This is a genomic window from Collinsella sp. AF04-24 (genome assembly GCF_003465685.1).
Taxonomy (GTDB): Bacteria; Actinomycetota; Coriobacteriia; order Coriobacteriales; family Coriobacteriaceae; genus Collinsella; species Collinsella aerofaciens_AP.
On the sequence record NZ_QSBK01000012.1, the window covers coordinates 1 to 57,671 of the forward strand.

Below are 57,671 nucleotides of genomic sequence, written 5' to 3' on the forward strand. Positions count from 1 at the left end.
CGGTCCCCGGGGCGCGGCCCTCTTGCTTAAACTGCTCAATTTTTCGTGCTCACGGTGCTCATTTCCCAGTGATCACTCGGACCACTTCTTAGCGAACATCAACAGAGGTGACCCTCGACCTGGAGGCCTTTAAGGCCTGCTGCGACGTTGTCATTGCCAACCGCTGGAGCGACGAGCTCGCGGACGTGGAGGACAAGGTGTACACGAGGGACCTGTTTAAGCGGGACTAGGGGAGAGCGGCAAGCCTGCGTTGGGTGGCTAGACCTTTCAGTAGGTTCACTATTTCTTAGAACGGGGAGTACTGGTCATCGCCAATGCTCCCCGCTTTTGTTTGGTGCTTAACAAGCTAAGGCCGCATAACGAACCAGCAATCTTTCCAAATGAGTCATATAGCAAGACATTCGTGACTGCAAAGTTGAAAAGACGTTGATTACTGAACTATTGTTAGATTGGCCTTTCGTCCGTCTGTCTTACTTGCGGGTGTTTTCCCGCCTACTACAACTTGCGCACTTGTTCCGGTAAGCAACTGGTAGCACAGCTCAAGTGGCAATGCGGTTTCATTAGATGCCGTGCTTAGCTTTTTTGGCGTTTTCGAGAGCAGAGTGATGACCTGCTTATTTACCTCAGATTCTTCCGGAATTATCGCGTTGGGCTCATCCGTTCTCCATCCTGCCGCGCTTAATTGTTTGAATAGATTGTGATACTGCCAATCCGTGAGTAAGCCAATGTCGTGTGATCTATAGATAAAGGCTGCCACAGATACCTTCCATCGCTTTTTAAGGGCCACTGCGTCCCGCAGGCTGAAGCCTCTGGGCGTATATTTCAGCATGGTTGATTTGGGCATTAGAAAGGCCGAGGCAAACTTGTTCGCCTCGGCTTCGATTTCTTTTGTAGTTGACGTCTCCATGTCGAGATTTCGATGCATTACCCAAACTAGATACGCTTTTGGAGGCATATGTTCCCGTTGGCAAGAATGTACTTTCAACCGGATTTGCTTTTCGCCGGTATCTTGAATCGCTTGATGAATATGAGTCTGCGATAACTGAGTTCGCTCCCTTCGTATTTAAAGCTGTTTGTGATGCTGCCGATACGTGGTCAATCTTGGGCGAACACGCGATACATGTGCTGTGCAAGAAGAAGGGGAGTGGCGATGAGGTGCAACCCTCCACGAGGAGCAGCCAGGAATAGGCCGAGAATGGGCGACTCGCTGCTCAATAGAGTACATTTTGCAGCATAAATTTGATGCGGGACTAGCATGCTTTCCTTTTATAGCCGGCTAATATCAAGCCTTAGACACTAATGTGATGGTAAAGTTACTTGAGACAAGGTCGCAGCTAGTCATTGATCGCCCCGACTGGAGCGAGTCCTCTGTTAAAGATGGACTGAGACGTTTTTACCAATTCGGGTCCGTGCATATGGTCATTCCATAGCCACGGACCCGACACCGTGCCTACGGAATGACCATATGCACGGACTGTGCGGCCTTGTCCTTATTGGAATCGAGGTGCAATGCTCTGCGACTGTATCAGTAAAACTGATTTGAATATCCTGAGAAATCATCTGAGGGTTAATCGTGACGTTAATAAACTGCCCTTGTTTATCTTTCCCTGCGGCGGTGATCAGAGCCTGCATTCCTCTCGACGATTCTTTAGAGCTTATGTGTCCAACAATCACACCGAGGCTTTAAAAAACGTTTTTTGTCTTACCGCCGAAGACGTAGCGGCGGAAATGGACGGTTCGAGACTTAATTTACTTCAGCAAGAGGCCATGCTTGCCGACATATCTGACTGGATATTGATTTTTGCAGAGAGCTGTGGATCTTTTTGCGAGTTGGGCGCTTTCTCCGCTTTGCCTCATGCTGCTTGGATTACCTCTGTTGCTGTTGGAAAGCAATATAAGGGCTCTCGGAGCTTCTTGATTGATGGGCCAGTGGAAGAAATAGCCACGGGCGACTCTTCGCTTAACAAAGTCTTTTACTTAGACTTAAATAACCCAATGTCTTCGCCTGACTTGTGCCGCTTTGTTTCTGAACTAAGACCCCTTATTGGTGTTAATGCTACTAAGCGGGGCAAGGCTGGCCTAAAGGCCGCTAGAAAGATGATCAATCGAGACGAGTCCAAGATTAACGTGGGCTCGCTCGTCCATGAGTTACTTGATTTGCTTCAAATATTGGGCCCCATGTCGGAGACCGATTTACGAACGATATACTGTGCGGCCAAAGGCTTCCGTGCTAGTAAGCTCAAAATATTCTCGCCCATTTTAAATGCAGACATGAAAAATGCCGGCGTTCCGATATCTTGGTCGGATGTTTGCTGCATGATGAGAGCTACCGGTCTTGTTTCTAAAGTGAGATGCAATAGGGGTCCGGATTATCTGATTAAAAGCACGATACACCTTGATTCCTATTTCATGTTTAAGGGATACGAAGACCGAGATTTTTTAAATATGAGGGCGCGGGTAATCCTTCGTAAGAGATCAATGGGGTATGGAGGCGTTGCCGGTGTCTATTGCTGATAGAATTTGCTTCGACCTTGGAATGACAAATTGTCAGCTATTGGGCCTTGTAAGCTCAACGGCAGATAGGTATCACTGTTTTTCTGCCGGTGGGAGAAAGATTGTTGCGCCTCTGCCAGATTTGAAGCTCGTCCAATGTTGGATTTCGGATTATATAAATACGGAGTTTGATATAGATCTTCCTTACGCTACAGCTTACGAAAAGGGCTCAAGCGTCTGCCGTAATGCCGGGCTCCATGCTAAGAGCAGCCATTTTCTTCTGCTTGATATTTGCCATTTCTTTGAGTCCTGCACTCAACAAATGGTTAGGAATTTGTTTTCAGGGGGAATGTATAGGTCGACAAACGCTGAATTTCGCTCGCGTCTTACTGCAGACGATGTCGATCTTCTCGTAGCTTTATCATGTTATCGGGGTTCTCTTGCAACGGGTTCTCCGTGTTCGCCCTTTATTGCCAATCGCATAATGGCTTCGTTTGACCATGAGATTGCAGCTAGACTAGGCGAAAGATTCGTCTACTCGCGATACTCTGACGACATCTGCATTTCATCATCTGAATGGATAGACTCTGCGGAGATTTCAGCTATTGTCGATGACCGCCTAAATCAAAAGGGTTTTGATTTGAATAAGGACAAAACTCGCTGTTTTGGACGAGGACACCTACGTAAAATCACGGGCATCTATCTTGACCGCGATGGCGTACTGCGCCTGGGACCTCAAAGAAAAGCAGAGCTAAAGCGTTCGTTATACCAAGTGCTTATGCGCGAGTGCGATCGTAATCACGCCCATCGCGTTTTAGGCCACCTGAGCTTTTGTAAACAGGTTGAACCGGATTATTGCAACGCACTTTTAGCCAAGTACGCGAGCTATGGTAAGGCTGTGTCTAGCGGAGGCGTTATGCCAGCGTTAGTAGAGCTCGCCTATAGGTAGTTGTTGGGTGATTTGCTGGGGCATGTGACGGTTGCGTTGGCTTGCTTTTTGAACCATTCTCGAATTGGTTGCATATTCTATTTAAGTTTAGACAGTTAATACTTCGAGGGATGATTGCGTCGAAAATGTTGGTGTAAGGGTGACGTTCCAGCGCCCTTTTAACGAAGAGCGGCCCTCGGGTACCGTCAAGATTCTTTCGTAAATTGATTTCGCCGTCCTCTTCTAGCCCTCCGCCTTTCCCTTCAGCTCGTCTATCTCCCCCAGTTTGGACATGTCCAGGTGCCTCCTCTTGCCCCACTCGTGCTCCGCTATGTACATCAGCCTCGCCGTCACCAGCATGAGGGTCGAGTTGCCGTTCGGGAAGGTCCCGACGACCCTTGTCCTCCCTCTGATCTCGCGGTTGATGCGCTCGATTCTGTCGTTCGTCTCGATCCAGCGTCAGTGCTCCGGCGGGAATTCCGTGTAGGCAAGCGTCTCGGCGAACCCGTCGCGCACCGCCACTACGACCGCCCCGCGGGGCTTCGGCACGCTGAGCTCGACTTCCTCGGCCCCGGTGACGAGCTTTCTCGCGTAGTGGCCGCTGCGGTAGGCCTCCCGGCCCGCCGTCCTCTCATAGCGCTCGGCCCCGACAAGCTCGGACGCCTCCTCTTTGGGCAGCGCGTCGAGCGACCCTTCGTCGATCGATACGATGTTCGCAGACGGGGCTCGTGCCCCTTTCGTCGATGATCCCATACTGACACCTTCCAGGTCTGATTAATGTCCGCGCCGGTATTTATGCTTTAAGCAAAGCGGCACGAGTGAACTTGCTACAAGCCTCATGCTGTGAGCACGTTAACAATCGGTCGTGAAGGCGAGGTGAGTATGAAAGGTAGAAACCAGCACGTTACGAAGCGGGCGGATGGCAAATGGCAGGTTAAGGGCGAGGGGGCGCGTCGCGCTTCCTTTGTTACGACGACCCAGGGCGAAGCTATAAAGCGCGGTCGTCAAATTAGTTCTAATCAGCACTCTGAGCTAATCACCCATCGTCCCGATGGCAGAATCCGCGCAAAGGATTCCCATGGGCACGATCTCTTCCCGCCGAGAGGATAAGGGGCTTGACGCCATTGCGGCTGCGGGCATGGATTAGCGTGTCCGCAGCCACAAACGTCTGCCGGAAGTATGCGGCAAACACTTGATTGATGCTATTTAAGGTCTATAATCAAATAAAAACTCTGAAATATCTTTTCAAAACAATGAAAGGAATTTTGAGGACGATGCTTTGCCAGTTTACCTTCAGGAACTATAGATCCTATCGCGACGAAACTGAGCTTTCCATGCAGGCAACATCGATGAGGGAGTTCGAGCGCTCCCTCATAGAGTGTTCCGACGGGCAGAGTTTTCTTCCGGTGGCTGCGGTGTACGGGCCTAACGCTGGCGGCAAGTCTAACCTGCTCGAGGCGCTTGACTATATTCGTTCGGCGGTGGCCAGGCCGATCAGATTGCTCTCTGCCAGCACTGATGCGCCAGAGGGTAACCGTCCTTCGATACCCCGTTGCTCTGCGTTTGAGTTCGATGAAGTGTCGGCTGCTGAGCCCGCCGAATTCGAGCTCTATTATCGCGCGGCTGAGCACGAGTACCGCTATGCCCTGTCCGTGCATGCTGACGAGATCGTGTCCGAAGGCCTGTGGCGGCGAAAATTGGGAGCGTCACGCACGGCGATGCTGTTCGAGCGTGAGGGCGCAGAGGTTGAGCTCGGTCCCACGCTGCGCAAGCTCGTGACGGCTGCGAGATTCAACCCGAGGCTGCCGTACCTGTCGTTTCTCTGCATCAACTTTGACGCGCCGGTGGTCAAGGAGGCTGCCAGCTGGTTTCTTGACGGGGTGTTCCTGAACTATAACAGCTCCTATCTGGAGCAGATGCTCGAACAATTGCTCGATGAGGATGACTCACCCGAGGTCACGCGTTTTTTGCGCGCCGTTGATGTACGTATTGATGGCTTCAGAGTGGAGAGGGCGCCGGAGTGGCGCGGCCAGCGCGTCTTCGTGAGGCACGAGGTGGGCGGCAAGGCGTACGAGCTGCGTTTATCCGAGGAATCTGCCGGAACCCAGAAGCTCATGGGGTTGGCTGCGTATCTGATGACAGCGCTTGAGCGTGGTGGCACCGTTGTGGTAGACGAGCTCGACGCCAAACTGCACCCGAAGCTTCTTCGCTATGTGATTCTGCTGTTTAAGGATCCTGGGGTCAACAAGAGTGGCGCGCAGCTCATCTTCTCGTCCCAGGATGTGTCAACCATGCGAAACGATGTGTTCCGCCGTGACGAGATATGGTTCGCTGCGCGCGGCGAGGGGGAGGCGAGCCAACTGTGGTCTCTCGCCGACATCCACGAGGCAAACGGTAATCTGGTAAGCAAGAACGCGGCTTTCGACAAGCAATACCTGTCCGGTCGCTACGGCGCCGATCCGTATCTCACCCGCATCGAGGAGTGGGATTAGCATGGTGGCGAAGAAGTCGAAGGGCTGGCGTAGCGGCAAACGAGAGGGCCGCTCGCGCATGGTTCAGATGACGCGTCATCTTATAGTGAGCGAGGGCAAGGAGACCGAGCCTCGCTACTTTGAGGGTGTGCGTGCGGCGTTGGGTGCGGCGAACGAGCGTAAGGTTGCCATTGTCGTTAAGGGGACCGGCAAACACACACTTGACCTACTTGACTTTGCCGTCGAACACTGCCGCTATGCGCCCGAGACATTCGACCATGTGTGGCTCGTGTATGACAAGAATGACTTTCCTGCGTCCGACTTTGACGCGATGGAGCGCAAATGCGACGAGCTCTCCGATGGTTCGAGGACCTTCCATGCGTTGTGGTCGAACCCCTGCTTCGAGCTGTGGCCTCTTCTGCACTTTCGCTACACGACCGCGCATATGTCCGCGTCCGACTGCCAGCATGTCCTCGCGCAGGAGATGTCGAGAGACCTGGGCATCGAGTACCGCAAGAACTTGGACGGGCTGTTCGAGGTGGTGGACGGCAAACGAGGCGAGGCATTGCAGCGTGTTGGGCGCCTCGTCACATACCATAGGGGGCTGGGTAACGTTAAGCCATCTGCGCAAAACCCTGCAACTAAGGTGGGCGAAATTTTCGATGTAATCGGGCCGTATCTGGCTGGCTAGTCGAGTCTGTGGATTGGCTTTCCGGTTAGGGCGATTGGCGGATTGTGATGCGCGATTGCAAATCCGGTGCGTAGGAGAAGTGCGGAGAAAAATCGAAACTCGCCGAGCATAGCCCGATTTCAGGCAACAAAACCGCAGGTCGCGGGTGCCCAAAACTAGGGTCTGGTCGACAGGTCTCGGTTTTTCACCCCACTTCCGAATTGGTCGCTCATTTAGCACTCTCGATGTCCCCACATCCTCTAAAAAAGTTCTTAAAACAGCCTTAAAGGCGTTCCAACTCGCGTTGACAGCGTAAAATACGCATGTTTGACTATGACAGAAGTGGATTTTAGGGGAGGAGCACGCCATGGAGGTGCTGGTTGTTGGCAACACCGCATATGTTGACGATGACTTTTGTGCCAAGGCGTTCCCCGGGGACCACGTTAAGGTCGTCGCTGCCGCGGAAGCGCGCCGCGACGAGTCGTCGCCCCATGCCTCGTGGAAAGAGCTCCTCCAGCACCTGGATCAGGCCTACGAGTTCGACCGCGTGGTCTACCTGTCTAATTACCTTACCCCGCATACCGATACCGTGGGCGAAATCGAGCTGCTGCGCTCGGTCTTTCGTACGTGCGCGGGTCGTCGGGTCCAACTGCTGTATGTAGCGGGGCCCGCGGGTGCCGAGGGTGCCGCCGATGCCGCGGGGCGAACGGGCAAGGGCATTATCGCGCACGCAGCCAACGACCTGTGCCGCTACTACGCTGCTCGCGAGGGCGTTCAGACCAAGATCCTGCGCGTGCCGTTCCTGTATACCGCGTCTGCCGCGCTGGAGGACCCGTTTTTGGTGCCGCTGTTCGACGCATGCTCAACCGGATCGGCTGCTCTGCAGGGCGCGCAGGATGCCGCGTTTCCCCTGCTGTGTGCCGAGGAGCTTTCGGTGCTGGTACACCGTATCTTTGACAGCTGGAATGGTAACTTTGAGACGCTCGACGTAGCCGATACCTTCCATCATACGGCGGGCGAGGTCCTCAAGGCACTGTTCCCAGGGCTCTCAGTTGCCTATGGCGATTCTGCCGGCTACGCCCTGCCCGCCAGCGACGTCGCTCGCGTGCGCTATGGCTGGTTTCAGCGCTACGACTTGTTGCGCGACCTCTCGACCATTCAGGCTCGCTGGGATGCTGGCCGTGCAAAGAAGGTCAACCCCTTGCGCGCGGCCATCGACCGCATCCAGATGCACTCGCTGCCCATCAAATGCCTGGAGACGGGCGTTGCCTGGGTTCTGTTCGAGGTGCTGGAGCGCTTGTTCTCCCAATCGACCCAGCTCAACGTGCTCGATTATCGCCTGCTCTACGTGGTGCTCATCGGCACGCTGTATGGCTTGGACTTTGGCCTGGTTGCGGCGCTGCTGGCGTCGGTGGGTTTGGCCGCGAGTTACTTTACTCTGTACGGCTATACCTTACAGGGCCTGTTCTACGAGCCGTCCAACTGGCTGCCGTTTATTGCGTACTTTGTTGTGGGTGCCGTGTGCGGCTATGTGCAGCTGCGCAATAGCGAAGCCATTAGGGCGGAGCGCGATCAAAACGAGCTCGTGCGCAACCGCAATACGTTCCTTACGCAGCTCTACCACGACGCGATCGAGGACAAGCGCGCGTACAGGCGCCAGATCGTGGGTCGCCACGACAGCTTTGGCAAGATCTTTGCCGTGACGCAGGAGCTTGACGTGCTCAACCCACGCGACATCTATCGCAAGTGCTGCGAGCTTCTGGGCGAGATCCTCGAGAACGATTCGGTGGCGATCTACCATGTTTCGGGCGGGGCATTTGCACGCCTGGTGGCAGCAAGTCCCGCGATTGCCGAAGATGCTGCACGTTCGCTCACGCTTGAGCAGCTTGCACCTCTTTTGGGCGACGGGGGTCGTTCGAGCCTGTGGGTGAACCGCGAACTGATGCCTGGGCTTCCCATGTTTGGATACACGATCGAGCGTGACGGGGCGCCCGCCGTGTTGATCTTTGTGCGTCGTGCGGCCGAAAACCAAATGACCCTCTATTATCAAAATCTGTTCCGCATCTTGTGCGGCCTGGTCGAAAGCGCGCTGGGCCGTGCCTTTGACTATGAGGCGGCGGCACAGGATAAACGCTGCGTTGACGGCACTTGCGTGCTCAAACAGGCTGCCTTTGGCCAAGAGCTCGCGGCCGAGCAGGCGCTGGCAGATGGCAAGATGGGCAGCTTTTTGCTCCTGCGCGTGGTACCGGGCATGGAGCCTGTCGGCGAGCTGGTGGGCGCAATTGGGTCGGCAATCCGCGAGAGCGATGCGGCGGGCTTGGTCGACGGCGACGTGCTTTACCTGCTTATGCGCCAGGCAAAGGCGTGCGATCTGCCCATTATCCGCGAGCGCCTGAGTGCAAAGCAGCTTGCGGTGGAGCCCGTCGACGGCGAGGACATCGTGGCGCTGCTGCAGCATATTGCTGACACCGGTGACGGTGAGGGGGGTGCCGCTTGATCTCGCTTGTCGTTGCTGCCGTCTTGTTGCTGATTCATGCGCTGGTTTGCCTGGTGCTGTGGACGCTCATGAAGTTGGACCTGCTGCCGGTGCGCGGGCATATGCTGGCTGTGATAGTGCTGGTGCCGCTGTGGGGCCCGTTGCTGGTGGTTCTGCTATCGGTCCGCGGAACGGCGTTTGGCGAGGGGCTGAAAGAGTCTGCGCTGGAGTCGCTGCGCTTCAACGACGACCTGCATCGCAACATCTTAGTGCACGAACGTGATGCCGATGCAGGCGTGATCCCGCTCGAGGAGGCGCTCATCGTCAACGACCCGGCATACCGGCGCCGCCTAATGCTCTCCATACTCACCGAGGAGCCCGACGCGTACTTGGCGCAGCTGCAGTCGGCTAAGCTTAACGACGACGTTGAGGTGGCGCACTATGCCGCGACGGCGGTGGCGCAGATCTCCAAGGAGTCCGACCTTAAACTGCAGCAGCTGGAGCGTGCCTTTAAGACAGACCCGAGCGCGCAAAACCTCAATGTATACTGCGATTTTCTTGGTGAATACTTGAACTCGGGCTTGGCCGAGGGACGCGTGGCTCAGATTCAGCGTCAGCAGTATGCGCGCCTGCTTGCGCGTCGCTGCGAACGCGAGGATACCCTTAAGCTGCGCATTCGATACGCGACGGCGCTGGCCGATGTCGGACAGATCGACGAGGCGCAGACCGTGACCGACCAGCTGGTGCTCGACGTGCCCGAGGAGCAGGAGGTTTGGATGCTTTGCCTGCGCCTGGCCGTGATGCGCCGCGACGGTGACGAGGTCCACCGTGTGATCGACGCGATCGACAATCAGCATGTGTATTTGAGTGCCGCCAACCGCGAACAGTTGGCGTTTTGGCGCGACGGGGAGGAGGCCAGATGAGCGTGGTGCAACATATCCGCGACCGTGCAGACCGCTTTCGTTGGATGGGGCTGCTCGTAGTGTGGGCTGTTTTTATCGTCATGGCCGCCGTGCTGCTGATCGAACGCGCCGGCGTGCAGTACAGCGCTGGACAGCACAAGCTGGGCATGCTCGCCGCCAAAGACGCGGTGCCGGCCTCCTCGGCAATCTTTGGCCAAAAGCCCACGTGCCTGGTCATTACCGATTCCGATCAAGCTGGCGTCGAGGACGTAAAGGAACAGTTCGACCAGATCCTGCTCGACATGAAGATCGCGCACCGCGACGTGGACCTTGCCCTGGATGGTGCGGATGCCATTCCCTCGCTGACCTCCTTCGATCGCGTGATCTTGCTCATGCCGTCGCTCGATGGGCTCGGTACGCACCTGAGCGACATTATGAGTTGGGTGAGTGCCGGCGGTTCGCTTATGCTCGCCATGCCGCCGGATAACTCGAGCTATCTGCAAGTGATTGCCTCCAAGCTTGGCATTGAATCGGCCGGATATGACTATGTGTATGCCGAAAGCATTGTGCCGAGCGAGGACTTTATGTTGGGCGGGGGAGAGCGCTACGAGCTCTCGGACCCCTTTGATTCGTCGCTTTCGGTTTCGCTGCGCGAGACGGCGCACGTTTGGGCCAAGACCGGCGATGCGGGCGCCCCGCTCATTTGGTCGAATGACTGCGGTAGCGGGCGCACCGTGGTATGTAATATCGGTATCTATGACAAGGTCATGCGCGGCTTTTACGCCGCGGCGATCAGCTTGCTGGGCGATGCCACGGCATATCCGGTTATCAACAGCGCTGTCTTTTATCTGGACGACTTTCCTAGCCCCGTGCCCTCGGGCGATGGTACTTATATCAAGCGTGACTACGGCCTTTCCATTGCCGATTTTTACACCAAGGTCTGGTGGCCCGATCTGCAAAAGCTCGCGCAAAAATACGGCATTCGCTATACCGGCGTGATGATCGAAAACTACGAGGACGCGGTCAACCAGACCGAGCCCGCGCGACAGGCCGACACCACGCAGTTCCGCTATTTTGGCGGCATGCTGCTGCAGATGGGCGGCGAGCTGGGCTTTCACGGCTACAACCATCAGCCGCTTGCGCTCTGGGACACCGACTATGGTACGTTGTACGTCTACAAGACCTGGAAGAACAAAGAGACGCTCGTCGCTTCGCTCAACGAACTTATCGCGTTTCAGGACGAGGTCCTGCCCAATGCTCATGGCTCGGTTTACGTGCCGCCGTCAAATATCCTTTCGGCCCGCGCGCGCAAGCTTATCGGTACCGATGTTCCGCGAATTAAGACCATTGCCAGTACGTATTTTGAGGATGGCACCGACCTGCCGTACGTGCAGGAGTTTGGCGTGGCGAGCGATGGCATTGTGGAGCAGCCACGTATTGTCTCGGGCGGCATGGTCGACGATTCCTATATGCGCCTGGCAGCCGTGTCCGAGCTCAACATGCACTACGTGAGCACGCACTTTATGCACCCGGACGACCTTTTGGACCCCGATCGCGGAGCCAAGGAGGGCTGGGAGGTCTACAAGGGCGGCCTGGTCGACTACCTGGAGTGGCTTACCAAATCCGCGCCCGACCTGCGGCACCAGACGGCGTCGGAGTGCTCCGGTGCCATCCAGCGTTTTTCGTCCGTGACGGTGAGCGTGGATACCAGCGCGGATGCCTGGACGCTCAGCCTGGGCAATTTCCACGACGAGGCATGGCTCATGTTCCGCGCCAACAATGGCGAGCCGGGTGCGGTGACGGGTGGCGAACTGACGCACCTTACGGGCAATCTGTATCTGCTCAAGGCAAATGATAAGACCGTGACGATCGAGCGCAAGGAGGGTGGCGATAAATGAGAATCTGCTTGGTACTCGAGGGTTGCTACCCCTATGTGCACGGCGGCGTATCTACCTGGATGCATGGCTACATTACGGCCATGCCCGAGCACGAGTTTGTGCTGTGGGTGATCGGCGCGCATGCTGCCGACCGTGGCAAGTTTGTCTACGAGCTGCCCGGCAACGTGGTCGAGGTGCACGAGGTGTTCCTGGACGATGCCCTGCGGCTTTCGGGCGAGCAACATGAAGCCAGTTTTAACGAGCGTGAGCGCGAGGCGCTACGCCGTTTGGTGTCGCTCTCCAATCCGGACTGGGACGTGTTATTCGATATCTTCCACCGCCGTCGCGTGCATCCGCTCTCGTTTTTGCAGAGCCGCACGTTTATGGATATCTTTCGCGACGTGTGCCTGGCCGAGTATCCCTACACGCCCTTTGCCGATGCATTCCACACCATGCGCTCCATGTTGCTGCCCGTGCTCTACCTGTTGGGCAGCGAGGTGCCGGTGGCCGATGTGTACCATGCCATCTCGACCGGCTACGGCGGCCTGCTCGCCTGCCTGGGCTCAAGCGTCCACCATGCGCCGGTGCTGCTGACCGAGCATGGCATCTATACCCGCGAGCGCGAGGAAGAGATCATTCGCGCCGATTGGGTGGTGCCGTCGTTTAAGGACCGCTGGATTCGCTTTTTCTACCTGCTTTCGGAGGAGATCTACCGCCGCGCCTTCCGCGTGACCAGCCTATTCCACAACGCCCGCAAGACGCAGATCGATATGGGCTGCGATGCGGACAAATGCCTGGTCATTCCCAACGGCATCCAGTTCGATCGCTTTAAGGATATTCCCTTAAAGACCGATGACGGCTGGGTGGACATTGGCGCGGTGGTGCGCCTGGCGCCCATCAAGGATGTCAAGACCATGATTTATGCCTTCTTTGAGCTGCACGAGCGCCTGCCCAAGGTGCGCCTGCACATCATGGGCGGCGTGGACGACGAGGAGTACGGCGCCGAGTGCCACGCGCTGGTCGAAACCCTGGGCGTGCGCGACCTGATCTTTACCGGCCGCGTCAACGTGGTCGAGTACATGGAAAAGCTCGACTTTACCATTTTGACGAGCATCTCCGAGGGCCAGCCGCTCAGCGTGCTGGAGTCGCTTGCAGCGCGCCGTCCCTGCGTGACGACTGAGGTGGGCTGCTGTCGCGAGCTTCTCGAAGGCGCCCCGGGAGACGACTTTGGCGTGGCGGGTTTTGTGACGCCGCCCATGTATCGCAAGGGCTTGGCCGATGCCATGGAACGCATGTGCACAAGCCGCGCTCGTCGCATTGAGATGGGGGAGCGCGGCCAGCGTCGCGTTGCCACGTACTTCTTGCACGAGCAGATGCTTGCCAACTATCGCGCGCTGTACGACGAGACGGCGCGTGCGTTTGACCTGCCCAGAGAGGGGGAGTAGCCGGTGGCCGGAATAGGTTTTGAGCTCAAGCGCCTGTTTAGGCGCAAGGGCCTGTTTGCCACGATGCGCGCTTACGGCTACGCCGGCATTGTGTGCACGGGCCCCATGCTGCTGGGCGTGCTGCTTCAGGTGGGTATCTTGGTGCTGTGCGGTCTGTGGGGCGTTGGTCGCGCCAACCAGGACTTGCTGGTGTGCATGGTGACCTATACGCTGCTGGCCTCGCTTACGCTCACGAGCTTTTTCTCCATGCCGGTCACGCGCTTTTTGGCCGACATGCTTTTTGCCGAGCGCGAGGAAGAGATCTTGCCCTCGTTTTGGGGCTCCAATGCTGTCATGCTCGTTGCGGGCACGGTGCTCTACGGTGTCTTTCTGCTGTTCTCGGGCGCCACGCTGCTGCAGGGGCTGCTATGCCTGTGGCTGTTCAACATTATGATCGTCAACTGGAACGGCATGAGCTATCTCACCGCTATTAAGGATTACCGCGGTATCCTGTGCAGCTTTGCGGCTGCCATTGGCGTGGCGTGCCTGTGCGCCCTGGCCGCGCTGGCGCTGGGACTGCCGCCGGTCGAGGGCCTTTTGGCGTCAATTGCTCTGGGCTACGGCGTCATGCTCGCCTGGGACGTGGTGCTGCTGTACCGGTATTTTCCGCAGAGCGAACGCAGCCCCTGGCTCTTTTTACGGTGGCTTGATCAGTTTATGCCGTTGGCGCTCACGGGCTTGTTCACCAACCTGGGCCTCTTTGCGCACTTGGTGATAATTTGGGCCGGTCCCATTGGCGTGCAGGTCAAGGGCTTGTTTTATGGTGCGCCCTACCACGATGTGCCGGCGCTCATCGCGTTTTTGACGATCCTGGTCACGTCCGTCAACTTTGTGGTCTCGGTCGAGGTCAACTTTTATCCGCGCTACCGCGACTACTACAGCCTGTTCAACGACGGTGGTGTGGTGGGCGACATTGTGGTGGCCGAGGAGGAAATGCTTGCCACGCTCAACCGAGAACTGCGGTTTTGTGCGCTCAAGCAACTGTTTGTGACGGCGGCGGTCATCTCGCTCGAGACCACGGTGCTGTCGGCCCTACCGTTGGGCTTTAACAACCTGATGCACGGGTATTTTCGCACGCTGTGCGTGGGCTACGGCCTGTATGCCGTGGGCAACACGATCCTGCTGATCTTGCTGTACTTTACCGACTACAAGGGGGCCGTGCTGGCCTCGGGACTGTTTGCCGGTGTGGCCGGGCTGGCGACTGCCGCGTCGTTGCTTTTGCCGCAGCAGTTTTACGGCTTTGGCTTTTTGTTGGGTGCGGCGGTGTTTTTTATCGTGGCGCTGCTGCGGCTCGATACCTATACCGCCAACTTGCCTTATCGTATCCTGAGCCAGCAGCCCATTGTGGCGACCGACAAGACGGGCTGGTTTACACAGCTGGGCCGCTTGCTCGACCGTGCCGAGCAGCGCTATGAGGAAGGTCGCCATAAGGGTGAGCCACATGGCGCGTTTGAGCGCGCAGTAGTTCACGTGTATCGCAAGCATTGGGGAGGTTCTGATGACCGATAGGATGATGTCTCGCCGCTGCCTGGTCGAGGCGGCTGCCGGCGCGCTGTTGCTTTCGGGCTGCTCGGTGCAGGAAGACTCCTCGACTAAAAAGGTCAAAAAGCAGGGCAAGATTAAAAAGGCCGAGTCCTCGGACGGTACCAAGCATCTACGCGATAAAGATGAGCTGTACGAGGTCTACGACGACTCGGGTATTGTGACCATGTACCTGACGGTCTCACGCGGCAACAGCTCCGAGAACACCGACCACAGCTGGGCCGAGATCAACACGTACTCGGTGTATGACTATGCCGACATGGGCGTGGCGCGCTATCAGGTTATGGGCTTGCTGCAGGCGGGCGACGAAGACGGCCCGGAGGCCGGCGAGGTTGGCTATGGCGAGGAAGCGCCCAATGCCACCGTGCAGGTGCGTGGCCAGACGTCGAGCTCCTACACGCAAAAGAATTACAAGGTGGAGCTCAAAAAAGGAAAAGGTACCTGGCGCCAGCAGCGTGCGATTGCGCTCAACAAGCACATGGGCGAGGGTATGCATTTTCGCAACAAGATGGCCTACGATCTTATCCGCGGGATTCCCCAGATGATGGGCCTGCGCACGCAGTTTGTGCATCTGTGGGTGTGCGACCAGACCGAAAAGTCCAACGATACCTTTGAGGACTACGGCCTGTTTACGCAGGTGGAGCAGCTCAACAAGACGGCGCTTAAGGCACATGGCCTGGATAAGAGCGGGCACCTGTATAAGGTGAACAGCTTTGATTTCCATCGCTACGAGGACACCATTAAGCTTGCCGATGATCCCGACTACAACCAGGTAAACTTTGAGGGCATGCTCGAGATTAAGGGCGATTCGGACCACACCAAGCTCATCGAGATGCTCGATGCGCTCAACGACGAATCGCAAAAGATCGATAACGTGCTCGACACCTACTTTGATACCGAGAATCTGGTCTATTGGCTGGCGTTTCAGATCCTGACGGGCAACTGCGATACGCAGAACCGTAACTGCTATCTGTACAGCCCTCTCAACTCAAATACCTGGTACTTTTTGGATTGGGATAACGACGGCATGCTGCGTAAGCTGGAGCTTTCTCTTACCGGGTTTTCGGACTACGCGAGCTGGGAGCGCGGCGCAAGCAACTACTGGGGCAACGTGCTGTTTAACCGCGCGTTGCGCAGCAAGTCGTTCCGCAGCGAACTCGACCGCGCCGTCAAGGACTTGCGCTCGTATTTGACCGAGACTCGCCTGACCAAGATGATCAAGCACTACCGCGAGGTGACTGAATCCCTGGTCTTTGCTTCGCCCGATATCGACAATCTGCCTGTCACCAAGGACCAATACGAGCAGATCGCCGCGGCGATTCCCTCCGAGATCGAGGAGAACTACAAGAGCTTTCGCGAGAGTTTTAAAAAGCCCATGCCGTTCTACATCGGCGTGCCGCAGATCGATAACGCTAAGCTGCGCATTAACTGGGATGCGTCCTACGACTTTGAGGCGCGCGACATTCGCTACACCGTAGAGCTTGCGCGGGATTATGCCATCAAGGACGTGCTTTTTAAGGCCGAGGACGTGCTGCCTCCCGAAGTGACCTGCGATGCGCCCGATTCCGGCCAGTATTTTGTGCGCGTGCGCGCCACCAACTCAGACGGCTATACGCAAGATGCGTTTGACTACTATGTGACCGACGACGGCAAGCACTACGGCATGAAGTGTTTTTACGTGCAAGACGGCGGTAAGGTCGTGGAGGACACGTATGAGGAGGGCTAGCGCGCTGCTTGAGCGCTTGGCGGCCCCGCCTGTCCGTACCACGCAGGAGCGTTACCGCCACGAGCTCAAATATCTCATTAACGAGGGCGAGCGCGCCGCGCTTGTCTGTCGCATGGCGCCGGTGTTTAAGCTGGACAAGCATGCGCGCTCGGGTGGTTACACCATTCGCAGCCTGTACTTTGACGACTACTGCAACTCGGCCTACGAGGAAAAAGACGCCGGCATTCTCATGCGCAAAAAGTATCGCGTGCGTATCTATAACGGCAGCGACAAGGTGATTAAGCTCGAGCGCAAAAAGAAGTACGGCAGCTGGATCTACAAGGAGGACGCGCCGCTTACGCGCGGCGAGTTTGAGCAGATCCTGGCTGGCGACTACGACTTTTTGCTGAGGAGTCCGCACCAACTCTGCCGCGAGTTCTACATCGAGTGCATCTGCAACATGATGCGCCCACGGACCATTGTGGACTACGAGCGCGAGCCGTGGGTGATGGATGAGGGCACCGTGCGCATTACGTTTGACATGAACGTGCGTGCCGCGGTGGGAAGCTTCGATATCTTTGACGCGACGCTGCCCGCGTTGCCGGTCCTGGAGCCCGGTAAGCTGGTGATGGAGGTCAAGTTTACGGAGTTTTGTCCGCAGCTGGTGCGCGATATGGTGCCGCCGGGCGCGGCCGAACTCACGGCGGTCTCTAAGTACTGCCTGTGTTATGACAAGACCGCCTACCTGCGCGGATTTAATTACTGGGAATCGGATTTTGAGAACCGAGGGGATATTTAGACCATGAGCACCAGGGACTTTTTTAAGAACTCCGTCTTGGAGGCGTTTGGCCAGGTCGACCCTGCCAAGATCGGCCTGTCGCTGCTCGTGGCGCTCGCCATGGGCATCCTGATCTATTACGTGTACAAGCGCTTTTTTACCGGCGTGGTGTATTCGCGCAGCTTTGCCGTGACGCTCGTGGGCATGTGCGTGCTCACCTGCATGGTCACGCTCGCGATCTCGACCAATGTGGTCATCTCGCTCGGTATGGTCGGTGCTCTGTCCATCGTCCGCTATCGTACGGCGGTCAAGGACCCGCTCGACCTGCTGTATCTGTTTTGGTCCATTACCACGGGCATTACGGCGGGAGCCGGTATGTATGCGCTCGTGGCGCTCACGGCGGTGGTGATCGTGGTGATGATTGTCGGCTTTGCGAGCCACCAGGACAAGGCGCGCGTGTACATGATGGTCATCCACTACACGGGCCAGACCACCGGCGACGATATCGTGCGTGCATTTGGCCGCACCAAGTTTACCGTCAAGTCCAAGACCATGCGCGGTGACAAGGTCGAGATGGCCGTCGAGGTGTTCTCGGACGGTGTGGATATGCCCTATGCCGACGCCATCCGCGCGCTCGATGGCGTGGAAGATCTAACGTTGATCCAATACAACGGCGAATATCACGGCTAATTTTGTTCCGGCGTTCTAACGAACGCCGGACCGCTCGACGCTGCTTGCGCTGACGTTTTCTCGACCTGGGTGGGCTGGTCTTGGTTTGGTTTTATGTAAAGGATGGTGCCGCGTGGACGTGCAACAGCTAGAAGAGTCCTGGGCTGCAAGGGCCGGCGCGCGTGAGGCGCGTCTTGTTGCGGCCTCGCACGTGCCGGCGGCGCTGTCGCTGCTGGGGATTGTGCGTCCCAGCGATCGCCTGGTCGTGTTTGCCGATGACTTTGCCGATGCGTTTGCGCGCGGCTTTGATGCCTGCGACGTTGTGCTCGTGGGGGAGCCGTCGGTTGCGGCTTTTACCGCCGCGTCCGAGGGCTTTGATGCTTCGTTTGATGCTGGCGGGTCGCATCTGTGGTGGTTCGTCAATTCCATCGGCGGGTTTGGCCTACGTGTGCCCGATCTGCGTGCGCTGGGTCGGGCGGCGCGTGAGGCCCGTGCGTTGCTCGTGGTGGATAACACCGTGGCAAGCGTCTTTGGGTGCGATCCGCTGCGTTTGGGTGCCGTCCTGTCGCTCGAGGCACTCGACCGTGTGTGTGCCGGCGTTGCGCCGCGCAAGCTCGTCGCCGCTTCGGTGGCGCGCTCGCAGCTTAAGCGCCATCGCGTGGATGCCGCCGCCGAGTGTGCGCATGCGCTTCTTGCGGATTGCGGTGCGTCTGCACTCGACCTTTCTGCTAATGAGGCTTGCATGCTGGAGCGGGGGCTGTCTTCGCTCGACGCTCGCATGCAGGCCCACTTCGATCGCGCCCGTGCGCTGGCCGAGTATCTGGCCGCCAACGAGATGGTACGCAACGTGCGCTATCCCGGGCTGACCTCGCATCCCGACCATGCGGTTGCAACGGGAATCCTCGAGCACGGCTTTGGCCCGGCAGTTGAGTTTGACCTTATCGAGCGAAGTGCTGGTGAGCTGTTCGACACATTGCCGGGGGAGTTCCGCACGTCGCCCGCCGGCGGTTCAGCAACGCGCCTTTCGGCCCCGCGCGGTAAGCAGGGGGGCGCCATCCGCCTCTTCGCCGGTACCGACGATCCCCTGGTTGTAGCGTCCACCCTAGACAACGCCCTTCGCAAGTTAGCTACTCTTTGATGGTGGCAATGAGGTCGCTGGCTTTGGTGGCGATGACGTTGTTGATGTCGGCCTGCAGCTCCTCGTAGGCCGCTATGGCTCGCTCGCCGGCGGGGGTGAGCGTGGATCCGCGGGCTCCGTCGCGCTCGATGAGCTTGCAGCCCAGCTGGCCTTCGGCCTCGTTCACAATGCGCCAGGCCTTGGAATACGCCATGCCCATGCTCTTGGCGGAACGGTTGAGCGAGTGCTCGCGGGCGATACCTTGCAGCAGCAAGACACAGCCGTGGCCGAAGACGCCCGGCAGATCTTTGTCGCACGCTTGAATGACCAACTTTGCCGTCGTCTTGTACTTCATACGCTCCACGTCTCCCCGCTAAAGTGTTTGCTGGGCAAACGCAAAGCCTGCGTCAAGCCCTCGTGTGCTCTTCTTAAATCATGCATTGTAGCAGTCAAAGTGCGTTAAGATACTTCCCCAGTATTGGGCGCCCAATGTTGGGCTGGGTCCTACGAGGCCTGCAGCCGACCGGTCGCATGGAAAAAGGAGAAACATGGCTACGTTCTTTCCCGGTGAGTCCCACACGTTTTCGGAGTATCTGCTGGTCCCTGGTTACTCGTCCTCGCAGTGCATCCCCAACAACGTCTCTCTTAAGACGCCGCTAACCCGCTTTAAGCGCGGTGAGAAGCCGGCAATCACCCTGAACATCCCCATGGTTTCCGCCATCATGCAGTCCGTCTCGGGCGTCGACATGGGTGTCGCGCTCGCTACCGAGGGCGGCCTGTCCTTCATTTACGGTTCCCAGAGCGCCGAGTCCGAGGCCGCCATGGTCAAGGCCGTTAAGGATCACAAGGCTGGTTTCGTTCAGTCCGATTCTACGCTGACCCCCGACATGACTATGGAGCAGGTCATCGAGCTCAAGGAGAAGACCGGTCATTCCACCATGCCGGTCACCGACGACGGCACTCCCAAGGGTAAGCTCCTGGGCATCGTCACCAGCCGTGACTATCGCCCCAGTCGCGATGACCACCAGACGAAGGTCTCCGAGTTCATGACCCCGCGTGAGCAGCTCATTGTGGGCGACAAGAACATCAGCCTCAAGGTTGCCAACGACGTCATCTGGGACAACAAGCTCAACGCTCTGCCCATCGTCGACGACAACGATCACCTCATGGGCATCGTCTTCCGCAAGGACTACGACAGCCACAAGACCAACCCCAACGAGCTGCTCGATAACGACAAGCGCTACATGGTCGGCGCCGGTATCAACACCCGCGACTATGCCGAGCGCGTGCCGCTGCTCATCGAGGCCGGTGCCGACGTTCTGTGCATCGACTCCTCCGAGGGCTTCAGCGAGTGGCAGAAGCGCACCATCGAGTGGATTCGCGCCAACTACGGCGAGGACGTCAAGGTCGGTGCCGGTAACGTCGTCGACGCCGAGGGCTTCCGCTTCCTGGCCGACTGCGGTGCCGACTTCATCAAGGTCGGTATCGGCGGCGGTTCTATCTGCATCACCCGCGAGACCAAGGGTATCGGTCGTGGCCAGGCCACCGCGCTGATCGACGTCTGCCGCGCCCGTGACGAGTACTACGAGGAGACCGGTGTTTACGTGCCCGTGTGCTCCGACGGCGGTATCGTCTACGACTACCACATGACGCTCGCCCTTGCCATGGGTGCCGACTTTATGATGCTGGGTCGCTACTTCGCCCGCTTTGACGAGAGCCCGACCGAGCGCGTCAATGTGAACGGTCAGTACATGAAGGAGTACTGGGGCGAGGGTTCCGCGCGTGCCCGCAACTGGCAGCGCTACGACCTGGGCGGCGCTGCGAAGCTCAGCTTCGTCGAGGGCGTCGACTCCTACGTTCCCTACGCCGGCTCCCTCAAGGACGGCGTGGGCGGCACGCTCTACAAGGTCAAGTCCACGATGTGCAACTGCGGCGCCCTCTCGATCCCCGAGCTCCAGGAAAAGGCGCGCCTGACCCTGGTAAGCTCCACCTCCATCGTCGAAGGCGGCGCCCACGACGTAGTCGTAAAGGATTCCCAGCAGTCTGTGTCTTATCGATAAGCGGCTTTCCAAGGCACCGCACCTTGCCGTTCAAACCGTCGCTTGCGTACCTAAGTACGCGGCACTCCTCTTTCACGGCAATCTGCGGCACCTGGAAAACCCGTTCGTGCTAGAACGAGTTTCAGACAAAGGTTGATTCCCAACCACGTTATTTAGATAAAGCGAGATGCATGCAAGTCGCAGGCATCTCGCTTGTTGTATTTGCTATCATCATGCGAGTTAACCTTAGGGTCGGGCGGCTTAGCTTTGTTCGCTACAAGTTCCGCACGCAAAGAAGAGCACTAAATGTGCTCTTCGTCTTGCGCAGGACTGTCCGCAGTAGCGAATAAAGCTAAGCCGTCCGACCCCAGCTAAGATTAAAGGAGCTGATATGTGCGATTGCACAGATCATAAGGACGAGATTCCTGCCTACGACGCGCAGGCCATTGAGTCCCGGTGGATGAAGGCGTGGGACGACGAGAACCTCTTTGCCGTCGACACCGACGCCACCAAGCCTAAGAAGTATGTGCTCGAGATGTTCCCGTATCCGTCGGGCGACCTGCACATGGGCCACGCGCGCAACTACACCATCGGCGATGCCATGGCCCGTCAGGCCCGCATGCGCGGCTTTGACGTGCTGCATCCCATCGGCTTTGACGCCTTTGGTCTGCCCGCCGAGAACGCCGCCATCAAGCACAACACGCAGGCTGCCGCCTGGACGTATAAGAACATGGACCAGGCGCTCGCCACGATGAGGCGCATGGGCTTCTCCTACGATCTGGATCGTACCGTTAAGACCTGCAGCCCCGACTACTATCGATGGGGTCAGTGGATCTTTGAAAAGATGTGGGAAAAGGGCCTGGTCTACCGCAAGAAGAACCCGGTCAACTGGTGCCCCACCTGCAAGACCGTTTTGGCCAACGAGCAGGTGACCGAGGGCAAGTGCTGGCGCTGTGGCACCGAGCCCGAGAAGCGTGACCTCGAGCAGTGGTACTACAAGATCACCGACTACTCCCAGGAGCTGCTCGACGACCTGGAGAAGCTCCCCGGCTGGCCCGAGCGCGTCAAGCAGATGCAGGCCAACTGGATCGGCCGCTCCGAGGGCGCCGAGGTCGACTTTACCCTGTGCGATGCCGATGGCGAGCCCATCGAGGGTGACGAGGGCAAGATCACCGTCTTCACGACTCGCGCCGACACGCTCTTTGGCGTTTCCTTCTTTGTCCTGGCTCCCGAGTACGCCCGTCTGCACGAGCTCGTCGAGGGCACTCAGTACGAGGAGGCCGTCACCAAGATCGTCGAGGACTCCAAGCATATCTCTGCCGTCGAGCGTGCCCAGGGCACCCTCGAGAAGCACGGCGCCTTTACGGGCCGCTACGTGGTGAACCCCGTCAACGGCGAGAAGGTCCCCGTGTGGGTTGCCGACTACGTCGTGGCCGACTACGGCACCGGTGCCGTCATGGCCGTTCCCTGCGGCGACCAGCGCGACTTTGAGTTCGCCCGCAAGTACGACCTGCCGATCGTGCCGATCATTCTGGATGATGAGGATCGCGCTGCCGTCGAGGCCAGCGGCGAGACAATCGACACCTTCCATGCCGAGAACGTCGACTGGGATTGCGCCCATGCCGCCGAGGGCACGCTCGTCCAGTCCGGCAAGTACACCGGCATGCGCGGCGGTAAGCACTCCGAGGGCGAGGCTGCCATCGTGGCCGACCTCGAGGCCATGGGCTGCGGCCGTCGCAAGGTCGAGTTCCGCCTGCGCGACTGGCTCATCAGCCGCCAGCGTTATTGGGGCAACCCCATCCCGGCCATCCACTGCGAGCACTGCGGCATCGTACCCGTGCCCGAGGACCAGCTGCCGGTGACGCTGCCCGAGAACCTGGACCTGGGTGCCGGCGAGACCCTTGCCGAGTGCAAGGAGTTCTACGAGACCACCTGCCCGGTCTGCGGTCGCCCGGCCAAGCGCGAGACCGATACCATGGATACCTTCACCTGCTCCAGCTGGTATTACCTGCGCTATACCGACCCGCACAACAGCGAGCTGCCCTTCTCCAAGGAAGCTGCCGACCGTTGGATGCCCGTCGATAACTACATCGGCGGCATCGAGCACGCCATTTTGCACCTGCTCTACAGCCGTTTCTTTACCAAGGCCCTGCGCGACCTGGGTCTGCTGAGTGTGGACGAGCCCTTCACCAACCTACTGTGCCAGGGCATGGTCAAGGACGAGAACGGCGACACCATGTCCAAGTCCAAGGGCAACGTCGTGCCCCCGAGCTCGGTTATCGAGCCCTACGGCGCCGACACCATGCGTCTGGCGATCCTGTTTATCGCCCCGCCCGAGAAGGACTTCGACTGGGATCCCAAGGCCGTTGAGGGCGCCAACCGCTTCATCAAGCGCGCCTGGCGTATCGTTTGGCAGCTCGTCCAGTCCGGCGACGCCAACGTGGCCTTCGACAAGTCCGCGCTCGACGAGGTTGCGATGAAGCTCTATCGCGAGCGTCACCGCACCATCGCCAAGTGCACCGAGGACTTCGATCGCGGCCAGTTCAACACCGCGATTTCGGCCGTCATGGAGCTCGTCAACGCGGCGAGCGCCTACCTCAATGCTACTGAGGGCGCTTCCCGTGACAAGGCGCTGTGCTACGGCGTGGCCAAGGACATCGTGAGCGTCCTTGCCCCCATCTGCCCGTTCTGGGCCGACGAGCTGTGGCACGAGGCGCTCGGCTGCGATGGCAACGCTTACACCGCCGCCTGGCCCGAGTTTGACCTGGCCGAGTCCATCGAGGGCACAGTGCAGATCGTCGTCCAGGTGCTCGGCAAGGTCCGCGGCCGCATCGACGTTGCCCGCGATGCCTCCAACGAGGAGATGCAGGCTGCCGCCGAGGCCGCCGTCGCCAAGTGGCTCGAGGGCAAGACGGTCGTCAAGGCCATCTGCGTGCCCGGCAAGCTGGTCAACTTGGTGGTCAAGTAGGCACTGCGCGCTTAACTGACGCATAAAAGACGAGGGGCGATCCGGTTGGGTCGTCCCTCGTTTTTGCAGCCGCCTGTTTGGGTGTCTGCGGTCAATTGTTGTATTCTTGTGGAGATGCTGTGGGCGCGCTGACCTGCGAGTTTCCGTTGTGCTTGCACGTTTCCGCAGCTATTGGTATAGTTTGCTTGCAAATGAAGTTGTAATTGAAAGAAGTGGGGTTTCGGCCCCGCTTCTTTTTTGTATGGATGGAGGTGCCGCAATGGTCAAGACCAAGACCGAGCAGGCGATCATCGACGCGCTCGAGGCCGTCGCCCCCCAGCACGATGTCGACATCGTCGACGTCGAGCTCGTGGGTGCCACCAAGGCCCCCTGCGTGCGCGTGCGTATCGAGGGTGCCGAGGGTCAGAGCCTGTCGCTCAACGATGTCACGGCCAACACCAAGTGGGTCGGCGATGTGATTGAGGAGCTCGACCCCATCTCTTCGAGCTATACGCTCGAGGTGTCGAGCCCGGGCATGGCGCGCCCGCTGCGCCGTCCGCGCGACTTTGCCCGCTTTGTGGGCGAGAACTGCGAGCTCACCTCCACCGCCACCGAGGGCCGTCGCAAGTACGCCGGCAAGATTGCCGCCGCCACCGAGACGAACGTGACCCTCGAGCTCGAGGACGGCGAGTCCGTTACCCTCGATTTCTCTGATGTTAAAAAGTGCAAGTTGAAGCCCACCTACGACTTCAAGCCCGCGAAGGAAGGAAAGTAAGATGGCAGCATCCGACATGATGTCCGCCCTGATGGAGCTTTGCCAGGAGAAGCACATCGACCAGCTCTACCTGATCGACCGCCTGGAGCAGTCGCTCGCCAAGAGCTATGCCGAGATCCTGCATCTTGAGTGGGGCGCCAAGGTGACCATCGACCGCACCACCGGCAAGATCTACGTCTACCGCCTGGAGCCGATCGACGATTCCATGGACGAGGAGGGCAACTTCACCGAGTTCGAGGAGATCGACGTCACCCCCAAGAACACGAGCCGCATCGCTGCCCAGCACGCTAAGGCCGAGATCAACGCCATCGTGCGCAACTCCGCTCGCGAGCAGATCTACGAGGAGTTCTCCGGTCGCATCGGTGACCTCATCAGCGGTACCGTGCTGCAGTCCACACCCGACTTCACGATCGTCAAGATTCGCGAAGGCGTCGAGGCCGAGCTGCCGCACTTCGATCAGCGCCGTTACGAGAACGAGCGCAACGAGCGTCCGATGGGCGAGCGTTACCTGCACAACCAGCACATCAAGGCCGTGATCATCGACGTTCGCGACCCCAACTCCAACCTGCAGCCGGTTCGTGGCGAGCACAGCCGTCCGCCGATTGTCATCTCCCGTACCCACCCCGAGCTCATGCGTCGTCTGTTTGAGCAGGAGGTGCCCGAGATCTATGAGGGCACCGTCCAGATCAAGTCGATCGCCCGCGAGCCCGGTCAGCGCTCCAAGGTCGCCGTCCATTCGCTCGACGATCGTCTGGATCCCGTGGGCGCCTGCGTCGGCCCCAAGGGCAGCCGTGTTCGCGCTGTCGTGGGCGAGCTCCGTGGCGAGCGCGTCGACGTCATTCTGTGGGATGCCGATCCTGCCGTCTACGTCGCCAACGCCCTGTCGCCCGCTAAGGTCACCCGCGTCCTCATTGACGAGGAGAAGGCCTACGCCGGCGTCATCGTGCCCGACGACCAGCTGTCCCTCGCCATCGGCAAGGAGGGCCAGAACGCTCGCCTCGCCGCGCGCCTGACCGGCTGGCACATCGACATCAAGTCCGAGACGCTTGCCGCCGACATCCTCAAGAACGTTCCCGTTCACGAGGAGCCCGCCGCCGACCTGATCGGTGACGAGGAGGACGAGGACGTCCGTCGCTGCGAGTACGTGTCCGAAGACGGCATCCAGTGCCGCAACCAGGCTCGTCCCGGCTCCCGTTTCTGCGGTGTCCACGACACCGACGCCTTCGATGATGCGGAGGACCTGATCTAGCGCGCGGTCGCGCCGGGCGGGTCCTGGCGCGTATCCCACGCTCGTTCAGTCTCTAGGCACCCAAGGTGCCAGAAAGGGTAGGTGAAGTCATATGGCAAAAGTCCGTGTGTCCACCCTGGCCAAAGAGTTCGGCATGACCTCCAAAGAACTGATGGGTCATCTCGCCGAAATGAAGATTCCCGCTAAGTCTGCTTCCTCCACCTTGGAGGACGCTTATGTCGCCATGGTCCGCAAGCAGCTCGCCTCGGTGATCGAGGCCCGCGCACAGGAAGTCGAGGCCGCCAAGCAGGCCGAGGAGCAGGCAGCTGCCGCCGAGGAGGCCGCACGCGCCGCCGAGGCCGAGCGCGAGCGCATCGCCGCCGAGAAGGCGCGCGAGGAGGAGCGCCGCCAGTTTGCCGCAGCCCAGGCTGCCGAGGAGGCTGCCCGTGCCGAGGCCGAGGCCAAGAAGAAGGCCGAGCAGGAGCGCCTTGCCCGCGAGAAGGAGGAGGCTGCCCGCGAGGCCCAGCGCCGCGCCGTTCCCGCTTCCGACTCCGGTTCGCGCTTCCGCTCGCTGCTCGACCAGATTGCCGCACAGGAGACCGTGCTCAAGGAGAAGAAGGACGCCGAGGACAAGGCCAAGGCCGAGCGCGCTGCCGAGCGCGGTAACCGTCGTGGCGGCAACAACGACCGCCGCGGTGGCCGTCGTAACGATCGCAACGCTTCCGACAACAACTCCGAGCGCAACGCCTCCGAGAGCCGTCCGCACAGCCATCGCACCAACGCCAGCAACAACGTCGCTGCCGGCATGGACTTCCCCAACCCCGACAAGCAGGGCAAGGGCAAGAAGCGCAAGGGCGGTCACAACAACGAAGAGGATCACTACAGCCGCATGGCTCGCGAGGCCGAGGAGTACAGCCGTGAGAAGGTCCTCGAGGAGGCTCGTGCCGCCGTCGAGGAGGCCTCTCGCGAGTCCACCGGTCGCCGCAAGAAGCGCAAGGAGAAGCGCGAACGCGAGGCTGCCAAGGCTCAGGAGGAGCGCAAGATAGAGGAGGCGCTGGCCCAGGGCGTGAACCCCGAGGAGCTCGACGCCATCAAGGTCTCCCAGGGCGTTACCGTCCAGGAGCTCGCCGAGGCTCTCGACGTTCCGGCCAACGACATCATCAAGCGCCTGTTCCTGCTGGGTACGCCGCTCACCATGACGCAGTCCATGTCCGACGACCTCGTCGAGCTCGTTGCCGACGACCTGGGCCGACAGATCAAGATCATCACCCCCGAGGAGGAGAACACCTTCTCGTTCTACGACGATCCCGCCGACCTTAAGCCGCGCGCACCGGTCGTCACCGTCATGGGCCACGTCGACCACGGCAAGACGTCGCTGCTCGACGCTATCCGTCACACCGGCGTCGCTGCCGGCGAGGCTGGCGGCATTACGCAGGCCATCGGTGCTTCGCAGGTCATGATCAACGACCGCAAGATCACCTTCATCGATACCCCGGGTCACGCCACCTTTACGGCTATGCGTGCCCGTGGTGCCAAGGTGACCGACATCGTCATTCTGATCGTGGCTGCCGACGACGGCGTCATGCCCCAGACGGTCGAGTCGATCAACCACGCCAAGGCCGCCGGCGTTCCCATCGTCGTTGCCGTCAACAAGATCGATAAGCCCGGCGCCAACCCCGACCGCGTGCGCCAGGAGCTCACCGAGTACGGTGTCATCCCCGAGGAGTGGGGCGGACAGAACATGTTCGTCAACATCTCGGCCAAGCAGAAGATCGGCATCGACGATCTGCTCGAGACCGTGCTGCTCCAGGCAGACGTGCTCGAGCTCAAGGCCAACCCGGACACCTTTGCCTCCGGCAACGTCCTCGAGGCCAAGCTCGACAAGGGCCGCGGCTCGGTCGCTACCGTGCTCGTGACCCGCGGTACCCTGCACGTGGGCGATACGCTGGTCGCCGGCCTTACCTACGGCCGCGTCCGCGCCATGCTTGACCCCAAGGGTCGCGCCGTCACCGAGGCCGGTCCCTCCGACGCCGTCGAGATTTTGGGCCTGCAGTCCGTGCCCAACGCCGGTGACGAGTTCCGCGTGTTCGAGGACGAGCGCGAGGCACGTGCGCTGGCCGACGAGCGTTCGCTCAAGGCCCGTATCGAGGAGCAGAGCCGCGTCAAGCACGTCACGCTCGAGAACCTCTTCGAGACCATTGCCGACGCCGAGGTCAAGGAGCTCAACCTGATCATCAAGGCCGACGTCCAGGGTTCCATCGAGGCCCTTCAGGATTCGCTCGACAAGATGGATCAGTCCGAGGTCCGCATCAACACGATCCACTCCGCCGTTGGTGCCATCAACGAGACCGACGTCGTCCTGGCCGACGCCTCCAACGCCATCATCATCGGCTTTGGCGTCCGTCCCGACGGTAAGGCCCGCTCCGCCGCCGAGCGCGAGGGCGTCGAGATCCGTTGCTACGACGTCATCTACAAATGCCTCGAGGAGCTCGACGCTGCCCGTATCGGCATGCTCAAGCCCACCGAGGTCGAGGTCTCCACGGGTACCGCGACCGTCCTGGACACCTTCAAGGTGCCCAAAGTCGGTATCGCCGCCGGTGTCCGCGTCGAAGAGGGCGAGATCGCCGCGACCGATTCCGTGCGTCTGGTGCGCGACGGCATCGTTGTCTTCAACGGCAAGATCGCCTCGATGCGCCACTACAAGGACGAGGCCAAGAGCCTCAAGAGCGGCTCCGAGGGCGGCATTGGCCTGGAGAACTTCCAGGACATCAAGCCCGGCGACCAGATCGAGGGTTACCGCATCGACCAGGTTGCCCGTACCGAGTAGGGGGTAGCGCTATGAAGCAAACGCAGGCAACCCGCCGTCTGGGCGAGCAGCTTCGCGAGAAGCTTGGTTATATCCTGCTCTTTGAGGTTTCCGATCCGCGTCTCGACCTGGTTACTTTGACCGCGGTCGAGGTCGCGGTGGACCGTTCGTTCGCGCGTGTGTTCGTGTCGTGCGATGCGAGCCGCTACGACGAGGTCATGGAGGCGCTCGCAAGCGCCAAGGGCCGTATTCGCAGCTTGTTGGCTCGCTCGCTCGATTGGCGTGTTACGCCCGAGCTCGATTTTCGCATCGATCGTTCGACCGATGAGGCCGAGCGTATCACGCGTGCGCTGGAAAACGTTCCCGCCACGCTTGCGATCGAAAAGGACGAGGACGGCTATCCGATAGCGGATGCCGCCCAGGAGGCAGCTTTAGATGACTAATTCCGCCGACCTCGCCTCGTGCGAGTCTGCAGATATTCAGCGACGCATCCTCGAGCTCATCGAGGGTGCGTCCTCCATTGCGATTTCGGGACACACTTCTCCCGATGGCGACGCCCTGGGCTCCGTGTTGGGTCTGGGCCTCTCGCTTATGAAGTTTTTCCCTAACAAGGACATTGCCCTGCTGCTGGCAGATGATGACCCGGTTCCGCGCATCTACCGCTTTATGGAAGGCTCCGATCGCCTGGTACCGGCATCTGCGTATACCGGCAATCCGGACCTGTTCATCTCGGTGGACGTACCGGTCGTCGAGCGTCTCAATAATTCCGCCGAGGTGCTTCGTCGCTCCAAGCATGTGGTGTGCTTCGATCATCATCCGGCGCGCGAGGAGTTTGCCGAGCTCAGCCTGAGGCGCGTCGAAGCTGCAGCCTGCGCCATGATCATCGACCGCTTCTTGGACAATTTCGGCATTGTCGCACGTGATGGCGTTGCGACCTGCCTGCTGTGTGGCTTGGTTACCGATACCGGCCGTTTTCAGTACCAAAACGCCGATGCCGCCGCGTTCCATGCGGCCTCGCGTCTGGTTGCCCACGGTGCCGATCCGGCGCGTGTGGCACTCGAGGTCTACCAGAGCATGCGCGTTGAGTTTTTGCACCTCAAGTCCATCGTTATGGGCCGCATCAAGACGGTGGCCCACGGGCGCGTTGCGTATAGTTACGCGTACCAGAGTGACCTTGAGGCCTGCGGTGTCACCTCGGACGAGTGCGACGGTCTGGTTGACGTGGTGCGCTCGGTGATGGGCGTCGAGGTCTGTCTGTTCCTGAAGGGCATTGAGGGCGATACCAAGGTGCGCGGCAACCTGCGCTCCAAGGGCGACCTCAACGTGTCCGAGATCGCTGCTGCCTTTGGCGGAGGCGGACATCCCGCTGCCGCCGGTTTCTCCAACAACGGAACGATTCTCGAGACGCTTACCGTGGCACTTCCCATGCTGGCCGAGCTGGTGGGGGAGGATCCCGCTTCGGTGACCGTCGAGCTTTAACTTTTTGGATGGTACATGGCTCGTCGTACGCCTTCTCAACTGAATATGCTGCTCGCCGTCGATAAGCCGGTGGGCTGCACGTCCCACGATGTGGTTTCGAAATGCCGACGCGCCCTCCATGAGCGGCGCGTCGGCCATGCCGGCACGCTCGACCCCATGGCATCGGGTGTCATGGTGGTGGGTGTGGGCCAGGCCACCCGTCTGCTGGGCATGCTAACCCTCGATACCAAAAGCTATGTCGCCGACATTTCGTTTGGCGCCGAGACCAATACCGATGATGCGGAGGGCGAGGCGGTCCGCACGGTGGCTGTTGCCAACGAGCTCCGCGATCCTGCCTATGCCCGTGAGCGCTTGGCCGCTATGCTGGGTCCGCAGATGCAGGTGCCGCCGGCGTTTTCGGCTATCTCGGTCAATGGCGTTCGCGCCTACAAGTCTGCTCGCGAGGGCAATGCGGTGGACCTACCTCCGCGCCCCGTCGAGGTCTATGCCGCCGACCTGATCGCCGTGGGAGGCGAAGGTGATACGTGTGTGTGGACCGTGGCGTTCTCAGTGAGCAAGGGTACCTATATCCGTGCGCTCGCTCGCGATTTGGGCCGCGCCTGCGAGAGCGCCGCGCACATTTCCGCGCTGCGCCGCACGGCCTCCGGTGTTGTTTCCATTGGCGCTTGTCATGCGGTCGAGGAGCTTTCTCCCGAGTCCGCGGCTGGCTTTGCCCTGGATCCCATTGCGGCCTTGGGCGCCACGCGTGTTGACTTGCCGGGCAATCTTGCCGACGACCTGCTCTGCGGCCGACGCATTCCCGTTGAGCGTGCGCTTGCCGATTTCGATTCCGCGAAGGCGCCTTTTGCGTTGGTGCTCGATGGGGGACTCAAGGCGCTTGCCCGCATTGAGAGTGGCCGCTTTGTCATGGAGCACGTGTTTCCGCAGGCAATCGGCGGTGTTCGATGATGTTGTCCGCTCGTGAGCTCGCGCGTATCTTTTTCGAGGGCGAGTCGGACGAGGCCCGCATCGTCACTGCCGATGCGTTTGATGAGTGCGAGCACTTGGGTGCTGCATCGATTGCCATCGGCGTGTTCGATGGTGTGCACCGTGGACACCAGGAACTCATCGAAGCGCTTGTCCGTGATGCCCGTGCCCATGGCTGCAAGGCGGTCGTGGTCACTTTCGATCCCGATCCGGACGTTGTGGTGAGTCCTTCGCCCGCTCAAAAACTGATGACGACGGCCGACCGTCTACATGCCTTGGCTCAGACCGGGGTCGATGCAGTGGTGGCCGTTCCCTTTACGCCTGAGGTTGCGGCACTCGACCATGTTGGTTTTCTCACACTGTTGTCACGCGTGGTCGACATTCGTTCGATTCGCGTTGGCAGCGATTTTAGGCTGGGTCGTGGCGGTGCTTCTGGTGTTGCCGAGATGCGCGTCTGGGGTTCCGAGCACGGCGTTGACGTGTATGGTCACGATCTGCTTTGCGAGGGCGGTGAGGCCATTTGCGCCACCCGCATCCGTCATGAGCTGGGACAGGGCCATGTGGAGCTGGCTGCTGAGTTGCTCGGCCGCCCGTATATGCTGCGCGGCGGTGTTGTTCGCGGCCGTCACGAGGGCTCTGGCATGGGCTTTCCCACGGCAAACCTGCAGGTTTCCGACGGCATTCAGGTGCCTGCCGATGGCGTGTATGAGGGCCTGGTGCTCGTCGATGACACCGTATGGCCTGCTGCCGTTAACGTCGGCCTGCCGCCGACGTATGCCGACGATGCCGCTTCATCGCATCTCGAGGCTAACTTAATTGGTTATACGGGCGACCTGTACGGCGCTTCCGTTTCGCTGGCGTTTACGCGCTGGCTGCGTCCCTCGCGTGTGTTCGAATCGCTGGATGAGTTGATCTCGACCGTCGAGGGTAATATCGAGGATATTCGTCACAACTTGGGCGAGCAGGGGGTGAGTATCCGTGATTAGCGATGAGGAAAAAGACCAGGTACGCGCTGCGTCCGACCTAGTTGCCATCGTGCAGGAAACGGTTGAGCTCAAGCCCCGCGGCCATGAGTTTTGGGGTTGCTGCCCCTTTCATGGCGAAAAGACGCCGTCCTTCCACATTATCCCCGCCACACAGGTGTGGCATTGCTTTGGCTGCGGCGAGGGTGGCGACGTCTTCACCTATATCATGAAGCGCGAGAACCTGAGCTTTCCCGAGTCAATCCGTTATTTGGCCGATCGTGCAGGTATTGAGCTGCACGACACCGGAGATCGCCGCGAGCGCGGTACCAAGCGTGCCCGCATCTACGATCTGTGTGCCGAGACCGCCCAGTTCTACCACACCATGCTTATGCGCGGTAAGGATGGCCGTCCACGTGAGTACTTTGCCAGCCGCGGCATGGGCGGCGACGTCTGCCGCCGCTACTGCCTGGGCTTTGCGCCGGGTCGTAATATGCTGGTGGCTCATCTGTCGCAGGCGGGCTTTACTCCGCAGGAGATGATCGACGCCAACGTTGCCGTGAGTCGAGGGCGCGGGCAGCTTGCCGACCGCTTCTACGACCGCGTGATGTTCCCCATCTTTGACGAGCAGGGTCACAACATCGCCTTTGGCGGTCGCATCATGGGTGACGGCCAACCCAAGTACCTCAACACCGCCGAGACGAGCGTGTTTCATAAAAAGCGAAACCTCTACGGCTTTAATTGGGCCAAGGAGTTTATCGTCGCGCAGGATACCGCCATCGTGGTAGAGGGCTATACCGACTGCATCGCCTGTTGGGAGGCGGGGATTAAAAACGTTGTCGCTACGCTGGGCACCGCGCTCACGGAGCATCACGTCAAGACGCTCACCCGCTTTGCTAAGCGCATCGTGTACATGTTCGACGGCGATGCGGCGGGACAGAAGGCCGCCCGCCGCGCGATTCAGTTTATCGAGCAGGATTCGATGGATCTGCGCTGCGTGGTGCTGCCCGACGGCAACGACCCCATGGAGTTCATCACGGCGCATGGTGGACAGGAGCTGCAGGCGCGCATCGACGCTGCCGAGCCGCTTATGGACTTTGTCTACCGTTCGCTGCAGGAGTCGAGTGACATCACCACGCCGGGCGGTCGTGCCAAGGCGCTGGAAGATGCGCTGACGCTTATCTATCCGCTGCGCGATAGCTATATGATCGACACATACTTTATCCAGATTGCCGATCTGCTGGGTTTGGATCTGGAGACGGTTCGCGCGAGTTCGGGTCGCGTGTTTCGCGATGTCGCCAAGCGCGAAGATGCGGAACGACGTCGTGAGCAGAACTATGAACGCCAGCGGGCGCAAGCCGAGCGCTCTGGTAGCGCGGGCGGTCGGACGTCTGGTTCGCAGGGGGCATCTCACGGTGCTTGGGCATCGGGCGCGACGTCGCCGGTGTTCGCGCCGGTCGAGGAGGAGCCGTACGACTATGTCCCGCTCGATGCCTACGGCGCCGCGCCCGTGGAGGTCGTCGACGATCTGCCGCCGATCGACGTGCCTGATGGTATGGGCGCTGTTCCTGTGGCTGATGGTTCGGGCGCACCGGCTGCGGCGGCGCCGATGGTTCTTACCGATCTTGAGCGCAAGTCCTTGGCAGGGGAGCGCGAGCTGTTGACGATGCTTACTAGCTACCCCGACCTGTTCCGCACGTATGCCGACCGCATCTGCTCCATCGAGTGGGTTGACCCACGTCACGAGTCCATCGCATGGGCCGTGCTGGCAACGCCGCCGGGAACCGATCCTGCAGCCTGCATGGATGCGGCGCGCTCGGTGTGTCCCGAGGCGGCAACGCTTGTGAGCGCCGGGCGCATCTCGGCGACGAGCAAACACCCTACCGAGACAAACATCGTGTTCATGCTCGATACGCTCGAGCTCTACACCATCAAGCGCCGTATGCGTGCCGCGCAGGCCAAGCTGCGCCAAGACCGTTCGCTCGACGATGAGGCCCGTCGCGCGCTGGCCGTGCAGGCCGCGCAGGATTCGCAGCGTCAACGCGAGCTGCAAAAGTCGATCGGCGGCGTGGCGGACCCGTTCCGTTTGATCGGCCTGGAGGCCGCGGGCACCGAGCAAGCCTAGATGTTGTGGTCAACCAGCGTATTCTCGCCTATATCCAGTCCTCTTTTTGGGTATAGACGTCAATGTGTGTGCTAAAGTATTGAGTCCTGTGGACTATGAAGGGAGAATCTGTGCCAAAAAAGACTGAGAGCACGGGTACTGGGCTGGAATCCTACGTTGCAAAGCTCATGGGCAACGGCTCAAACAGGACTTCGGTAACCGAGGACGAGATTCAGGTCGCCCTGAAGGATATCGATGTTTCTGACGAGCAGCTCACCGCGGTGTATTCCGCGCTGCGCAACAGCGGCATCCAGATTATCTCCGCGAGCGGTAACGACGACGCCCCCATGGACGTCAACGATGACGATAACGATACCGATACCGACGATTTTGATGACGACGACGAGCACGATTCCGGCTCGCTCGACGATCACGAGCTCAAGATGGCCCGTCAGGCCGATGCCGAGATGGGTTCTTCCAAGAGCAAGAAGAAGCGCACCGTGCGCACGTCCCGTTCACGCTCCCGCGTGCGTGGCATCGATGCCTCCACGGTGATGCTGACCGGCGATCCGGTTCGTATGTACCTCAAGGAGATCGGCAAGGTCGACCTGCTGACCGCCTCCGAAGAGGTCGATTTGGCCATGAAGATCGAGGCCGGTCTCGAGGCCACCGAGAAGCTCGAGGCTGCCGATGCCGGCGAGCTCGAGCTCACGCGTGCCGAGATGCGTCGTCTTACGCGCATTGAGAACGTGGGCCTCGAAGCCAAGCAGGCACTCATCAGCGCAAACCTGCGTCTGGTCGTCTCCATCGCCAAACGCTATGTCGGCCGCGGCATGCTGTTCCTTGACCTGATCCAGGAGGGCAACCTCGGTCTGATCCGCGCTGTTGAGAAGTTCGACTACCAGAAGGGCTTTAAGTTCTCCACGTACGCCACGTGGTGGATCCGTCAGGCCATTACGCGCGCCATTGCCGATCAGGCCCGTACCATCCGTATTCCCGTGCATATGGTCGAGACCATCAACAAGCTCGTCCGCGTGCAGCGCCAGCTCCTTCAGGACCTGGGTCGCGACCCGACCCCTGAGGAGATCGGTGCCGAGATGGACATGAGCGCCGACCGCGTCCGCGAGATCCAGAAGATTTCGCAGGAGCCCGTGTCGCTCGAGACCCCCATCGGCGAGGAAGAGGATTCCCAGCTGGGCGACTTCATCGAGGACTCCCAGGCTATCGTTCCGCCCGATGCCGCCAGCTTCTCCATGCTGCAGGAGCAGCTCACCCAGGTGCTCGACTCGCTTGCCGATCGTGAGCGCAAGGTTATCGAGCTGCGCTTTGGCCTTGTCGACGGGCATCCCCGCACGCTCGAGGAGGTCGGTCGCGAGTTTGGTGTCACGCGCGAGCGTATCCGCCAGATCGAGTCCAAGACCCTGGCCAAGCTTCGTCACCCGAGCCGCAGCAGCAAGCTCAAAGACTATATCGAGTCTTAGGGTTACGGCGTTTTACCAAACGCCGTAACTGGCCGACGCTGCGCGGACACCAGAGCGACAACTTGTCATTCAAAGAGGACGGCATGACCAGAAGGTCTATGCCGTCCTCTTTTCATGCCAATTTGTTCGCTCTGGTGCCCGCTCGCTGGCATTGTCAAAACATCGGCGTTTCCGTTGCCGGTGCCGGCAGTTAGGCCGTCCCCAAGGGATCAAGGCGAGAAAATTTCTCAAAAAAGTTCTTGCCCTGTGCCGATTCGTCCGTATAATAAACTTCGTTGCTTGAGAGCACGCACCTATTCCTCGGTAGCTCAATGGTAGAGCACGCGGCTGTTAACCGCGCTGTTGTAGGTTCGAGTCCTACCCGGGGAGCCAGAATTTCTCAGCCCATTCCGCTGGGCTTTTAAATTCCTCGGTAGCTCAATGGTAGAGCACGCGGCTGTTAACCGCGCTGTTGTAGGTTCGAGTCCTACCCGGGGAGCCAGGTTGTAGAACCCGTCGCTTATGCGGCGGGTTTTTTCATGCCGCGACCACTTGACTCGAACGTTGCCATATCAACATTTCGTGTCGAGGATGTAATCCCGCGACCCACCACCTCAACATGGCGCGGTCGTTGTAGAATATTGCAATGATTGCTCCCACGACATGGTGCCGCGAGCACCAGATAAGGAGATTCTTGTGTCTGAGACCATTAACGGCAGCCTGAGCGTCTCGAACGACGTTATTGCCGATATTGCCGGTTATGCTGCGATGACGTGCTATGGCGTCGTCGGTATGGCTGAGCAGCTCCAGGGCGCCGAGAGCGTGCGCCTGCTTGCCGGTCAGCGCCTCCGCAAGGGCGTGCTTGTCTCCGCCGACGAGAACGGCCTTACGGTCGATCTTCACGTCGTGCTCGAGAACGGCGTCAACATGAAGTCCGTCTGCCACAATCTTTCGAGCTCCGTTGCCTTCACCCTGCAGGAGATCGCCCAGATCGATCCCGCCAGCCTTAAGATCGGCATTCACATCGACGCGCTCAAGAGCCGTCTGAACTAGCATCCGAAAACGGAGATTCAAATACCCATGATTGCAAAGACCATTCGCACCTGTTTTCCGATCGCTGCGGCTGCTGTTTCCGACAAGGCCGAGGAGATCAACAAGCTCAATGTCTTCCCCGTACCCGACGGCGACACCGGTACCAACATGTCGCTCACGCTCGCCTCGGTGACCAAGGAGCTTTCCGCCCTTCCCGCCGATGCCGATATGGAGGCCATCGCCAGCGCCATCACCCACGGCTCCCTGATGGGTGCCCGCGGCAACTCCGGCGTCATCACCTCTCAGATCCTGCGCGGCGTGGCCGAGGGTCTCGTCTCTGCTGATGAGCCCATCACGTCCGCCAACATCGCCTATGCGTTCCGCCGCGCCGTCAAGGTCGCCTTCCAGGCCGTCCGTAAGCCCATCGAGGGCACGATTCTCACGGTGCTGCGCGATGTCTCGACCAAGGCCGACGAGTGCGAAAAGAAGAAGTTCTCGGCCGAGGACGCGCTCGATGCCATCGTCGTCGAGGCCTACCAGTCCGTCGCTCGCACGCCCGACCTGCTGCCCGTTCTGAAGGAGAACGGCGTGGTCGACTCCGGCGCCTTTGGCTTTGCCATCTTCCTCGAGAACTTCGTAGCTGCCGCTCTTGGCCGCAGCACCGTTGTCGAGGATTTCTCCGCTACGTTTGACTCCGCCGGCTCTGCCCGTGATGCCGCTCTTGGCCGCGTTGAGATCGAGGCTAACGACGACTGGGAGGGCTCGGAATTCCGTTACTGCAATGAGTTCCTGTTTAAGGCCGACGCCCCGTTTGACGAGGACGAGTGCCTTAAGTTCCTGGGTTCCATGGGCGACTGTGAGCTGCTCGTGGGCGCATATCCCGACTACAAGATTCACGTGCACTCCAACACCCCGAACCTGGTGCTCGAGCACATGCTGCAGCTTGGCCAGATCTACGAGGTCTTTATCCACAACATGGAGATGGAGGCCCACGACCGTACCGCCAAGATCCACGAGGACCAGGAGAAGGCCGCCGAGCCCGCGAAGGCCCTGGGCTTTGTCGCCGTTGCCGCCGGTTCCGGCGAGGCAGACATCCTCAAGTCCCTCGGCGTTGACGTGATCGTGTCCGGTGGCCAGACCATGAATCCCTCGACTGCAGACCTGCTGGGCGCCGTCGACCAGGTCAACGCGACCTCGGTCATCATTCTGCCCAACAACGGCAACATCCGCATGGCCGCCGAGGCCGCTGCCTCTGCCTGCACCGACAAGAAGGTCGCCGTCGTTCCCACCAAGACCGTTCCGCAGGCCTTCTCCGCGCTGTTCGCGGTCCTGCCCGATTCCGAGCTCGAGGATGCCGTCGCCGCTATGGTCGACGCCATCAGTGAGGTTCGTGATGGCGAGGTCACCCGTGCCGTGCGCGATTCCAGTGCCTCCGACGGCTCGCCGATTCACTCCGGTGACGTCATGGGCATCATCGCCGGCTCCATCGATGTGGTCGGCTCCGACGTGAAGCAGGTCACGCTCGACTGCATCAACCGTATGCAGGAGGAAGAGGAGGGTGACGCGCTGACGATTCTGGCAGGCGAGGAACTGTCCGATGAAGCCTTCCAGGAGATCGTCGACGCTATCGAGGAGGCTCAGCCCGACCTGGAGATCGACGCCCATCGTGGCGAGCAGCCGCTCTATCCCGTGATCTTCTCGATCGAGTAGGCATCTGCCCATGTCTGAGCTCTGCTCCGTGCCGCGCGTCTCGGATCGCTTTGCCCAGAGCAATGCGCTCGACGAGGATATCGCGCGACTCAAATATGTTTCGGGTAAACGTGAGGAGGCCCTTCGCCGTCTGGGAATTCGGACGGTGGGGGACCTCCTTCTGCATATCCCTCATCGATACCTGGACTTTACGCGCTCCTGGTCCATCGAGATGGCGCCCATCGGTACCGTGTGCACCATCATCGCCACGGTCGACCGTATCGTTCAAAAGAAGCCGCGTCCGCGCATGCAGGTGACCGAGGTCTCACTCGTTGACGAGACGGGCGTGCTGCAGGTCGCCTTTTTCCGTCAGCCTTGGATTGCCCAGCAGCTTAAGCAGGGCGACCGCCTGGCCGTGATGGGCAAGGTCGAGTTTGCCTACGGTTTTAAGCAGATGGCCTCGCCGCACTTTGAAAAGCTCGATGACGGGCGTGCTGCGGGCACCATTTTGCCGGTCCATTATGTGAGTGACGGCGTGAGCCAGGCATGGATGCGCCGCATCGTAAGTGGCGCGCTCGAGGTCGTCGGCAATCCCTTCGACCCGATTCCCGCACGCTTGCGCGTTAAGCGTCGCCTGATGAGCAATGCTCGTGCGCTTCGATCAATTCACTTTCCCTCGAGCATGGCTGAGCGCGATATCGCGCGCGCACGGCTTGCCTACGAGGAGTGCCTTTACCTGCAGCTGGCGCTGCGCCTGCGCAACGACGGCAGCCTGGTCGATGTGGTGCCCTACGCCCACGCCGCGGGCGAGCACCTGGCCGCGCTCAAGCAAGCCCTGCCATTTTCGCTGAGCGACGAGCAGGAGGCCGCGTTCCAAGATATCCTGCGCGATATGTGCGATGGCGGGCGCGTGATGAACCGCCTGCTGCTGGGCGATGTCGGTACCGGTAAGACCGCCGTTGCCGCCTGCGCGCTGGCTGTGGCTACCGATAGCGGCACGCAGGCCTGCGTTATGGCGCCCACGGGCGTGCTGGCGCGTCAATATGCCGATAAGACCGGCCCCTTGCTCTCGCAGGCTGGCATGACCTGGGCGCTCCTGACGGGCGCCACGCCAGCGGCCGAGCGCGAGCGGATCCATGCCCAGCTGGAATCGGGCGAGCTCGATGTCCTCTTTGGCACCCACGCGGTGCTTTCGGATAACGTGGCGTTCAAGCATCTGTCGCTCGTGGTCATCGATGAGCAGCACCGGTTTGGCGTCGGCCAACGCAACGCCCTGCGTGCGAAGGGCCCTGGTGCCGATCTGCTCGTTATGACGGCAACGCCCATCCCGCGTACGCTGGCGCTTTCGGTCTACGGCGATCTGGACACGAGTATCATCCGCCATCGGCCCGTCCCTGGCGCTGGCGTGACGACACGCGTGCTTACCGAGTCGAGTCGCGACCTTGCCTATGGCGCCATCCGCGAGGCGCATGAAAAGGGTCAGCAGGCCTACGTGATTTGCCCGCTCGTGGAGCCGAGTGACTCGGCCGATGATCTGGAGGACGTGCCCGGTATCGCCCGCGACGACGAGGGCCGCGTGACGGTCCCCGTGCCGCTGCACGATACGGCGACCGAGCTCGATTGCCTGCGTCTGGCGTTGCCGGGTCTTGCCATCGAGCGCCTTCACGGCCGCATGCCAGCGGGGGAGAAGGACCAGGTTATCGATGCCTTTAAGCGTGGCGAGATTGACGTGCTCGTCTCGACTACGGTGGTCGAGGTGGGCGTCGACGTGCCTAACGCCACCGTCATGGTCATCGAGAACGGGGAGCGCTTTGGTTTGGCTGCTCTGCACCAGCTGCGCGGTCGCGTGGGCCGTGGCAGTGTGTCGGGCACGTGCCTGGTCATGACGCACTCCAAGGGCAATGGCGGCGCTTCGGCAGCACAAGATCGCCTGCAATCGCTCGAAAAAACCTCGGATGGCTTTACGCTCGCCCAGATGGACCTGCGTCTGCGCCACGAGGGCGAAATCCTGGGGTACCGTCAGCATGGCGGAGTGACCCTGCGCTTTGTCGACCTGGATGCCGACGAGGAGCTGATCGAGTGGGCCCATTTGGACGCGGTCGAGCTCTTGCGGTATGCTTGCAACCTTGACTCCGTGGCGACGCGCCCCCTGCGCGATGCGGTCGCCATGCGATATCGACACATTTTTAAGGAGGTCAGCGGAGGATGAGAATCATCGGCGGCGAATGGCGCGGTCGTAAGATCGAGGAGCCCCGTGGTCGCGATGTCACCCGCCCCACGACCGATCGCGTGCGCGAGGCATGCGCATCTATGGTCATGTCGGCATTCGACTTCGATCTGGACGAGGTCCGCGTGCTGGACGCCTTTGGCGGCTCCGGTGCCTTAGGGTTAGAGATGCTCTCACGTGGTGCCCGCTCGCTCACGACGTTCGAGATCGATCGGAATGCCGCGCGGCTCATTACCAAGAATATCGAGTCGCTCTGCCGTGACCGTGCGCGTTGGCGCGTGGTCTCGGGCGATATGCTGGTGAGTGCCTCGCGCGGTCGTGTGCCGGGCGGCCCCTTTGATCTGGTCCTGCTCGACCCGCCCTATGCTTTTGGCGCCGAGCCGGTCGAGGTGCTGCTGCAGAACCTGGCTCAGCAGGGTCTGCTTGCACCTGGCGCTTATGCCCTGTTTGAGCATGCCGCCGCCGATGCGGGCGCGCATCCGGCAGGCTTTGAGATCGTGCGCGAGAAGCGCTACGGCATTACCTCGGTCGACCTGCTTCGTTGGGTCGGCGATGACGATGGTGAGGAAGATTGCGCTGGCACCGATGCTCACAACAACGATGCCACGACGTTTCAGGAGGACGACCATGAATGACACCATCAACCGCGTGATCGTCCCGGGCACCTTCGATCCCATCACGTTTGGCCATATCGACGTCATCCGCCGCGCCCGCCGCATCTTTCCCAGTGTGATCGTCGCTGTTGCCGAGTCGCAGGGTAAAAACGGTGTGGGTACCACGTTTATGCTCGATGAGCGCGTGGCGCTGGCTCGCGAGGCGCTCGGTGATATCGACGGCGTCGAGGTCCTGCCCTTTACCGGCCTCTTGGTCGACTTCGCTCGCGAGCAGGGGGCGGGGGCCGTTGTCAAGGGCCTGCGCGCCATGACCGACTTTGAGTACGAGCTGCAGCAGGCAGACCTCAACTATCGCTTGGATAACGAGCTGGAGTCCATCTTTGTCATGAGTGCGCCGCAGTACGGCTATATCTCGAGTTCGGTCGTTCGCCAGATCGCCTCGCTCGGCAGCGATGTATCGACGTTTGTCCCGCCCAACGTGGTCGAAGCGCTCAGACACCGCTTTTCGTGACGTTTTTTATTGCCTGGTGGCATGTGGTAAACTAGCACGATGATATGTTACCTATGAAAGGAGACCGGATGCCGGGCGAGAATTTTCCTGGCGATAGGATCGTCAGCTTGGTCGATGAGCTCGAAGGGCTGATCGAGGAAGCCAAGCCGCCTTTCGGCAAGAACGCTCAGTTCAAGGTCATCGACGCCGACGTGTTCTTCAACATCCTCGACGAGATCCGCATGAGCTATCCCGAGGAGTGGCAGAAGTCCCGCCGTATCCTTAAGGAGCGCGAGGAGCTTATGGCTTCCGCCGCCGCTCAGGCCGATTCCATCATCGCCGACGCTCAGCAGCAGGCCCTCACCATTGCCGGTGAGCAGGAGATCGTCCGCTTGGCACAGCAGCAGGCCGACGACATCCGCGATCGTGCCCAGCAGTACGAGCGCGAGACGCGTTATGCTGCCGAGGACTACGCAGAGCAGGTCTTTACGCACCTGGAGGAGAACCTCAAGAGCCTGACCGGCACCGTTACCCGTTGCCGTCAGCAGCTCAACGAGGGTGCCGCCCAACAGAATGGTCAGTGGTAATGGCTGAGTTCCCGAGCGTTACCGTCGATCTTTCTGAGCAGCTCGAGTTTCCTGGTGATTCGTATCCGCTGACCGGCAAGGTCGATGTTGCCACCTACACGGTGGGCGAGAAGGAGTACCAGCTACAGGACGGCATCGACTACGACGTTGTCTTTACCAATGCCGGTACCGGTGTCTTGCTCACGGGCATGGTCCGCGCGCACGCCACCGGCGAGTGCGACCGTTGCCTGGAGCCTGCCTCGTTTGATATCGCCGGCGAGATCGAGGAGTTCTACCTCTTTGAGGAGCCCGAGGATCCCGAGGCCTACGAGGACGGCTACGAGCTCCTGGGTGAGGACCGCATCGTCGATCTGGGTGAGCCCATCAACGACGCGGTCGTCATGGACACGCCGTTTGTCGTTCTGTGCAAGCCCGATTGCCGCGGCCTGTGCCCCACTTGCGGTTGCAATCTCAACGTCGAGCAATGCGATTGCGCCGCCCAGGCAGAGGCAGAATGGGCCGCTGCCACGGAAAATCCATTTGCAGCATTGAAGAATCTCAAGCTCGATGAGTAAAACTGTGGTAGTATCGCTACTTGCGCGTAATCGCCACACTGGATAGTTCATAAGGAAGGTCACTATGCCCGTACCTAAACAAAAGCAGGGTCGTATCCGCACTCACACCCGTCGTTCCGCCAACATGAAGATCTCGGCTGCGGCTCAGTCCACGTGCCCCCGTTGCGGCGCTGTCAAGCTCCCGCACCACGTGTGCCCCAGCTGCGGTTTCTACAAGGACCGCGAGGTTATCGTTACCGAGTAACGGTATACTCTGGATGCGATGCCGTTCCAAATGGAACCACAATGGCCGGCTCAATGAGTCGGCCATTTTTGTATAAGGAGCATGTATATGAGTAACGTTCGCGTTTGTGTAGACGTTGTGGGTGGAGACGAGAAACCTCAGGTTGTTCTCGATGGTATCGAGACTGCACTTGCCGCCGATCCCGATATCGAGGTCTTGGCAGCTGGCCCCGCCGAAATCGTCAATCCCTTTGCTGCTTCCCACGCACGTGTTGAGGCCCTTGAGGCACCCGACGTTATCGCTATGGATGACGATCCCATTCGCGCCGTGATGACCAAACGCAAGTCGTCGATCGTGCTGTCGTGCCGCGCCATCAAGAAGGGAAATGCGGACGCGTTCTTCTCTGCCGGCTCGACCGGTGCCATGACCGCTGCCGCCACCGCCTATGTGACGCCGTTTAGGTATCAGGCCGAAGGCAAGAAGCAGCCGGTGCGCCCCTGTCTGACCAATGCGCTGCCCAATCGCGCCGGCGGTCTGACGGTGCTGTGCGATATGGGCGCCAACCCCGATGTCGAGGTCGACGACATGGTGCGTTTTGCCCAGATGGGTAGCGCCTATGCCCGCGTCGTCCTGGGCATTGAGCATCCCCGCGTGGGCCTGCTTGCCAACGGCACCGAGGACGAGAAGGGCTCCAATTTTACCAAGGCGTGCTTCCCGGCCATGAAAGCCGCCGTTCCCGGCTTTGTTGGTAACTGCGAGGGCACCGATCTTACGTCGGGCAATTTTGACGTCGTGGTCGCCGACGGCATGTCGGGCAACATCGCGCTCAAGGCCACTGAGGGCGCTGCTAAGTTTTTGCTGCAGGAACTCAAGGGCGTCTTTATGGCCTCGCTTGGCACCAAGATCGCCGCGCTGCTCATTAAAAAGCAGATGCGCCAGATTAAGGCCAAGCTTTCGGGCGACGCCAAGGGCGGCGCGATTCTTTTGGGCCTGCGCGGCGTGGTCCTGATCGGCCATGGCGCCACCTCGGTTGAGGCTGTTAAGAACGGTACGCTCGCGGCGGCAGAAGCCGTGCGCGCCGGGCTGGTCGAGAATGTCGCCAACTCTATGGACGGTATCGTTTTATAAGAGCGGCGTTATGCGTCTCGGGGCGTGCGTCGTGGGGTAGAATCAGAACCGTGTCTTGGTACCGCCCGGGCGGTACCATTCTTTTGGTATTCATGCACTATGAGAGGAAGCGCTATGGACCGCTCCGAAATCTTCGACAAGATCGCCGAGGTCGCTGCTGACGTTCTGGGCGTCGATGTTGCCGAAATTAGCGATGAGACCACCTTTGACGACCTCGATGCCAACTCGCTCGAGCGCCTGCAGCTGGTTACGGCTATCGAGGACGAGTTCAACCTCGAGATCGATGACGAGACTCTGCTCTCGCTCAACTCTGTCGCCGACGCCGTCGACGCGATCGAACACGCCAGGGAGGCCTAGGTCTTGGCTTTGTCTGAACGACTTACGCGTGCCCAGGAAATCCTGGGCCACGAGTTCAATAATAAGGTGCTGCTGCGCGCGGCGCTTACGCATCCCTCGGCAGTCGAGGGCCAGCCGGTTTCTGCCAGCTATGAGCGCCTTGAGTTCTTGGGCGATTCCATTTTGGGCGCCGTCGTCGCCCGTTCGCTCTTTGAGTCCTATCCGGAGTTTGACGAGGGCAAGCTCACGCGCCTGAAGGTGTCGCTTGTCTCGGGCGCCACGCTGTCCGAGGTTTCTCACGAGTTGGGCATCGACGACATCATCATCTTTGGTGCCTCCGAGACCGGTACCGGTGCGCGCGGCCTGCATTCGGCGCTCGAGAACGTCTACGAGTCGCTCGTGGGCGCGCTGTACCTGGACGCCGGCTGGGATGCCGCAGCGGAGTTTATCCACCGTACGCTTAAGCCGCATTTGGCTTCCGAGCGTGCCGAGCACCCCGCGAACCCCAAATCGTTCTTGCAGGAGTGCGTGCAAGCCGACGGCCACGAACCCCCGGCGTATAAGCTCGTTGGCTCCGAGGGCCCGGCGCATGCGCCCACCTTTACCGCCGTGGTGTTGATCGATGGTATTCGCCAGGGTCGCGGCTCCGGCTCCTCAAAGAAGGAAGCCGAGGGAGCCGCTGCACTCGAGGCACTTGACCGCATGGGCTACACCACCAACGGCGTGATTCTCAACAAGAAGCCTGTTTAAGCGAGGAACCGTGTATCTCAAGTCCCTCACGCTCAAAGGGTTCAAGTCGTTTGCCGACCGCGCCCATATGACGTTTGAGCCGGGCCTGACCGTCATCGTCGGTCCCAACGGCTCGGGAAAATCGAACATCTCTGACTCGATTCTGTGGGTCCTGGGCGAGCAGAGCGCCAAGCAGCTGCGCGGCCAGGCCATGGAGGATGTCATCTTCTCGGGCTCGTCAGCGCGCAAGCCGGTGGGTGTCGCCGAGGTCACGCTGGTGCTCGATAACTCGGACCATATGCTGCCCGTCGACTTTGACGAGGTCGCCATCACCCGTCGTATGTATCGCTCGGGCGAAAGCGAGTACCTCATCAACTCGAGTCCGTGCCGCCTGATGGACATTCAGGACATCCTGCACGATTCGGGCTTGGGCAAGGATACGCATTCCATCATCAGCCAGGGCAAGCTCGACGCCATTTTGCAGAGCCGCCCCGAGGAGCGCCGCGCCCTCATCGAGGAGGCCGCCGGCATTTCCAAGCACAAACGCCGCAAGGAGCGTGCGCTCAAAAAGATTAAGTCGATGGACGAGCACCTGACGCGTGCCCGCGACATCAATAAGGAAATCGCCCGTCAGCTGCGACCGCTGGAGCGTCAGGTCGATCGCGCGCGCAAGTACAAAGAGCTGTCCTCGCGCGCGAACGAGCTTACGCAGATGCTTGCCGTCGACGAGCTGCGTTCGCTGCAGTCGCAGTGGAACGACTTGGAGAGCCGCTCCAAGGAAGGTGCCGCCGAGCTGGAGCTTGCGCAGTACCGCATGGGCGAAAAGGAGCGCGAGCTCGAGAAGCTTCAGGTCATGCTCGAGGAAAAGGGCCTGTTTGTGGGCGATCTGGGCGAGCAGCGCCGTCATATGCAAGATGTGGTCGGCCGCATTAACTCCGACATGCGCCTGCTCGAGGAAAAGGGCCACAACATGGTGTCGCGCCTGTCTGACATGCGCGGTCAGATCTCGAGCTCCGAGCATCAGCGTCGTCGCGTGGTCGAGGAGCTCGAGGACGCGCGTGCCCAGCTTGAGGAAGTGACCGGTGCGCACATGCAGGCCCAGGAGGACGTTGACGCCGCTGGTCCTGCCGCTGCCGAGCTCCACGAGCGCCGCGTGGCGCTTGATGCACAGATTTCGCAGCTTACGCGCGAACAGCGCGATGTGCAGCGCGTGGCCGATAACGCCGCGCTCGAGCTCGCTAAGGTGAAGGATTCCTTGAGCAACGCCGAGGTCGAGGACAACATGTACGCCTCGCGCCTGGAGCAGATCGATGAACAGCTCGAGGAGGTCACGGCTTCGCTCGAGAGCCGTCGCGACCGCGCCGAGGAGCTTGAGTACGCTCTTGAGGAAGCTCGCCAGGCTCAGGTCGATGCGCGCGAGGCCACCGAGACGGCACGCGCTGCCCTCAAGGACCTGCGTGCCCGCGAGGGCGAGGCACGCAACAAGCTGTCCGAGGTGCGCTCGGAGCTTGCCAGTCAAAAGAAACTCGATGCCCGCATGGCCGACAGCTCGCCGCTCGTGAGCCGCCTGGTGGGTGCGCTGGGCGACGATGTCTCGGGTCGTCTGGGCGACGTGCTCGAGGCCCCGCGCGAGCTTGAGGGCCTGGTTGAGCAATTGCTCGCCGGCGATATCGATGCGCTGCTGTTCGACGATACGTCCGCGCTTGAGCGTGCCGGTCGTGCGGCCCTGGACCAGAAGAAGGCCTCGGGCGAGGCGCTGCTGGTAGCGCGCGGCGTGAGCGGTTCTGCGGCCGCCGAGGGTGCTTTCGGTACCCGTCTGGTTGATCGCCTGTCCGTTCGTGCGGGCTACGGTCCTGTTGTCGAGGCTCTGCTCGGCGGCTATTACGTGGTCGATGACTTGGCTGCCGCGTTGGCGGCGCCGGTTGTGGATGGCGTGACCTATGTGACCCCTGATGGTGCCCGCGTCGCCTGCGGCGGCCTGGTGCGCGTGGGCCTCGATGCCGGCGAGGCGTCGGGTGCCTTGGAGCGCAAGCGCCGTATCCGCGAGCTGGAGGGGCTTGAGCCCGATTTGGCCGCTGTGTTTGAACATGTGTCAGGCCAGGTCGTTGAGGCCAATGCGGCCGTTGAGGAAGCGCGTGCCGCCGAGGGCGATGCCGCCGGTGAGATTGCCCGCCTTGAGGGCGAGCGCCGCTCGCTGCTTTCCGAGATCGGCCGTCTGGAGCAAAGCGCCAGCAATGCCGAGGTCGAGCGCGTGCGCATCTCCAAGCGCCGAGAGCAGGCCTCCGAGGCCGTTCGCGCTGCGCGCCCGCGTGTTGACGAGCTTACCCGTTCGCGTGACGAGGCCCGTGCGCAGGCAAGCGATCTGGGCTTGCAGATTGCCGAGGCCAACGACGAACTCGACCGCGTTCGCCGTGACGATTCCGAGGCTGCCGGCAAGCTCGCCGACGCCAAGGTTCGCCTAGCCCAGACGAGCGAACGCCTGCGTTCGCTGAAGGGCCGCGTGCCCGACCTGGAGCATCGTCTTGAGGGCATCGACCGTCGTATCCGCGGAACACGCCAGGCCTCGCGCTCACTCGAGCTGCTGCGTCTGCGCGTCGACCCCATGCACGAGCGCTATTCGGCCCTGCTGGAGCGCGCGTCGGATTGGGCCGCGCGCCTGCGTGATCAGGCTTCACTCGAGGAGGCGGACTCGGCCTCGCTCAAGAAGACCATCGAGGATGCCAAGGCAGAGGTTACCCGCGCTAAGGAGCGGGTCGATACCGTCTCCGCCACGCAAAACGAGTTTAAGGTTGCGCGTGGCAAGCTCGAGGTGCAGGTAGAGGCCGCCATTAAGGCCATTACCGCCGATGGCACCACGGTACTCGAGGAAGCGCTCATGCTTCCCGCGCCCACCGACCGCGACGCTGCTGAGCGCGAGCTCAACCAGCTCGTGCGTCAGATCAACAACCTGGGCCCTGTGAACCAGGTTGCCATGGAGGAGTACGAGCAGCTCAAGCGCCGCGCCGATTACATCGAGGAGCAGCTGGCCGATCTGGAGAGCGCGCGCAAGGCGCTCACCAAGATTACGGTGGCCATTGATCGCAAGATGCGGAAGGCCTTCCTGGTGACGTTTGAGAAGGTCGACGCGAACTTCCGCGAGATCTTCGCTATGCTCTTCCCGGGCGGTCAGGCTCATCTGGAGATGACCGATCCCGAGCATCCGGCCGAGACGGGCATTGAGGTCGTGGCGCAGCCGCGCGGCAAGCGCATCACCAAGATGATGCTCATGTCGGGCGGCGAGAAGAGTCTGACGGCGCTCGCCCTGCTCTTTGCCGTGTACCGCACGCGCACGGTGCCGTTCTATGTGCTGGACGAGGTCGAGGCGGCGCTTGATGACGCCAACCTGTCCAAGCTCATCGGCGCCCTCGATGTGCTGCGTTCCGATACACAGCTCTTGGTCATTTCGCATCAGCGCCGTACTATGGAGGATGCTGACGTTCTCTATGGCGTCTCGATGCAAGCCGACGGCGTCAGTCGCGTCGTCTCGCAAAAACTCGATCGCGAAACCGGAAAGGTCGTGAATGCATAATGGGATTCTTTGACGCTCTCTCGCGTGGACTTGAGCGCAGCCGCGAGGCGCTCAACGAGGTCTTCTACTTTGGCGGCGAGGTCGACGAGGACTTTTGGGAGGACCTTGAGGACACCCTCGTTATGGGTGACATGGGTGCCGAGGTCGCCATCAAGGTCTCAGATGACCTGCGCGATGCCGCGGCCAAGAAGAACCTTAAGACCGCTCCGCAGCTTCGCCGTGCCCTGGCCGAGCAGCTCGAGCAGCACTTTGTGCCCATCGAGCGCGATCCGTTCGCCGATACGCCGAGCTGCGTGCTGTTTGTGGGCATCAACGGCGCCGGCAAGACCACGACGGTCGGCAAGATTGCGAGTGCCATGGCCGCCCGCGGCAAGAACGTCGTGATCGGTTCTGCCGATACCTTCCGCGCTGCCGCCATTGAGCAGCTCGATGTGTGGGGCCAGCGCGCCGGCGTTCCCGTCATCAAGCGCGACCGCGGCTCCGACCCGGCAAGCGTGTGCTATGACGTGCTCGACGAGGCCGACAAGCGCGGCAGCGACCTGGTGCTTATCGATACCGCCGGCCGTCTGCACACGAGCCCCGAGCTCATGCGCGAGCTTGCCAAGGTGGTCAACGTGACGCGTAAGCGCGCCGCCAATATGGCCGCCGATCCCATGCCCGTCTATGTCGTGCTCGTGATCGATGCCGCCACCGGCCAGAACGGTCTGAACCAGGCGCTCGAGTTTAACGAGGCGCTGGGCCTGGACGGTATTATCATGACAAAGCTCGACGGCACGGCAAAGGGCGGTATCGCCATGGCCGTGGCCGAGAAGCTCAAGCTCCCGATTCTGCGCGTGGGCGTGGGCGAGCAGGTCGATGACCTACAGGAGTTCAATGCCAAAGATTTCTGCCGCGCCCTGGTGGGCGAGTCCAATTAAGGAGTGACTAGTGTTTGATTCTCTGAGCGATCGCCTCAATGACACATTTGACCGCCTGCGCGGCAAGGGTAAGCTGACCGAGGCCGACATCACCTCGGCCATGCGCGATATTCGCATGGCGCTGCTCGAAGCCGACGTCAACTTTAAGGTTGTCAAGGAGTTCGTCGCCAAGACCAAGGAGCGCTGCATGACCGCAGAGGTCATGGAGTCGCTGTCGCCGGCGCAAAACGTCGTCAAGATCGTGCTCGACGAGCTCACTGAGATGCTCGGCTCCACCGAGAGCAAGCTCGTCTTTAGCAACCGTATCCCCAACGTCATCATGCTCGTGGGCCTGCAGGGCTCCGGTAAGACCACGGCGGCCGTAAAGCTGGCCTACCTGCTCAAGAAGCAGGGCCGCTCGCCGCTGCTCGCCGCGTGCGACGTCTACCGTCCCGCCGCAGCCGACCAGCTAGCCACGCTTGGCGGAGAGATCGGCGTGCCGGTCTTCCGTGGCGACGGTGCACACCCGGTCGACATCGCCAAGGGCGCTATTCAGGAGGCCGTCGACCACCTGCGTGACGTGGTCATCGTCGATACCGCCGGTCGTTTGCAGATCGACGAGCAGATGATGCAGGAAGCCGTGGACATCAAGAAGGCCGTCAAGCCCGATCAGGTGCTGATGGTCGTCGATGCCATGACCGGCCAGGATATCGTCAACGTCGTCTCGACCTTCGCCGAGCGCACCGACTTTGACGGCGTGATCATCTCCAAGCTCGACGGCGATGCCCGTGGCGGTGGCGCACTTTCGGTGCGCCAGGTGACCGGTAAGCCCATCAAGTTTGTGAGCATGGGCGAGAAGCCCGATTCGCTGGAGCCGTTCTACCCCGACCGTATGGCCAAGCGAATCTTGGGCATGGGCGACGTCGTCGGCATCATCGAGAAGGCCCAGGAGGCCGCCGATGCCGAGCAGCTCGAGGCCGCCGAGCGCATGCTGCGCGAGGGCTTTACCATGAACGACATGCTCGACCAGATGAAAGCCGTTAAGAAGATGGGCGGCATGAAGGGCATTCTCGGCATGCTCCCCGGTGGCCAGCGCGCGCTCAACCAGATGGGCGGCAACCTGGACGAGGGTATCTTCGACAAGAACGAGGCCATCATTATGTCGATGACCAAGGAGGAACGCCTGCGCCCCTCCATCATCAACGGCCAGCGCCGCGCCCGCATTGCCAAGGGAGCCGGCGTAACCCCCACCGAGGTCAACGGCCTTATGAAGCAGTGGGGCGAGATGAATAAGATGATGGGCCGCATGCGCACGATGGCCAATCAGGCACAGGCCGGCGGCAAAAAGGGCAAAAAGGGTAAGAAGGGCAAGAAGATGCGCATGCCCAATATCCCCGGCCTGGATGCTATGGGTCTGGGCGGCATGGGCGGCTTGGGAATGGGCGGTCCCAAGTCCGATATGGAGCTGCTGCGCCAGATGGAAGCGCAGATGCGCAATAAGAAATAGAGCTGTAATTCCAGCTTGATATGGCAAAGGCCGCTCGGAAGCTACCGGGTGGCCTTTGCTGTTGGCTTTGTTTGTTGGGTTGCGTTTGGCGTCGCGCCCCGAGCTCGCGGTGCCGTGCCGTTAGTGGCAGCCGCAGCCCTCGTGGCCCTCGTGCTCGTGATGGCCGTGGCAGCCGCAGGAATCGCCATGCTCGTGAGTGTGCTCGTGGTCGTGGCCGTGGCAGCCGCACGTGGCCTCGCCGTTCTGTGCGAGCGTGCCGGCGATAAGGGCCTCGACGCAAGCGTCGCAGCTGCCTTGGGCACCCGCGTATACCGTGATGCCGGCTTGGGCAAGCGCGTTGATAGCGCCACCGCCGATGCCGCCGCAGATGAGCGTGTCCACGCCGCCGTTGGCGAGCAGGCCCGCAAGGGCACCGTGGCCGGTGCCGCCGGTGCCCACGACCTGCTCGCTGAGCACCTTGCCGTCCTGAATGTCGTAGATCTTGAACTGCTCGCTGCGGCCAAAGTGCATAAAGATGTTGCCGTTGTCATACGTGGTTGCCACTCTCATGGTGCCGATCTCCTTTGCTGGCCATACGGCCGTCGTTGTGGTGATGGGGGAGTACGCGATATTGCCGCCCTCGATGATGAGCGCCCGACCATTGACCAGCGCATTTGCCACCTTGCGATGCGCTCGGCTGCAAATTGCCGCCACCGTGGCGCGCGCGATGCCCATGTGCTTTGCGACGGCCTCCTGATTGAGGCCTTCCAGGTCGCATAGCCGCAGGACCTCGAGTTCGTCGACCGTCATGTCGATGGCCTCTCCGCTGGCAAGGCCATCGGGGGTAAAACCGCGATATTCGGGGATGATCCCGACGCGGCGCAATTTTTCACGTCTTCCTGCCATACACTCTCCATATCTGACATATGTCAACAATAGAATAACGACCGTGCGGATTTACGCAAGGAATTTCTGGCATATGTCAGAAAATGAGGGCTTATGTTAGGGCTGTGGGGCCGCTTGCGCCTGGGCTACAATGAATCTCGCTTATAGGCGACTGACAGGAGGGTCAATGAGCAAGGCTGATCAACAGTTTGTAGCCATGTGCCGCGATATTCTGGACCATGGCACCACCACCGAGGGCCAAAAGGTCCGCCCGGTGTGGGAGGACGGCACCCCTGCCTATACCATTAAAAACTTTGGCGTCACGGCACGCTACGACCTGCGTGAGGAGTTTCCGGCGCTTACCCTGCGTCGTACGGCCCTCAAATCTGCCATGGATGAGATCCTATGGATCTATCAAAAGAAGTCCAATAACGTGCATGACCTCAACAGCCATATTTGGGATGAGTGGGCCGACGAGACCGGCTCCATCGGCAAGGCCTACGGGTATCAGATTGGGCAGAAGAGCCATTATGCCGAGGGTGACTTCGATCAGATGGACCGTGTGCTGTACGACCTCAAGAACACGCCGTACAGCCGCCGCATTATGACGAATACCTACGTGTTTAGCGACCTGTCCGAGATGCACCTGTATCCGTGCGCCTACAGCGTGACGTATAACGTGACGCAGCGCCCGCAGGATGATAAACCGACGCTCAACATGATTCTCAACCAGCGCAGCCAGGACATTTTGGCTGCGAACAACTGGAATGTGTGCCAGTACGCCATTTTGCTGATGATGGTCGCGCAGTCGGTCGATATGATTCCCGGCGAGTTGCTGCATGTGATTGCCGATGCCCACATTTACGACCGTCATGTCGATATCGTCCGCGAGCTTATCGAGCGTCCGCAGTTTGCCGCGCCTAAGGTAACGCTTAACCCCGATGTGCATGACTTCTATGCGTTTACGACCGACGACCTGATTGTCGAGGGCTATGAGCACGGCCCGCAGGTCAAGAACATCCCCATTGCGGTGTAGGTGACGCGCATGACGTGTAAGCTTTCTGCCATTGTCGCCGTGTGCGATGACTGGGGTATTGGGTGCGAGGGCGACATGGTGGTGTCCAATCGCGCCGACATGCGTCATTTTGTGGCGCGCACCAAAGGCTGCCCGGTCATTATGGGACGCAAGACGCTGCTAAGTTTTCCCGGCGGGCGTCCGCTCAAGAACCGTCGTAATATCGTGCTCACGCGCGATGAGGACTTTGCTGCCGAGGGCGTCGACGTGGTGCATAGCGTCGACGAAGCGCTCACCGCGGTAGCCGATGAGCCCGTTGCGTGGGTGATCGGTGGCGGCGAGGTGTATCGGCAGTTTTTGCCGTATTGCGCCGAGGCCGAGGTTACGCATAACCATTGCGTGCATGACGTGGATACGTATTTTCCCGATCTGGATGCCGATCCCGCGTGGGAGATTGCGCGGCGTGGCGGTGTTGCCACGATTGCCTCGGGCGAGGGCGACGAGGGTGTCGATTATGAGTTCGTAACGTATCGTCGCGTTGAGGCGTAAATCGTCCGGCGTGAACGGTATCATCGGATTGTTTGAATGCATGGGGCGGCGCTTAGCGTCGCCTCGTTTGGTATAGATGCGCTGTAAAGAAAGGTGCGGGCTGGCTGCTATGACTGATGCCGTTGAGGTGCTGCGAATCGATTCGCTCGAGGACGAGCGGCTTGATGCCTACGTGCGACTGACCGAGCGTGAGCTGCGCTGCGTGCTGGAGCCGCAGAAGGGCATTTTTATCGCCGAGAGTGCCAAGGTCATCGAGCGTGCGGTGCGCGCCGGATACGAGCCGGTGAGCTTTCTTTTGGGCGAACGCTGGCTCGATCAGATGATGCCGCTGTTTGAGCGGCTTGTTGTGCGCGAGGGCGCAGGTCCGGTTCCTGTGTTCGTGGCCTCGATGGAGCTTATGGAGCAGCTGACGGGCTTTAACGTGACGCGCGGTGCGCTCGCGGCATTTCGTCGCCCGCGACAGATTCCGGTTGATGAGTTCTTGGGCGGCGTCGTCGAGGCGGCGGGGGAGCGCCCGGTGCGCCTGTGCGTGCTCGAGGGCATTGTCGACCACACCAACGTCGGTGCGATTTTCCGCTCGGCGGCTGCGCTGAACGTCGACGGTATTTTGGTGAGCCCCACTTGCTGTGACCCGCTGTACCGTCGCTCGGCCCGCGTGAGCATGGGCACGGTGTTCCAGGTGCCCTGGACGCGCATTGGCAGCGAGGCGCGCGTATGGCCGCATGATGGGCTGGCGGCGCTGCACGATGCCGGCTTTTCGTGTGCTGCTATGGCGTTGACGGATGATTCGGTGTCGCTGGACGATCCCGCGCTCCAGGAGATTGACCGCCTGGCAATCTTTATGGGCACCGAGGGTGCTGGCTTGGGCGCCAAGACCATTGCAGGCTGCGACCGCGCCGTGCGTATTCCGATGGCGCATGGGGTCGATTCACTCAACGTGGCCGCGGCAAGTGCTGTTGCCTTTTGGCAGCTGTGCCCACATGTGAGCAACGAGTACCACTACCAGCCGGGTCTGTATCACTAGGCAGATAGTTCGCACCGGGCTCTGGTTCGGGGCGTTTCGGCCGACGTCGGTCGGTGCTAAGCTGGTATTGGCTTTGGTCTTAAATTGCCGCTTTGTTGTTTGACGTACGCTGGTGGGGAGGGCGTGTGGCTAAGAAATCTACGGCTATCGATGTAACGCAGGGCGTTATTTGGCAGCAGCTGCTGTCGCTGTGCGTCCCTATCTTCTTTAGTTCGTTCTTTCAGCAGGCATACACGCTTATCGGTACCTATATCGTCGGTCAGTTTGGCGGCAAGCTCGCGCTGGGTGGCATTCAGGCCACGATGGTGCTTACGGAGCTCTGCATTGGTTTTTGCGTCGGTGTGGGTGCTGGCTGTGCTGTCATTACCGGTCAGTTTTTTGGTCAGCACGATGACGAGCGCTTGAGCCGATCGGTCCATACGGCCATGACGCTCGCGCTGGTGGGCGGCATTGTCATTTCCATTCTGGGCATGGTGTTTGTCGAGCCGATGCTTGTGCTGATGAATACACCGCATGAGCTGCTGGCCGAGGGTGTGGCGTATGCCCGTTGCTACTTTGCCGCCATGTTTGCGGCGCTGCTGCTCAATATGGGGACGGCGCTGTTGCGCGCCGTGGGCGACACGCGCGGTCCGGCGGTTATTATTGCCTCCGGCTGCTTCGTCAATGTGGCATTCGACATTCTTTTTGTCGCCGTGCTGCACATGGAAGCGCTGGGCTGCGGCATCGCGGTGGCGCTGACTATCTGCACCAATGCCACGATGATTGTGATCCGCATGATGCGCGCTCCGGGAGCGTGGCGTCTTTCGCTCTCAAAGCTCGGTATTGACCCCGGTATCTGCAAGAGCATGCTATCGTGCGGTTTGCCGCTGGGCGTTCAGTCTGCGGCGTATTCGATCTCCAATGTTTTGATTCAGGTGTCGGTCAACTCGTTTGGAGCCGATGTCACGACCGCTTGGGGCCTTTCCGGCCGCTTGGACGGCATTATCTGGATGGTGACCGAGGCACTCGGCGTGTCGATCACCACGTTCTCGGCGCAGAACTTTGGTGCGCGCAATTACGAACGCATGCGAAAGGGATACCACACGTCGCTCGTGCTGTCGTTTGTGCTTATCGGTGGCCTGTCTGCCGTGCTGCTGGTATTCTCGGGCCCGCTTTCGCGTCTGTTTATCGACGATGCCGCAATTTCGGCCTACACCACGACGATTCTTCATTTCATCGCGCCGTTCTACGCGATCTTCTCGATTATCGAAAACGCGTCCGGCTCCATCCGTGGCGCTGGCGTGAGCTTCCAGCCTATGATGCTGACGATATTCGGCACGGTCGTGCTCCGCGTGGCGTGGGTGTTCGCGATTATGCCGCTCGACCCCTCGCTCGAGCATCTGCTGCTGGTCTACCCCGTAACCTGGGTAATAACCGCCACGATGTTCACCGTCTATCATCACAGCGGCAACTGGCTAGGCCGCGCCACTGCCTAGCCATTGGGGACGTCCGCAATGGCTAGTATTCGATGCCTTGGCGGGCTAGGAGGCCTTCGTCGAAGTAGTGTTTGATGGGACGCATTTCGGTTACTAGGTCGGCAAGGTCGGCGAGGGGCAGCAAGCCGCGGCCGGTGAGCACGAGCTCTGTGGTGGTCGGTTTCATTGCGATCAACGCTTCGACATCTTCGCGCGTCACAAAGCCTCGGCGCATGGCTTCTCCCAGCTCATCCAAGATCAGCATGTCTACCTGGCTAATCTGCTCGCGTGCGAGCTCCATGATCTGCGCGGCGCAAGCCTCGGGCGTGTCGCGATCGGCCTGCACAATGCGCAGTCCCAGGCGCGGCGCGGCATCGTGTTCGGCGCAGTGCAGCTTCTTGGCAAACTGCAGCATGAGTACGTTGAGACCATAACCTGTGGCACGCAAAGCCAGCCCCAAGGCGGCCGTGGTTTTGCCCTTTCCGTCGCCCGTGTAGATCTGAACCTTGCCGACTTCCAGTGATGCCATCTCTGTCCTTTCGTGCCCGGCGTCGGTTTATCGTCGCTCGGGTTGGGTATTCTAGAAACCATTATCAACCCCAGTAGATGGAGTTCAAGCAGATGGAGATGGATGACAACAAACGTAGACGGAATATGATCCTCTACGTGCTCATCGCCTTCGTCGTCTACCTCGTGCTCTCGACCGTTCTGTTCCCCAACATCGGTCACACGCAGCAGATTACGAAGACCGATTACTCGACGTTTGTCAAAGCGCTCGATAAGAAGAGCGTCAACAAGGTCGAGTACAACACGGACGATTACACGATTTATTACACCAAGAAGGGCGAGGACGAGAACATCGCCTACAAGACGACCGGTGTGCCGAATGATGCGGGTTTTACCGATCGCGTGCTTGAATCCGGTGCGTCCCTGGAATCGGTCGTTCCCGACAAGAACTCGGGTTTGATGACCTACTACCTGCTCACCCTCATTCTTCCCATGGCGATTTTCTTCCTGATTGGCTGGTGGCTCAACCGCCGCATGAAGAAGGCCATGGGTGATGACGGTCCGTCGATGAACTTTGGCGGCGGTGGTTTTGGCGGCGGTGGACTGGGCAAGTCCGGCGCGCGCGTGATCGCCTCCAAGGACGTGGGCGTGACCTTTAAGGATGTCGCCGGCCAGGAAGAGGCCAAGGAGTCCCTCAAGGAGGTCGTCGACTTTCTGGAGAAGCCGCAGCGCTACGAGGAGATTGGCGCCAAACTGCCACGCGGTGCTCTCCTTGTCGGCCCTCCGGGTACCGGTAAAAC

At 60.2% G+C, this 57,671-nt stretch carries 51 protein-coding genes and 2 tRNA genes (1 of these 53 running past the window's edge); 47 read left to right on the forward strand and 6 right to left on the reverse strand.

Annotated features, from left to right (window positions below; all coding sequences use genetic code 11):
* The first annotated feature begins 107 nt into the window (after nucleotides 1-107).
* Nucleotides 108-230, forward strand: a complete 123-nt coding sequence (locus DWV32_RS10495; RefSeq protein ID WP_255413144.1) for a hypothetical protein — start codon at nucleotides 108-110, stop codon at nucleotides 228-230.
* 200 nt (nucleotides 231-430) lie between these two features.
* Here the strand turns inward: DWV32_RS10495 and DWV32_RS05950 are convergent, their stop codons facing one another.
* Nucleotides 431-955: an ImmA/IrrE family metallo-endopeptidase gene (locus DWV32_RS05950; RefSeq protein WP_117757559.1), complete on the reverse strand. Its 525-nt coding sequence runs from the start codon at nucleotides 953-955 to the stop codon at nucleotides 431-433.
* A 554-nt stretch (nucleotides 956-1,509) separates the two neighbouring features.
* Between DWV32_RS05950 and DWV32_RS05955 the strand changes: the two genes are divergently transcribed.
* A complete protein-coding gene (locus DWV32_RS05955) occupies nucleotides 1,510-2,514 on the forward strand; it encodes a retron St85 family effector protein (RefSeq protein ID WP_117757560.1) in 1,005 nt (334 codons plus the stop codon).
* On the forward strand, nucleotides 2,501-3,442 hold the full coding sequence (locus DWV32_RS05960; protein ID WP_158566092.1) for a reverse transcriptase domain-containing protein: 942 nt from the start codon (nucleotides 2,501-2,503) through the stop codon (nucleotides 3,440-3,442). Before DWV32_RS05955 ends, DWV32_RS05960 begins: the two co-directional genes overlap by 14 nt.
* Nucleotides 3,443-3,664: 222 nt before the next feature.
* On the opposite strand, the gene DWV32_RS05965 is transcribed toward DWV32_RS05960, so the two are convergent.
* Together DWV32_RS05965 and DWV32_RS10415 are read right to left on the reverse strand one after the other, a co-directional pair.
* Nucleotides 3,665-3,874 (reverse strand): transposase, encoded by a 210-nt coding sequence (locus DWV32_RS05965; protein ID WP_117757562.1) that lies wholly within the window; start codon nucleotides 3,872-3,874, stop codon nucleotides 3,665-3,667.
* Between the two features lie 6 nt (nucleotides 3,875-3,880).
* Nucleotides 3,881-4,174, reverse strand: coding sequence for a transposase (locus tag DWV32_RS10415; protein ID WP_117757563.1), 294 nt, complete (start codon nucleotides 4,172-4,174; stop codon nucleotides 3,881-3,883).
* A gap of 129 nt (nucleotides 4,175-4,303) precedes the next feature.
* On the opposite strand from DWV32_RS10415, the gene DWV32_RS10555 reads away from it, so the two are divergent.
* The 12 genes from DWV32_RS10555 to DWV32_RS06030 all read left to right on the forward strand — a co-directional run bounded on the left by DWV32_RS10555 (nucleotide 4,304) and on the right by DWV32_RS06030 (nucleotide 19,133).
* Nucleotides 4,304-4,531 (forward strand): DUF2188 domain-containing protein, encoded by a 228-nt coding sequence (locus DWV32_RS10555; RefSeq protein ID WP_117757564.1) that lies wholly within the window; start codon nucleotides 4,304-4,306, stop codon nucleotides 4,529-4,531.
* A 224-nt stretch (nucleotides 4,532-4,755) separates the two neighbouring features.
* Nucleotides 4,756-5,913, forward strand: coding sequence for an ATP/GTP-binding protein (locus tag DWV32_RS05980; protein ID WP_158566094.1), 1,158 nt, complete (start codon nucleotides 4,756-4,758; stop codon nucleotides 5,911-5,913).
* Between the two features lies 1 nt (nucleotide 5,914).
* Nucleotides 5,915-6,583: an RloB family protein gene (locus DWV32_RS05985; protein ID WP_117757566.1), complete on the forward strand. Its 669-nt coding sequence runs from the start codon at nucleotides 5,915-5,917 to the stop codon at nucleotides 6,581-6,583.
* A gap of 346 nt (nucleotides 6,584-6,929) precedes the next feature.
* Nucleotides 6,930-9,059: a DUF4118 domain-containing protein gene (locus tag DWV32_RS05990; protein ID WP_117757567.1), complete on the forward strand. Its 2,130-nt coding sequence runs from the start codon at nucleotides 6,930-6,932 to the stop codon at nucleotides 9,057-9,059.
* Nucleotides 9,056-9,961: a hypothetical protein gene (locus tag DWV32_RS05995; RefSeq protein ID WP_117757568.1), complete on the forward strand. Its 906-nt coding sequence runs from the start codon at nucleotides 9,056-9,058 to the stop codon at nucleotides 9,959-9,961. The genes DWV32_RS05990 and DWV32_RS05995 overlap by 4 nt, the downstream gene beginning before the upstream one ends.
* The gene (locus DWV32_RS06000) at nucleotides 9,958-11,838 is read left to right on the forward strand and encodes a DUF2194 domain-containing protein (RefSeq protein WP_117757569.1); all 1,881 of its coding nucleotides are present in this window, start codon (nucleotides 9,958-9,960) and stop codon (nucleotides 11,836-11,838) included. The genes DWV32_RS05995 and DWV32_RS06000 overlap by 4 nt, the downstream gene beginning before the upstream one ends.
* Entirely contained in the window at nucleotides 11,835-13,262 is a 1,428-nt protein-coding gene (gene pelF, locus DWV32_RS06005; RefSeq protein ID WP_117757570.1) for a GT4 family glycosyltransferase PelF, read from the forward strand. The genes DWV32_RS06000 and pelF overlap by 4 nt, the downstream gene beginning before the upstream one ends.
* Before the next feature lie 3 nt (nucleotides 13,263-13,265).
* Nucleotides 13,266-14,810 (forward strand): exopolysaccharide Pel transporter PelG, encoded by a 1,545-nt coding sequence (pelG, locus tag DWV32_RS06010; RefSeq protein WP_117757571.1) that lies wholly within the window; start codon nucleotides 13,266-13,268, stop codon nucleotides 14,808-14,810.
* On the forward strand, nucleotides 14,800-16,569 hold the full coding sequence (locus tag DWV32_RS06015) for a CotH kinase family protein (RefSeq protein WP_117757572.1): 1,770 nt from the start codon (nucleotides 14,800-14,802) through the stop codon (nucleotides 16,567-16,569). The genes pelG and DWV32_RS06015 overlap by 11 nt, the downstream gene beginning before the upstream one ends.
* Entirely contained in the window at nucleotides 16,556-17,347 is a 792-nt protein-coding gene (locus DWV32_RS06020; RefSeq protein ID WP_117757573.1) for a polyphosphate polymerase domain-containing protein, read from the forward strand. The genes DWV32_RS06015 and DWV32_RS06020 overlap by 14 nt, the downstream gene beginning before the upstream one ends.
* A 3-nt stretch (nucleotides 17,348-17,350) precedes the next feature.
* Nucleotides 17,351-18,016, forward strand: coding sequence for a DUF4956 domain-containing protein (locus DWV32_RS06025; RefSeq protein ID WP_117757574.1), 666 nt, complete (start codon nucleotides 17,351-17,353; stop codon nucleotides 18,014-18,016).
* 112 nt (nucleotides 18,017-18,128) lie between these two features.
* The gene (locus DWV32_RS06030; RefSeq protein ID WP_158566096.1) at nucleotides 18,129-19,133 is read left to right on the forward strand and encodes a PLP-dependent transferase; all 1,005 of its coding nucleotides are present in this window, start codon (nucleotides 18,129-18,131) and stop codon (nucleotides 19,131-19,133) included.
* On the opposite strand, the gene DWV32_RS06035 is transcribed toward DWV32_RS06030, so the two are convergent.
* On the reverse strand, nucleotides 19,123-19,467 hold the full coding sequence (locus tag DWV32_RS06035; RefSeq protein WP_117757576.1) for a winged helix-turn-helix domain-containing protein: 345 nt from the start codon (nucleotides 19,465-19,467) through the stop codon (nucleotides 19,123-19,125). The genes DWV32_RS06030 and DWV32_RS06035 overlap by 11 nt on opposite strands.
* 193 nt (nucleotides 19,468-19,660) lie before the next feature.
* Between DWV32_RS06035 and DWV32_RS06040 the strand changes: the two genes are divergently transcribed.
* The 27 genes from DWV32_RS06040 (at nucleotide 19,661) to ffh (ending at nucleotide 51,458) form a co-directional block, all read left to right on the forward strand.
* Complete coding sequence (locus DWV32_RS06040) at nucleotides 19,661-21,172, forward strand: IMP dehydrogenase (RefSeq protein WP_006234046.1); 1,512 nt, start codon at nucleotides 19,661-19,663, stop codon at nucleotides 21,170-21,172.
* A 370-nt stretch (nucleotides 21,173-21,542) separates the two neighbouring features.
* Nucleotides 21,543-24,119, forward strand: a complete 2,577-nt coding sequence (gene leuS / locus DWV32_RS06045) for a leucine--tRNA ligase (protein WP_117757577.1) — start codon at nucleotides 21,543-21,545, stop codon at nucleotides 24,117-24,119.
* 259 nt (nucleotides 24,120-24,378) lie between these two features.
* Nucleotides 24,379-24,873 (forward strand): ribosome maturation factor RimP, encoded by a 495-nt coding sequence (gene rimP, locus DWV32_RS06050; RefSeq protein ID WP_022094168.1) that lies wholly within the window; start codon nucleotides 24,379-24,381, stop codon nucleotides 24,871-24,873.
* Between the two features lies 1 nt (nucleotide 24,874).
* Complete coding sequence (gene nusA / locus DWV32_RS06055; protein WP_006234042.1) at nucleotides 24,875-26,122, forward strand: transcription termination factor NusA; 1,248 nt, start codon at nucleotides 24,875-24,877, stop codon at nucleotides 26,120-26,122.
* 91 nt (nucleotides 26,123-26,213) lie between these two features.
* Entirely contained in the window at nucleotides 26,214-28,928 is a 2,715-nt protein-coding gene (gene infB, locus DWV32_RS06060) for a translation initiation factor IF-2 (protein ID WP_117629485.1), read from the forward strand.
* An 11-nt stretch (nucleotides 28,929-28,939) separates the two neighbouring features.
* Nucleotides 28,940-29,350, forward strand: a complete 411-nt coding sequence (rbfA, locus tag DWV32_RS06065; protein WP_117629486.1) for a 30S ribosome-binding factor RbfA — start codon at nucleotides 28,940-28,942, stop codon at nucleotides 29,348-29,350.
* A complete protein-coding gene (locus DWV32_RS06070; protein WP_117757578.1) occupies nucleotides 29,343-30,386 on the forward strand; it encodes a bifunctional oligoribonuclease/PAP phosphatase NrnA in 1,044 nt (347 codons plus the stop codon). Before rbfA ends, DWV32_RS06070 begins: the two co-directional genes overlap by 8 nt.
* Before the next feature lie 15 nt (nucleotides 30,387-30,401).
* Complete coding sequence (gene truB, locus DWV32_RS06075; protein WP_089571697.1) at nucleotides 30,402-31,334, forward strand: tRNA pseudouridine(55) synthase TruB; 933 nt, start codon at nucleotides 30,402-30,404, stop codon at nucleotides 31,332-31,334.
* Nucleotides 31,331-32,338 carry a riboflavin biosynthesis protein RibF gene (gene ribF, locus DWV32_RS06080; RefSeq protein WP_233540419.1) on the forward strand — a complete coding sequence of 336 codons (1,008 nt, stop codon included), beginning with the start codon at nucleotides 31,331-31,333 and terminating at the stop codon, nucleotides 32,336-32,338. The genes truB and ribF overlap by 4 nt, the downstream gene beginning before the upstream one ends.
* Nucleotides 32,331-34,439, forward strand: a complete 2,109-nt coding sequence (dnaG, locus tag DWV32_RS06085; protein WP_117757579.1) for a DNA primase — start codon at nucleotides 32,331-32,333, stop codon at nucleotides 34,437-34,439. The genes ribF and dnaG overlap by 8 nt, the downstream gene beginning before the upstream one ends.
* Nucleotides 34,440-34,549: 110 nt before the next feature.
* Nucleotides 34,550-35,899, forward strand: a complete 1,350-nt coding sequence (gene rpoD, locus DWV32_RS06090; protein ID WP_117757580.1) for an RNA polymerase sigma factor RpoD — start codon at nucleotides 34,550-34,552, stop codon at nucleotides 35,897-35,899.
* A 297-nt stretch (nucleotides 35,900-36,196) separates the two neighbouring features.
* A tRNA-Asn gene (locus DWV32_RS06095) sits at nucleotides 36,197-36,271 on the forward strand.
* Between the two features lie 34 nt (nucleotides 36,272-36,305).
* A tRNA-Asn gene (locus tag DWV32_RS06100) sits at nucleotides 36,306-36,380 on the forward strand.
* A gap of 161 nt (nucleotides 36,381-36,541) precedes the next feature.
* Nucleotides 36,542-36,931, forward strand: coding sequence for an Asp23/Gls24 family envelope stress response protein (locus tag DWV32_RS06105; protein WP_187361832.1), 390 nt, complete (start codon nucleotides 36,542-36,544; stop codon nucleotides 36,929-36,931).
* Between the two features lie 27 nt (nucleotides 36,932-36,958).
* Complete coding sequence (locus DWV32_RS06110; protein ID WP_117757581.1) at nucleotides 36,959-38,620, forward strand: DAK2 domain-containing protein; 1,662 nt, start codon at nucleotides 36,959-36,961, stop codon at nucleotides 38,618-38,620.
* 10 nt (nucleotides 38,621-38,630) lie between these two features.
* Entirely contained in the window at nucleotides 38,631-40,808 is a 2,178-nt protein-coding gene (gene recG / locus DWV32_RS06115) for an ATP-dependent DNA helicase RecG (protein WP_117757582.1), read from the forward strand.
* On the forward strand, nucleotides 40,805-41,461 hold the full coding sequence (gene rsmD / locus DWV32_RS06120; protein WP_117757583.1) for a 16S rRNA (guanine(966)-N(2))-methyltransferase RsmD: 657 nt from the start codon (nucleotides 40,805-40,807) through the stop codon (nucleotides 41,459-41,461). Before recG ends, rsmD begins: the two co-directional genes overlap by 4 nt.
* The gene (coaD, locus tag DWV32_RS06125) at nucleotides 41,454-41,951 is read left to right on the forward strand and encodes a pantetheine-phosphate adenylyltransferase (protein WP_117564151.1); all 498 of its coding nucleotides are present in this window, start codon (nucleotides 41,454-41,456) and stop codon (nucleotides 41,949-41,951) included. The genes rsmD and coaD overlap by 8 nt, the downstream gene beginning before the upstream one ends.
* Before the next feature lie 68 nt (nucleotides 41,952-42,019).
* Nucleotides 42,020-42,517, forward strand: a complete 498-nt coding sequence (locus DWV32_RS06130; RefSeq protein ID WP_040358176.1) for an ATPase — start codon at nucleotides 42,020-42,022, stop codon at nucleotides 42,515-42,517.
* Nucleotides 42,517-43,071 carry a DUF177 domain-containing protein gene (locus DWV32_RS06135; protein ID WP_055309521.1) on the forward strand — a complete coding sequence of 185 codons (555 nt, stop codon included), beginning with the start codon at nucleotides 42,517-42,519 and terminating at the stop codon, nucleotides 43,069-43,071. The genes DWV32_RS06130 and DWV32_RS06135 overlap by 1 nt, the downstream gene beginning before the upstream one ends.
* A gap of 64 nt (nucleotides 43,072-43,135) precedes the next feature.
* Nucleotides 43,136-43,315 (forward strand): 50S ribosomal protein L32, encoded by a 180-nt coding sequence (gene rpmF, locus DWV32_RS06140; protein WP_022094017.1) that lies wholly within the window; start codon nucleotides 43,136-43,138, stop codon nucleotides 43,313-43,315.
* An 87-nt stretch (nucleotides 43,316-43,402) separates the two neighbouring features.
* Nucleotides 43,403-44,422: a phosphate acyltransferase PlsX gene (gene plsX / locus DWV32_RS06145; protein WP_117757584.1), complete on the forward strand. Its 1,020-nt coding sequence runs from the start codon at nucleotides 43,403-43,405 to the stop codon at nucleotides 44,420-44,422.
* Nucleotides 44,423-44,536: 114 nt separating this feature from the next.
* Nucleotides 44,537-44,779: an acyl carrier protein gene (locus DWV32_RS06150; RefSeq protein ID WP_117635126.1), complete on the forward strand. Its 243-nt coding sequence runs from the start codon at nucleotides 44,537-44,539 to the stop codon at nucleotides 44,777-44,779.
* Between the two features lie 3 nt (nucleotides 44,780-44,782).
* A complete protein-coding gene (gene rnc / locus DWV32_RS06155; protein WP_117637759.1) occupies nucleotides 44,783-45,508 on the forward strand; it encodes a ribonuclease III in 726 nt (241 codons plus the stop codon).
* A 10-nt stretch (nucleotides 45,509-45,518) separates the two neighbouring features.
* Nucleotides 45,519-49,055, forward strand: a complete 3,537-nt coding sequence (gene smc / locus DWV32_RS06160) for a chromosome segregation protein SMC (RefSeq protein ID WP_117757585.1) — start codon at nucleotides 45,519-45,521, stop codon at nucleotides 49,053-49,055.
* Complete coding sequence (gene ftsY / locus DWV32_RS06165; RefSeq protein ID WP_117757586.1) at nucleotides 49,055-49,972, forward strand: signal recognition particle-docking protein FtsY; 918 nt, start codon at nucleotides 49,055-49,057, stop codon at nucleotides 49,970-49,972. Before smc ends, ftsY begins: the two co-directional genes overlap by 1 nt.
* A gap of 10 nt (nucleotides 49,973-49,982) precedes the next feature.
* On the forward strand, nucleotides 49,983-51,458 hold the full coding sequence (gene ffh, locus DWV32_RS06170; RefSeq protein WP_117655405.1) for a signal recognition particle protein: 1,476 nt from the start codon (nucleotides 49,983-49,985) through the stop codon (nucleotides 51,456-51,458).
* A gap of 120 nt (nucleotides 51,459-51,578) precedes the next feature.
* Here the strand turns inward: ffh and DWV32_RS06175 are convergent, their stop codons facing one another.
* Nucleotides 51,579-52,343, reverse strand: coding sequence for a DUF134 domain-containing protein (locus DWV32_RS06175; RefSeq protein WP_117655406.1), 765 nt, complete (start codon nucleotides 52,341-52,343; stop codon nucleotides 51,579-51,581).
* Between the two features lie 166 nt (nucleotides 52,344-52,509).
* Here DWV32_RS06175 and thyA point away from each other — a divergent pair, with 166 nt between their 5' ends.
* From thyA to DWV32_RS06195, 4 genes are all read left to right on the forward strand, one after another.
* Complete coding sequence (gene thyA / locus DWV32_RS06180) at nucleotides 52,510-53,358, forward strand: thymidylate synthase (RefSeq protein WP_089571709.1); 849 nt, start codon at nucleotides 52,510-52,512, stop codon at nucleotides 53,356-53,358.
* Nucleotides 53,359-53,367: 9 nt separating this feature from the next.
* On the forward strand, nucleotides 53,368-53,886 hold the full coding sequence (locus DWV32_RS06185) for a dihydrofolate reductase (RefSeq protein ID WP_117757587.1): 519 nt from the start codon (nucleotides 53,368-53,370) through the stop codon (nucleotides 53,884-53,886).
* A 109-nt stretch (nucleotides 53,887-53,995) separates the two neighbouring features.
* On the forward strand, nucleotides 53,996-54,910 hold the full coding sequence (locus DWV32_RS06190) for an RNA methyltransferase (RefSeq protein WP_117757588.1): 915 nt from the start codon (nucleotides 53,996-53,998) through the stop codon (nucleotides 54,908-54,910).
* 125 nt (nucleotides 54,911-55,035) lie between these two features.
* Nucleotides 55,036-56,385, forward strand: coding sequence for an MATE family efflux transporter (locus DWV32_RS06195; RefSeq protein ID WP_117757589.1), 1,350 nt, complete (start codon nucleotides 55,036-55,038; stop codon nucleotides 56,383-56,385).
* A gap of 22 nt (nucleotides 56,386-56,407) precedes the next feature.
* On the opposite strand, the gene DWV32_RS06200 is transcribed toward DWV32_RS06195, so the two are convergent.
* Entirely contained in the window at nucleotides 56,408-56,893 is a 486-nt protein-coding gene (locus tag DWV32_RS06200) for a cob(I)yrinic acid a,c-diamide adenosyltransferase (RefSeq protein ID WP_117757590.1), read from the reverse strand.
* Between the two features lie 92 nt (nucleotides 56,894-56,985).
* Here DWV32_RS06200 and ftsH point away from each other — a divergent pair, with 92 nt between their 5' ends.
* A protein-coding gene (ftsH, locus tag DWV32_RS06205; protein ID WP_187361833.1) for an ATP-dependent zinc metalloprotease FtsH crosses the window boundary here: on the forward strand, nucleotides 56,986-57,671 show its beginning. Its footprint extends 1,207 nt past the window's final position; the window shows 686 of its 1,893 coding nt (coding positions 1-686); the start codon lies at nucleotides 56,986-56,988; its stop codon lies beyond the right edge, outside the window.

What these genes read in the sequence shown, in the direction of transcription:
- plsX (WP_117757584.1), top strand. Translation starts at nt 43,403, where the DNA reads ATGAGTAACGTTCGCGTTTGTGTAGACGTTGTGGGTGGAGACGAGAAA.
- DWV32_RS05980 (WP_158566094.1), top strand. Translation starts at nt 4,756, where the DNA reads ATGCAGGCAACATCGATGAGGGAGTTCGAGCGCTCCCTCATAGAGTGT.
- DWV32_RS06070 (WP_117757578.1), top strand. Translation starts at nt 29,343, where the DNA reads ATGACTAATTCCGCCGACCTCGCCTCGTGCGAGTCTGCAGATATTCAG.
- DWV32_RS06015 (WP_117757572.1), top strand. Translation starts at nt 14,800, where the DNA reads ATGACCGATAGGATGATGTCTCGCCGCTGCCTGGTCGAGGCGGCTGCC.
- DWV32_RS06135 (WP_055309521.1), top strand. Translation starts at nt 42,517, where the DNA reads ATGGCTGAGTTCCCGAGCGTTACCGTCGATCTTTCTGAGCAGCTCGAG.
- DWV32_RS06175 (WP_117655406.1), bottom strand. Translation starts at nt 52,343, where the DNA reads ATGGCAGGAAGACGTGAAAAATTGCGCCGCGTCGGGATCATCCCCGAA.
- DWV32_RS06025 (WP_117757574.1), top strand. Translation starts at nt 17,351, where the DNA reads ATGAGCACCAGGGACTTTTTTAAGAACTCCGTCTTGGAGGCGTTTGGC.
- DWV32_RS05955 (WP_117757560.1), top strand. Translation starts at nt 1,510, where the DNA reads ATGCTCTGCGACTGTATCAGTAAAACTGATTTGAATATCCTGAGAAAT.
- infB (WP_117629485.1), top strand. Translation starts at nt 26,214, where the DNA reads ATGGCAAAAGTCCGTGTGTCCACCCTGGCCAAAGAGTTCGGCATGACC.
- ribF (WP_233540419.1), top strand. Translation starts at nt 31,331, where the DNA reads ATGATGTTGTCCGCTCGTGAGCTCGCGCGTATCTTTTTCGAGGGCGAG.
- rimP (WP_022094168.1), top strand. Translation starts at nt 24,379, where the DNA reads ATGGTCAAGACCAAGACCGAGCAGGCGATCATCGACGCGCTCGAGGCC.
- nusA (WP_006234042.1), top strand. Translation starts at nt 24,875, where the DNA reads ATGGCAGCATCCGACATGATGTCCGCCCTGATGGAGCTTTGCCAGGAG.
- DWV32_RS10415 (WP_117757563.1), bottom strand. Translation starts at nt 4,174, where the DNA reads ATGGGATCATCGACGAAAGGGGCACGAGCCCCGTCTGCGAACATCGTA.
- pelF (WP_117757570.1), top strand. Translation starts at nt 11,835, where the DNA reads ATGAGAATCTGCTTGGTACTCGAGGGTTGCTACCCCTATGTGCACGGC.
- recG (WP_117757582.1), top strand. Translation starts at nt 38,631, where the DNA reads ATGTCTGAGCTCTGCTCCGTGCCGCGCGTCTCGGATCGCTTTGCCCAG.
- DWV32_RS05950 (WP_117757559.1), bottom strand. Translation starts at nt 955, where the DNA reads ATGCCTCCAAAAGCGTATCTAGTTTGGGTAATGCATCGAAATCTCGAC.
- DWV32_RS10555 (WP_117757564.1), top strand. Translation starts at nt 4,304, where the DNA reads ATGAAAGGTAGAAACCAGCACGTTACGAAGCGGGCGGATGGCAAATGG.
- leuS (WP_117757577.1), top strand. Translation starts at nt 21,543, where the DNA reads ATGTGCGATTGCACAGATCATAAGGACGAGATTCCTGCCTACGACGCG.
- DWV32_RS05985 (WP_117757566.1), top strand. Translation starts at nt 5,915, where the DNA reads ATGGTGGCGAAGAAGTCGAAGGGCTGGCGTAGCGGCAAACGAGAGGGC.
- ftsY (WP_117757586.1), top strand. Translation starts at nt 49,055, where the DNA reads ATGGGATTCTTTGACGCTCTCTCGCGTGGACTTGAGCGCAGCCGCGAG.
- DWV32_RS06150 (WP_117635126.1), top strand. Translation starts at nt 44,537, where the DNA reads ATGGACCGCTCCGAAATCTTCGACAAGATCGCCGAGGTCGCTGCTGAC.
- DWV32_RS06185 (WP_117757587.1), top strand. Translation starts at nt 53,368, where the DNA reads ATGACGTGTAAGCTTTCTGCCATTGTCGCCGTGTGCGATGACTGGGGT.
- DWV32_RS05990 (WP_117757567.1), top strand. Translation starts at nt 6,930, where the DNA reads ATGGAGGTGCTGGTTGTTGGCAACACCGCATATGTTGACGATGACTTT.
- DWV32_RS06035 (WP_117757576.1), bottom strand. Translation starts at nt 19,467, where the DNA reads ATGAAGTACAAGACGACGGCAAAGTTGGTCATTCAAGCGTGCGACAAA.
- rsmD (WP_117757583.1), top strand. Translation starts at nt 40,805, where the DNA reads ATGAGAATCATCGGCGGCGAATGGCGCGGTCGTAAGATCGAGGAGCCC.
- DWV32_RS06105 (WP_187361832.1), top strand. Translation starts at nt 36,542, where the DNA reads ATGGTGCCGCGAGCACCAGATAAGGAGATTCTTGTGTCTGAGACCATT.
- thyA (WP_089571709.1), top strand. Translation starts at nt 52,510, where the DNA reads ATGAGCAAGGCTGATCAACAGTTTGTAGCCATGTGCCGCGATATTCTG.
- DWV32_RS06190 (WP_117757588.1), top strand. Translation starts at nt 53,996, where the DNA reads ATGACTGATGCCGTTGAGGTGCTGCGAATCGATTCGCTCGAGGACGAG.
- DWV32_RS06200 (WP_117757590.1), bottom strand. Translation starts at nt 56,893, where the DNA reads ATGGCATCACTGGAAGTCGGCAAGGTTCAGATCTACACGGGCGACGGA.
- DWV32_RS06110 (WP_117757581.1), top strand. Translation starts at nt 36,959, where the DNA reads ATGATTGCAAAGACCATTCGCACCTGTTTTCCGATCGCTGCGGCTGCT.
- DWV32_RS06130 (WP_040358176.1), top strand. Translation starts at nt 42,020, where the DNA reads ATGCCGGGCGAGAATTTTCCTGGCGATAGGATCGTCAGCTTGGTCGAT.
- rbfA (WP_117629486.1), top strand. Translation starts at nt 28,940, where the DNA reads ATGAAGCAAACGCAGGCAACCCGCCGTCTGGGCGAGCAGCTTCGCGAG.
- DWV32_RS06040 (WP_006234046.1), top strand. Translation starts at nt 19,661, where the DNA reads ATGGCTACGTTCTTTCCCGGTGAGTCCCACACGTTTTCGGAGTATCTG.
- rpmF (WP_022094017.1), top strand. Translation starts at nt 43,136, where the DNA reads ATGCCCGTACCTAAACAAAAGCAGGGTCGTATCCGCACTCACACCCGT.
- truB (WP_089571697.1), top strand. Translation starts at nt 30,402, where the DNA reads ATGGCTCGTCGTACGCCTTCTCAACTGAATATGCTGCTCGCCGTCGAT.
- coaD (WP_117564151.1), top strand. Translation starts at nt 41,454, where the DNA reads ATGAATGACACCATCAACCGCGTGATCGTCCCGGGCACCTTCGATCCC.
- DWV32_RS06000 (WP_117757569.1), top strand. Translation starts at nt 9,958, where the DNA reads ATGAGCGTGGTGCAACATATCCGCGACCGTGCAGACCGCTTTCGTTGG.
- DWV32_RS06020 (WP_117757573.1), top strand. Translation starts at nt 16,556, where the DNA reads ATGAGGAGGGCTAGCGCGCTGCTTGAGCGCTTGGCGGCCCCGCCTGTC.